The organism is Helicobacter sp. T3_23-1059, from assembly GCF_053654515.1.
In genome coordinates this window covers 1-57,671 of record NZ_JBSIUV010000012.1, presented here as the reverse complement: position 1 = coordinate 57,671, position 57,671 = coordinate 1, and the positions used below count along the sequence as shown (strand labels likewise).

At 38.9% G+C, this 57,671-nt stretch carries 54 protein-coding genes (1 of these 54 running past the window's edge); 32 read left to right on the top strand and 22 right to left on the bottom strand.

Translation table 11 applies throughout. From position 1 onward, the window contains the following. Together rdgB and cutA are read left to right on the top strand one after the other, a co-directional pair. Positions 1 to 460: the 3' portion of an RdgB/HAM1 family non-canonical purine NTP pyrophosphatase gene (gene rdgB, locus ACWIX0_RS05140; protein WP_454172527.1), read on the top strand. It extends 182 nt beyond the left edge of the window; only the last 460 of its 642 coding nucleotides appear in the window; its start codon lies off the left edge, out of view; its stop codon occupies positions 458 to 460. Between the two features lie 217 nt (positions 461 to 677). Then, entirely contained in the window at positions 678 to 1,028 is a 351-nt protein-coding gene (cutA, locus tag ACWIX0_RS05135) for a divalent-cation tolerance protein CutA (RefSeq protein WP_454172525.1), read from the top strand. An 80-nt stretch (positions 1,029 to 1,108) separates the two neighbouring features. On the opposite strand, the gene ACWIX0_RS05130 is transcribed toward cutA, so the two are convergent. Then, complete coding sequence (locus ACWIX0_RS05130) at positions 1,109 to 2,659, bottom strand: nicotinate phosphoribosyltransferase (RefSeq protein WP_454172544.1); 1,551 nt, start codon at positions 2,657 to 2,659, stop codon at positions 1,109 to 1,111. A 581-nt stretch (positions 2,660 to 3,240) separates the two neighbouring features. Between ACWIX0_RS05130 and ACWIX0_RS05125 the strand changes: the two genes are divergently transcribed. From ACWIX0_RS05125 to ACWIX0_RS05105, 5 genes are all read left to right on the top strand, one after another. After that, complete coding sequence (locus ACWIX0_RS05125) at positions 3,241 to 3,750, top strand: superoxide dismutase family protein (RefSeq protein ID WP_454172542.1); 510 nt, start codon at positions 3,241 to 3,243, stop codon at positions 3,748 to 3,750. A 34-nt stretch (positions 3,751 to 3,784) separates the two neighbouring features. After that, positions 3,785 to 4,264 (top strand): MerR family transcriptional regulator, encoded by a 480-nt coding sequence (locus ACWIX0_RS05120; protein WP_454172524.1) that lies wholly within the window; start codon positions 3,785 to 3,787, stop codon positions 4,262 to 4,264. Positions 4,265 to 4,404: 140 nt separating this feature from the next. Then, positions 4,405 to 5,610, top strand: coding sequence for an LL-diaminopimelate aminotransferase (locus ACWIX0_RS05115; RefSeq protein WP_454172522.1), 1,206 nt, complete (start codon positions 4,405 to 4,407; stop codon positions 5,608 to 5,610). A 190-nt stretch (positions 5,611 to 5,800) separates the two neighbouring features. Further along, positions 5,801 to 6,757 carry a chemotaxis protein CheW gene (locus ACWIX0_RS05110; protein ID WP_454172520.1) on the top strand — a complete coding sequence of 319 codons (957 nt, stop codon included), beginning with the start codon at positions 5,801 to 5,803 and terminating at the stop codon, positions 6,755 to 6,757. Positions 6,758 to 6,890: 133 nt separating this feature from the next. Continuing rightward, positions 6,891 to 8,207 carry a carboxynorspermidine decarboxylase gene (locus ACWIX0_RS05105; RefSeq protein WP_454172519.1) on the top strand — a complete coding sequence of 439 codons (1,317 nt, stop codon included), beginning with the start codon at positions 6,891 to 6,893 and terminating at the stop codon, positions 8,205 to 8,207. A gap of 171 nt (positions 8,208 to 8,378) precedes the next feature. On the opposite strand, the gene ACWIX0_RS05100 is transcribed toward ACWIX0_RS05105, so the two are convergent. Both ACWIX0_RS05100 and ACWIX0_RS05095 read right to left on the bottom strand, forming a co-directional pair. Next, on the bottom strand, positions 8,379 to 8,504 hold the full coding sequence (locus ACWIX0_RS05100; protein ID WP_454172517.1) for a hypothetical protein: 126 nt from the start codon (positions 8,502 to 8,504) through the stop codon (positions 8,379 to 8,381). Next, the gene (locus ACWIX0_RS05095; RefSeq protein ID WP_454172515.1) at positions 8,504 to 11,629 is read right to left on the bottom strand and encodes a hypothetical protein; all 3,126 of its coding nucleotides are present in this window, start codon (positions 11,627 to 11,629) and stop codon (positions 8,504 to 8,506) included. Before ACWIX0_RS05095 ends, ACWIX0_RS05100 begins: the two co-directional genes overlap by 1 nt. 358 nt (positions 11,630 to 11,987) lie before the next feature. On the opposite strand from ACWIX0_RS05095, the gene ACWIX0_RS05090 reads away from it, so the two are divergent. The 3 genes from ACWIX0_RS05090 (at position 11,988) to ACWIX0_RS05080 (ending at position 13,938) form a co-directional block, all read left to right on the top strand. Beyond that, positions 11,988 to 12,116 (top strand): hypothetical protein, encoded by a 129-nt coding sequence (locus ACWIX0_RS05090; protein WP_454172513.1) that lies wholly within the window; start codon positions 11,988 to 11,990, stop codon positions 12,114 to 12,116. A gap of 225 nt (positions 12,117 to 12,341) precedes the next feature. Continuing rightward, positions 12,342 to 12,473: a hypothetical protein gene (locus ACWIX0_RS05085; RefSeq protein ID WP_454172511.1), complete on the top strand. Its 132-nt coding sequence runs from the start codon at positions 12,342 to 12,344 to the stop codon at positions 12,471 to 12,473. 349 nt (positions 12,474 to 12,822) lie between these two features. Continuing rightward, complete coding sequence (locus ACWIX0_RS05080) at positions 12,823 to 13,938, top strand: phospholipase A (protein WP_454172509.1); 1,116 nt, start codon at positions 12,823 to 12,825, stop codon at positions 13,936 to 13,938. A gap of 161 nt (positions 13,939 to 14,099) precedes the next feature. Here the strand turns inward: ACWIX0_RS05080 and ACWIX0_RS05075 are convergent, their stop codons facing one another. From ACWIX0_RS05075 to recR, 3 genes are all read right to left on the bottom strand, one after another. Further along, positions 14,100 to 16,133: a hypothetical protein gene (locus ACWIX0_RS05075; protein ID WP_454172507.1), complete on the bottom strand. Its 2,034-nt coding sequence runs from the start codon at positions 16,131 to 16,133 to the stop codon at positions 14,100 to 14,102. A gap of 80 nt (positions 16,134 to 16,213) precedes the next feature. Further along, positions 16,214 to 16,369 carry a hypothetical protein gene (locus ACWIX0_RS05070; protein ID WP_454172505.1) on the bottom strand — a complete coding sequence of 52 codons (156 nt, stop codon included), beginning with the start codon at positions 16,367 to 16,369 and terminating at the stop codon, positions 16,214 to 16,216. Positions 16,370 to 16,673: 304 nt separating this feature from the next. Further along, on the bottom strand, positions 16,674 to 17,261 hold the full coding sequence (gene recR / locus ACWIX0_RS05065) for a recombination mediator RecR (RefSeq protein ID WP_454172504.1): 588 nt from the start codon (positions 17,259 to 17,261) through the stop codon (positions 16,674 to 16,676). On the opposite strand from recR, the gene ACWIX0_RS05060 reads away from it, so the two are divergent. Together ACWIX0_RS05060 and trpC are read left to right on the top strand one after the other, a co-directional pair. Beyond that, positions 17,252 to 17,374 carry a hypothetical protein gene (locus ACWIX0_RS05060; protein ID WP_454172502.1) on the top strand — a complete coding sequence of 41 codons (123 nt, stop codon included), beginning with the start codon at positions 17,252 to 17,254 and terminating at the stop codon, positions 17,372 to 17,374. The genes recR and ACWIX0_RS05060 overlap by 10 nt on opposite strands. A gap of 236 nt (positions 17,375 to 17,610) precedes the next feature. Continuing rightward, positions 17,611 to 18,501, top strand: coding sequence for an indole-3-glycerol phosphate synthase TrpC (gene trpC / locus ACWIX0_RS05055; RefSeq protein WP_454172500.1), 891 nt, complete (start codon positions 17,611 to 17,613; stop codon positions 18,499 to 18,501). A gap of 53 nt (positions 18,502 to 18,554) precedes the next feature. On the opposite strand, the gene ACWIX0_RS05050 is transcribed toward trpC, so the two are convergent. The 6 genes from ACWIX0_RS05050 to ACWIX0_RS05025 all read right to left on the bottom strand — a co-directional run bounded on the left by ACWIX0_RS05050 (position 18,555) and on the right by ACWIX0_RS05025 (position 23,282). Continuing rightward, entirely contained in the window at positions 18,555 to 18,932 is a 378-nt protein-coding gene (locus ACWIX0_RS05050) for a hypothetical protein (protein WP_454172499.1), read from the bottom strand. A 373-nt stretch (positions 18,933 to 19,305) separates the two neighbouring features. Further along, the gene (locus tag ACWIX0_RS05045; protein ID WP_454172497.1) at positions 19,306 to 20,217 is read right to left on the bottom strand and encodes a hypothetical protein; all 912 of its coding nucleotides are present in this window, start codon (positions 20,215 to 20,217) and stop codon (positions 19,306 to 19,308) included. 215 nt (positions 20,218 to 20,432) lie between these two features. Then, positions 20,433 to 20,993 (bottom strand): 2-oxoacid:acceptor oxidoreductase family protein, encoded by a 561-nt coding sequence (locus tag ACWIX0_RS05040; protein WP_454172495.1) that lies wholly within the window; start codon positions 20,991 to 20,993, stop codon positions 20,433 to 20,435. A 1-nt stretch (position 20,994) separates the two neighbouring features. Continuing rightward, a complete protein-coding gene (locus ACWIX0_RS05035) occupies positions 20,995 to 21,822 on the bottom strand; it encodes a 2-oxoglutarate ferredoxin oxidoreductase subunit beta (protein ID WP_454172493.1) in 828 nt (275 codons plus the stop codon). 1 nt (position 21,823) lies between these two features. Next, positions 21,824 to 22,948, bottom strand: coding sequence for a 2-oxoglutarate synthase subunit alpha (locus tag ACWIX0_RS05030; RefSeq protein ID WP_454172491.1), 1,125 nt, complete (start codon positions 22,946 to 22,948; stop codon positions 21,824 to 21,826). 22 nt (positions 22,949 to 22,970) lie between these two features. Beyond that, positions 22,971 to 23,282, bottom strand: a complete 312-nt coding sequence (locus tag ACWIX0_RS05025; protein ID WP_454172489.1) for a 4Fe-4S binding protein — start codon at positions 23,280 to 23,282, stop codon at positions 22,971 to 22,973. 313 nt (positions 23,283 to 23,595) lie between these two features. Here ACWIX0_RS05025 and ACWIX0_RS05020 point away from each other — a divergent pair, with 313 nt between their 5' ends. Beyond that, positions 23,596 to 23,736, top strand: a complete 141-nt coding sequence (locus tag ACWIX0_RS05020) for a hypothetical protein (protein ID WP_454172487.1) — start codon at positions 23,596 to 23,598, stop codon at positions 23,734 to 23,736. On the opposite strand, the gene mltG is transcribed toward ACWIX0_RS05020, so the two are convergent. After that, positions 23,726 to 24,799: an endolytic transglycosylase MltG gene (mltG, locus tag ACWIX0_RS05015; RefSeq protein WP_454172485.1), complete on the bottom strand. Its 1,074-nt coding sequence runs from the start codon at positions 24,797 to 24,799 to the stop codon at positions 23,726 to 23,728. The two genes, ACWIX0_RS05020 and mltG, sit on opposite strands and share 11 nt — an antisense overlap. On the opposite strand from mltG, the gene ACWIX0_RS05010 reads away from it, so the two are divergent. The 7 genes from ACWIX0_RS05010 to ACWIX0_RS04980 all read left to right on the top strand — a co-directional run bounded on the left by ACWIX0_RS05010 (position 24,738) and on the right by ACWIX0_RS04980 (position 38,626). After that, on the top strand, positions 24,738 to 28,769 hold the full coding sequence (locus tag ACWIX0_RS05010; RefSeq protein WP_454172483.1) for a YhdP family protein: 4,032 nt from the start codon (positions 24,738 to 24,740) through the stop codon (positions 28,767 to 28,769). The genes mltG and ACWIX0_RS05010 overlap by 62 nt on opposite strands. Further along, the gene (locus ACWIX0_RS05005; RefSeq protein WP_454172481.1) at positions 28,770 to 30,812 is read left to right on the top strand and encodes an ATP-dependent helicase; all 2,043 of its coding nucleotides are present in this window, start codon (positions 28,770 to 28,772) and stop codon (positions 30,810 to 30,812) included. It begins immediately after the preceding gene. Between the two features lie 382 nt (positions 30,813 to 31,194). Further along, on the top strand, positions 31,195 to 31,932 hold the full coding sequence (locus tag ACWIX0_RS05000) for a hypothetical protein (protein ID WP_454172479.1): 738 nt from the start codon (positions 31,195 to 31,197) through the stop codon (positions 31,930 to 31,932). Positions 31,933 to 31,979: 47 nt separating this feature from the next. Then, a complete protein-coding gene (locus ACWIX0_RS04995) occupies positions 31,980 to 32,978 on the top strand; it encodes a hypothetical protein (RefSeq protein WP_454172477.1) in 999 nt (332 codons plus the stop codon). 4 nt (positions 32,979 to 32,982) lie between these two features. Further along, positions 32,983 to 34,632: an AAA family ATPase gene (locus tag ACWIX0_RS04990; RefSeq protein WP_454172475.1), complete on the top strand. Its 1,650-nt coding sequence runs from the start codon at positions 32,983 to 32,985 to the stop codon at positions 34,630 to 34,632. Positions 34,633 to 34,657: 25 nt separating this feature from the next. Then, entirely contained in the window at positions 34,658 to 36,217 is a 1,560-nt protein-coding gene (locus ACWIX0_RS04985; protein ID WP_454172473.1) for a hypothetical protein, read from the top strand. 417 nt (positions 36,218 to 36,634) lie between these two features. After that, complete coding sequence (locus tag ACWIX0_RS04980) at positions 36,635 to 38,626, top strand: methyl-accepting chemotaxis protein (RefSeq protein WP_454172471.1); 1,992 nt, start codon at positions 36,635 to 36,637, stop codon at positions 38,624 to 38,626. A gap of 198 nt (positions 38,627 to 38,824) precedes the next feature. Here the strand turns inward: ACWIX0_RS04980 and ACWIX0_RS04975 are convergent, their stop codons facing one another. After that, on the bottom strand, positions 38,825 to 38,995 hold the full coding sequence (locus ACWIX0_RS04975; RefSeq protein WP_454172469.1) for a hypothetical protein: 171 nt from the start codon (positions 38,993 to 38,995) through the stop codon (positions 38,825 to 38,827). Between the two features lie 90 nt (positions 38,996 to 39,085). Between ACWIX0_RS04975 and ACWIX0_RS04970 the strand changes: the two genes are divergently transcribed. Genes ACWIX0_RS04970 through ACWIX0_RS04960 form a run of 3 tightly spaced genes read left to right on the top strand, consistent with a single transcriptional unit; the run spans position 39,086 to position 39,773 of the window. Beyond that, positions 39,086 to 39,283, top strand: coding sequence for a hypothetical protein (locus tag ACWIX0_RS04970; RefSeq protein ID WP_454172467.1), 198 nt, complete (start codon positions 39,086 to 39,088; stop codon positions 39,281 to 39,283). 34 nt (positions 39,284 to 39,317) lie between these two features. Further along, positions 39,318 to 39,515, top strand: coding sequence for a hypothetical protein (locus tag ACWIX0_RS04965; RefSeq protein WP_454172465.1), 198 nt, complete (start codon positions 39,318 to 39,320; stop codon positions 39,513 to 39,515). A gap of 42 nt (positions 39,516 to 39,557) precedes the next feature. Next, entirely contained in the window at positions 39,558 to 39,773 is a 216-nt protein-coding gene (locus ACWIX0_RS04960; protein WP_454172463.1) for a hypothetical protein, read from the top strand. 44 nt (positions 39,774 to 39,817) lie between these two features. Here the strand turns inward: ACWIX0_RS04960 and ACWIX0_RS04955 are convergent, their stop codons facing one another. Further along, complete coding sequence (locus ACWIX0_RS04955) at positions 39,818 to 40,309, bottom strand: YraN family protein (protein ID WP_454172461.1); 492 nt, start codon at positions 40,307 to 40,309, stop codon at positions 39,818 to 39,820. A 103-nt stretch (positions 40,310 to 40,412) separates the two neighbouring features. On the opposite strand from ACWIX0_RS04955, the gene ACWIX0_RS04950 reads away from it, so the two are divergent. The 9 genes from ACWIX0_RS04950 (at position 40,413) to ACWIX0_RS04910 (ending at position 50,215) form a co-directional block, all read left to right on the top strand. Further along, the gene (locus tag ACWIX0_RS04950) at positions 40,413 to 41,171 is read left to right on the top strand and encodes a YebC/PmpR family DNA-binding transcriptional regulator (protein ID WP_454169236.1); all 759 of its coding nucleotides are present in this window, start codon (positions 40,413 to 40,415) and stop codon (positions 41,169 to 41,171) included. A 276-nt stretch (positions 41,172 to 41,447) separates the two neighbouring features. After that, complete coding sequence (locus tag ACWIX0_RS04945) at positions 41,448 to 42,254, top strand: carbonic anhydrase (protein WP_454172460.1); 807 nt, start codon at positions 41,448 to 41,450, stop codon at positions 42,252 to 42,254. A gap of 361 nt (positions 42,255 to 42,615) precedes the next feature. After that, complete coding sequence (locus ACWIX0_RS04940) at positions 42,616 to 44,505, top strand: anthranilate synthase component I family protein (protein WP_454172458.1); 1,890 nt, start codon at positions 42,616 to 42,618, stop codon at positions 44,503 to 44,505. A gap of 36 nt (positions 44,506 to 44,541) precedes the next feature. Then, positions 44,542 to 44,991 carry a DUF411 domain-containing protein gene (locus ACWIX0_RS04935; protein WP_454172540.1) on the top strand — a complete coding sequence of 150 codons (450 nt, stop codon included), beginning with the start codon at positions 44,542 to 44,544 and terminating at the stop codon, positions 44,989 to 44,991. A gap of 240 nt (positions 44,992 to 45,231) precedes the next feature. Next, entirely contained in the window at positions 45,232 to 45,906 is a 675-nt protein-coding gene (locus ACWIX0_RS04930; protein ID WP_454172456.1) for an anthranilate synthase component II, read from the top strand. 68 nt (positions 45,907 to 45,974) lie between these two features. Continuing rightward, a complete protein-coding gene (gene trpD, locus ACWIX0_RS04925; RefSeq protein WP_454172454.1) occupies positions 45,975 to 46,982 on the top strand; it encodes an anthranilate phosphoribosyltransferase in 1,008 nt (335 codons plus the stop codon). A gap of 248 nt (positions 46,983 to 47,230) precedes the next feature. Further along, entirely contained in the window at positions 47,231 to 48,769 is a 1,539-nt protein-coding gene (locus ACWIX0_RS04920; protein ID WP_454172453.1) for an HsdM family class I SAM-dependent methyltransferase, read from the top strand. 167 nt (positions 48,770 to 48,936) lie between these two features. Further along, on the top strand, positions 48,937 to 49,161 hold the full coding sequence (locus tag ACWIX0_RS04915) for a hypothetical protein (RefSeq protein WP_454172451.1): 225 nt from the start codon (positions 48,937 to 48,939) through the stop codon (positions 49,159 to 49,161). Then, entirely contained in the window at positions 49,130 to 50,215 is a 1,086-nt protein-coding gene (locus ACWIX0_RS04910) for a restriction endonuclease subunit S (RefSeq protein WP_454172449.1), read from the top strand. The genes ACWIX0_RS04915 and ACWIX0_RS04910 overlap by 32 nt, the downstream gene beginning before the upstream one ends. A gap of 15 nt (positions 50,216 to 50,230) precedes the next feature. Here ACWIX0_RS04910 and ACWIX0_RS04905 read toward each other — a convergent pair whose 3' ends face one another. The 7 genes from ACWIX0_RS04905 to ACWIX0_RS04875 all read right to left on the bottom strand — a co-directional run bounded on the left by ACWIX0_RS04905 (position 50,231) and on the right by ACWIX0_RS04875 (position 57,475). Continuing rightward, positions 50,231 to 51,196, bottom strand: a complete 966-nt coding sequence (locus tag ACWIX0_RS04905) for a thiamine pyrophosphate-dependent enzyme (RefSeq protein WP_454151032.1) — start codon at positions 51,194 to 51,196, stop codon at positions 50,231 to 50,233. Positions 51,197 to 51,541: 345 nt separating this feature from the next. Then, the gene (locus ACWIX0_RS04900) at positions 51,542 to 52,789 is read right to left on the bottom strand and encodes a 2-oxoacid:ferredoxin oxidoreductase subunit alpha (protein ID WP_454172447.1); all 1,248 of its coding nucleotides are present in this window, start codon (positions 52,787 to 52,789) and stop codon (positions 51,542 to 51,544) included. A 65-nt stretch (positions 52,790 to 52,854) separates the two neighbouring features. After that, positions 52,855 to 53,259 carry a 4Fe-4S dicluster-binding protein gene (locus tag ACWIX0_RS04895; RefSeq protein WP_454151027.1) on the bottom strand — a complete coding sequence of 135 codons (405 nt, stop codon included), beginning with the start codon at positions 53,257 to 53,259 and terminating at the stop codon, positions 52,855 to 52,857. A gap of 94 nt (positions 53,260 to 53,353) precedes the next feature. Then, positions 53,354 to 53,914, bottom strand: a complete 561-nt coding sequence (locus ACWIX0_RS04890) for a pyruvate flavodoxin oxidoreductase subunit gamma (RefSeq protein ID WP_454151025.1) — start codon at positions 53,912 to 53,914, stop codon at positions 53,354 to 53,356. Positions 53,915 to 54,342: 428 nt separating this feature from the next. Continuing rightward, the gene (gene truD, locus ACWIX0_RS04885) at positions 54,343 to 55,602 is read right to left on the bottom strand and encodes a tRNA pseudouridine(13) synthase TruD (protein WP_454172445.1); all 1,260 of its coding nucleotides are present in this window, start codon (positions 55,600 to 55,602) and stop codon (positions 54,343 to 54,345) included. 46 nt (positions 55,603 to 55,648) lie between these two features. Further along, the gene (locus ACWIX0_RS04880) at positions 55,649 to 56,938 is read right to left on the bottom strand and encodes an alanine racemase (RefSeq protein ID WP_454172444.1); all 1,290 of its coding nucleotides are present in this window, start codon (positions 56,936 to 56,938) and stop codon (positions 55,649 to 55,651) included. A 24-nt stretch (positions 56,939 to 56,962) separates the two neighbouring features. Continuing rightward, positions 56,963 to 57,475, bottom strand: a complete 513-nt coding sequence (locus tag ACWIX0_RS04875; protein ID WP_454172442.1) for a c-type cytochrome — start codon at positions 57,473 to 57,475, stop codon at positions 56,963 to 56,965. Positions 57,476 to 57,671 lie beyond the last annotated feature (196 nt).

Sequence of the window (57,671 nt, the reverse complement as noted above, 5' to 3'; positions counted from 1 at the left end):
GCCCCAAGAGAAAAAAAATACCTTTATAATAGCTGATGATAGCGGAATCTGCGTAGAAGCATTAGATGGCAAGCCCGGGATTTTTAGTGCTAGATATGCTAGCCCAAATAGCAAAAAAAATGCAAATGATGAAGCAAATCGCTACAAACTAATCTCTGAACTAAAAAAACAAAAACTAGCAGAATCTAGCGCGAAATTTGTCGCTTGCGTGGCTCTTGTGGGCGAGGGAGCGCACGGAGAGAGGGTGGAGTTTTGCGCTATGGGCGAATGCGAGGGCAAAGTAATCGCCCAAGAGAGAGGCAAAAATGGCTTTGGATATGATAGCGTGTTTATCCCAAAAGGCTTTGACACCACGCTAGCAGAAGTCGCCCCAGAAGTCAAAAACACGCTATCACATAGACGCAAGGCATTAGAGCAAATCAAAGAATTTTTAGAGCTTTTTGAACCAATGATAACTTGAGATTGGCTTGATAGCAATTTGAGATTGACTTAAAAAATATTGCTGTCATTGCTAGATTTTGCGACTTTGTTATAAATAAAGTCGCAAAAATCGTGGCAATCTAGTTTTTCTTTGAGATGCTTTGGTTTTTTGCAAAATCTCAATATGACAAATCATTAAGAAGCGCGATATATAACGCAAAAATATGCCGCGCTTGCATACAAAAAAAGGAAAAACAATGCAAAAAACACCAAATCTACCAAAATCTAGTAAAAACCCCCAATATATCGCTATCCAAACCACAACCCCCACCAAAAAAGAAGCCATAAAAATCGCAAAATACCTGCTAAAAAAACGGCTTTGTGCCTGCATACAAATCCGCAAAATCACCAGCCTCTATCAATGGCAACAACGCATTTGCAAAGACAAAGAATACCTTTTGCAAATCAAAGCACGCAAAAAAGACTTTGATACAATCGCATTTTATATCCATAAAATCCACTCATACAATATCCCCCAAATCATAGCCCTGCCGATAGAATCCATAAGCGAGCCTTATCAAAAATGGCTAGATAGTTGCACAAAATAAGACTTGATTTTGCGATTTTATTTTTGTAATGTAATTTTGCGGTTTGATTTTGTAATGCGAAATTGCATAAAGCGCAAAATCTAGTGAGATTTTTTTGCTAAAAGCTCTTGGCGCAAAGTGCGCAATTTTTGGCTTAGCCTCACTTCGTATATGGGAATTTGTAGATTTTGTGAATTTGCAAAATCTTGCGTGGTTTTTGCATTTGATAGATTTTGGCTATTTGATTTGCATTGTGGATTTTGGATTTGCTTTAGATTTTCATTTAGCTTGCTAACCTCATCTTTTGTATATGCGCGGATTTGGCTTAGAGTTGGCTTTTTATACACGCATACGCCGTTTTTAAAATATGTGATATGCAGCTCTTTTGAGATTAGATTTTCCCTCGCTAGATTTTCCTTTTTTTTGTCTAACTCCTCATCATACAAATACAGCTTATCAAACACCGCCTTGCCATTTGTAGCATCAAAAAATCGATATAGTTTTTTAAAATGTGGGAGGCTTATTTTGCTTGCTTCTTCGCTGATTTTTATCGTGGGGATTATTTCTCTTTGTCCATTTTTGTCTTGCTCTTTTGCTACGAGTTTATACACACAGCCAAGCACAGGCGCACTTTTTGCCGTGATAAGTCGCTCACCTACGCCAAATGCGTCAATGCACGCGCCATCTTGCAAAATCTGTTTGATTTTGATTTCATCTAGCGCACCACTAGCCACGATTTTTGCCTCTTTTAATCCCGCGCTATCAAGCCTTTTTCGTATCTCTTTTGATAGCGCACATAAATCGCCAGAATCAATCCTAACGCCATAATTTTTCGCGCTATTTTTTGTGGATTTTAGTAGCTCTTTTAGCGCGATTATGGCATTTTGTATCCCGCTATGGAGGCTATCATAAGTATCGATTAGCAAAATCGCGTTGTTTGGATACATTTTGCAGTATTGCCTAAATGCCTCTAGCTCGCTCTCATAAGCCTGCACCCAGCTATGTGCCATAGTCCCTGCGACTTTTATGCCATAGATTTTGCCTGCTAGCGTGCAAGCGGTGGCTTCCACTCCGCCGATATATGCAGCTCTAGCACCATTTAGCGCGGCATCGATTCCTTGCGCTCTGCGCGAGCCAAACTCCAAAATCGCTCTTTGTTTGATTTTACTTTGTGAATGTTTATTTTGCGCGTTTGGAGTGGTTTGCGCAGCGCGGACTATGCGATTTGTCTTGGTAGCGATAAGGCTTTGATGATTTAACGCTAGCAAGATAAAAGTCTCTAAAATCTGTGCTTCACTCGCCTTTGCCCGCACGGTCAAAATCGGCTCGTTTGCAAACACCACTTCCCCTTCACGCACGCCATAAATATCCCCGCTAAATTTAAACTCCGCTAAGTAAGCCAAAAAATCGGGGCTAAAAAGATTTTGCACGCGCAAAAACTCCAAATCCTGCTGACTAAATTGTAAGTTGTTGATAAAATCTACAATGCTATCTTGCCCGCTTGCAATCACAAATCCACCATTATCAGGCACGGAGCGAAAAAACACATCAAAATAACAAATGGTATCTTTTAAGCTAGATTTTAAGTATCCATTGCTCATCAAAAATTCATAAAAATCACACATTAGGGCGAGATTTTTTTCTCTAAAAATGGTTTTTGTATAGTGGTTTTGCGTGCTTTGTGGCAAATCTTGTGCGCTGTTTTTGGAGGTGTCATCTGTGGGTAATGTAGGAAAATCTAAGATAGGATTTTGGGAAGTATTTTTAATGTTTTGCCCCATTTTATGCCTTTAATATGCTATGTGATTTTATGTGTAGATATGTCGCAAATGCGTAAAATCTAAAAAACAAACGCTAGCTAAAATCCATAGAAATTTTAAAAATTGGCGTGTATTATAGCTTAGATTTTTGCAAATTATGCTTGCAAATTGTATTTAGATTTTGCATTAAGTCCTGCTACAAATTTGCAACATAATTTACAACAAAATCTACGCCAAAATAACAAAATGTAACCAAAATCTTATAAAATCTTAAGCGCATTTGCCTTTTAGGCATTGTGCTAATCTAAAAAAAGGACACTCAAATGAAAAACACTACTAAAAAAACTAGCAAACAACTACCAAACATTGCAAACACTGCAAAACTTGCAAATACCGCAAAAAACTCAAGCATTTCAAACTTTTTAAAAACTGCCAAAATCTCAAAAATCGCTTGTGGGATTTTGGGTGGCTATATGCTTTCAAGCTCTCCGCTTTTGGCACACGAAGTGTTTGATCCAAAAGCGCAAAAAAATCATTTGGTAATCCAAATGGAGATTTTGGATAATAAAGGCAACAAAAATGCTGGCGAAATAGTCGCTATTCAAACAGCGTATGGCGTGGCTTTTTTCCCCAATCTAAAAGGACTAAAATCAGGGATTCACGGATTTCATATCCACGAAAACCCAAGCTGTGGTAGCAATGAAAAAGGGCTAGGTATGCTAGCAGGCGGGCATTATGACCCAAAGAAAACAAATAAACATTCTTTTGCGTGGGACGATAAGGGGCATAAAGGCGATTTACCCGCGCTATATGTCGATAAAGACGGCAGTGCGACCAACCCCGTGCTAGCACCCAAAATCAAAAACTTAAACGAAATCAAAAACCGCTCACTTATGATTCATCTAGGCGGGGACAATCATAGCGACCACCCTGCACCACTTGGCGGTGGTGGGGCAAGAATGGCGTGTGGAGTAATCAAATAAAAAAGCACAAATGCAAAATCTAAAAAGGGGCAATATGGCATACACCATCAAAGAAGTAGAGGAAAAAACGGGGATTTCAAGCCATACGCTACGATTTTGGGCTAAAAATCAGCTGTTTCCTTTTGTGGAGAGAGATAATAATAATGTCCGCTATTTTAGTGAGAATGATTTGGGCTGGGTAGCAGTGGTGCATTGCCTTAGGCAAAGTGGGCTAAGCGTGGGGCAAATCAAAGAATATGTGGATTTATGTTTGCTAGGAGATAGCACTTTTGAAGCTAGGCTTGATATTATCAAAAAGCAAAAAAATGAGACGCAAAAAATCATCACGCAATACCAAAAAGCCCTTGATAAGCTAGAATCTAAAGTGGCGTTTTATGAAGATGCTATCTATAAACGCGACAAAGACAAAATCCAAAGACTAAACCCAAATCGATTAAAAGGGTATTTTGAAAATCCACAAAACAAACACTACAAAGGCGTAGGCGAAAATGCCGCTAAAACACTAGCAAAATAAAGACACTAGCAAAATAGATTTTTTAAAAAACAAATATTTGCGTAAAAAAAGCAGCCACAAAATCCATAAAATCCACGCCCAAAACGCCACAAAACCAACATATAAAAACAGAAAAAAACACAAAAAACTAAGGAGAGAAAATGTTTGAAGAAATTGAATTTGATAGAATCAAACGATTGCCAAAATATGTCTTTGCAGCTATCAATGAAATCAAACTAAAAATGCGACAAAATGGCGAAGATGTCATTGATTTTAGTATGGGCAATCCTGATGGGGCGACACCACAGCATATTATTGACAAACTTTGCGAAGCAGCAAATAAGCCGAAAAATCACGGCTACTCTGCAAGTAAGGGCATCTACAAACTTCGCCTTGCTATAAGCGACACTTATAAGCGCAAATACGGGGTAAGCCTAGACCCAGAATCCCAAGTCTGCATAGCAATGGGTAGCAAAGAAGGTTTTGTGCATTTAGTGCAAGCTATCACAAATGTGGGCGATACGGCGATAGTCGCTGAGCCAGCGTATCCTATCCATTACTACGCTTTTATGCTTTCAGGTGCAAATGTAGCGACATTTGGGCTAAAATGGAATGATGAATACGAGCTAGATGAGGACGCGTTTTTTGCCTCGCTAAAAAAGGCACTAAAAAACACGATGCCAAAACCTAAATTTGTCGTAACCAATTTCCCGCACAATCCCACAACTATTGTCGTGTATAAAAGCTTTTATGAAAAACTTGTAAAGCTAGCTAAAAAAGAGAGATTTTATATTATTAACGACATTGCGTATGCGGATTTGAGCTTTGGAGGGTATGTAGCACCTAGCATTTTTGAGGTAAAAGGTGCGCTAGATGTCGCAGTTGAGACTTATACGCTATCAAAAAGCTACAATATGGCAGGGTGGCGTATCGGCTGTGTGGTGGGCAATACGAGGCTTGTAGGTGCATTGCAAAAGATTAAAAGTTGGCTTGATTATGGAATCTACACGCCTATGCAAATCGCAGCGACAATCGCGCTAAATGGCGAGCAAGAATGCGTAAAAGAAATCGCTAGGAAGTATGAAGAGCGAATGGAGGTGCTAATCGATAGCTTTGGGGCAGCAGGCTGGGAGATGACAAAACCTAAGGCAAGTATGTTTATATGGGCTAGGATTCCACAAAAAGCGAGACATTTAGGGAGTTTGGAGTTTTCTAAGCGATTGTTACAAGAAGCAAAAATCGCGGTAAGTCCGGGGATAGGGTTTGGCAATCACGGCGATGAATATGTCCGCATAGCACTAATCGAAAATCGCAACAGAATCCGTCAAGCTGGCAAAAATCTAAAATCGTTTTTGAAGCAATTTTAGAGCATATTTGCGTTATTTTATGTGCTTTATGCTATGATAACAGAATCTAAAAACGGCTAATGCTAGCAGGCAAAAGCAAAAAACTAGCAAATTTTGGCGATAATAAATCTCACACAAAACAACTCAAAGTAGCTTAGAAATAGCTTAGAAATGTAGCCCACTTAGCATACAATGAGGAAAGGAATCTACAATGTCAAATCTTGCAAATGTCGATAAAATCACCAACCTACACAAAAATAACGAGCTTCAGTTACTCTGCTTTCGCATAGAAAAAGGCAGGGATTTATACGCGGTAAATGTATTTAAAATCCGCGAAGTTGTGAAATATCGTGGCGTAGTTACGATTGTTAGCCACGAGCCTAGCTCGCTTGTGGAGGGTTTGATTACGATTAGGGAGCTTACGATACCGCTTATTGATATGCGCAAATGGTTTTTTTATGACGCTACAAATAAAACCAAAGATTTGCGTCCATATCGTATCAAGCAAGATGGGCAAGATGATATTGTGATGATTTGTGAGTTTTCGCGCTGGACGATAGGTGTGCGCGTATATGAAGCAGATAGAATCCTAAGCAAAAAATGGACAGAAATCGAGCAAAGCACAGGCGGGACTGCGGGCAATCCTAGCAACAAACTTGTATCGCGCACGCGCTATTTTGATGGGCGATTAGTCCAAGTGGTGGATATTGAAAAAATGCTTGTTGATGTGTTCCCGTGGATAGACAAAGAAAAAGAGCAAGATTTAGCAAAAGTCAAAAAACTTCGCACACACAAAGAGATTTTACTAGCTGATGATAGCCCAAGCGTGCTAAAAACAATGCAAATAATCCTAGACAAAGTAGGCGTAATCCACCACGATTTTCCAAACGGCAGGAGACTTTTGGACTATTTGTTTGACCCAAGCACAAATGTCGAAAATATTGGAATGATTATCACGGATTTAGAAATGCCAGAGGCTAGCGGATTTGAAGTCATAAAACAAGTCAAAGAAAATTCCGCTACTTCAAAAATCCCTATCGTTGTAAATTCCTCAATGAGTGGCTCAAGCAACGAGGATATGGCAATGTCTCTCAAAGCAAATGCCTTTATCTCAAAATCAAATCCCCTAGAAATAGAGCAAGCAATACAGGATTTGATGATAAAGTAGCAAAATCACTGCTAAAGTTTTTGAGCACAAAATGCACATAGATTTTTGCGCTTGCAAAATCAAAATACGCAAAATCCAAAATCAAAACACAAAGAATAGCCAAAATAAAATCTAAAAAAAGAGAATCCACCAAATGCTAGATGAAAATTTTGATTATTTTGCTCTGCCTTCGCCCTGCTATGTGCTAGAAAATGACAAACTAGAATCAAATCTTGCGATATTAGATTTTATCCAAAAACAAAGTGGCGCAAAAATCTTGCTAGCACTAAAGGGTTATGCGTTTTGGCGTAAATTTGACAAACTACGCAAGGTCCTAGCAGGCAGCACTGCAAGCGGGATAAATGAAGCCACGCTAGGATTTGAAGAAATCGGCGGGCGTGAGAGCGGTAAAGAAATCTGTGTATTTTCACCCGCCTATAAACCAAGCGAAATAAACGGACTTTTATCAATCGCTACGCATATTATTTTCAACTCTTTTTCTCAATGGCAACGATACAAATCCACCATACAATCCAAAAATACAAAACTACAAAATCTAGGTTTAAGCCCTATAAGTGTGGGCTTGCGATTAAATCCACTTTTTAGCGAAGTAGAGCCTAAGATTTATAATCCGTGCGCGAGATATTCTAGACTTGGGATTACTCCGAGCGAGTTTGCAAAAGGACTAGCAGAATTTGGAACAAATGGCAAACTAGAGGGGATAGAGGGGTTGCATTTTCACACACATTGCGAGCAGGGTGCAGACGCGCTAGAGCGCACACTCAAACATATCGATAAACATTTCTCAACCGCCATCAAACAAATGAAATGGATAAATCTAGGTGGCGGACATCATATCACCAAAAAAGGCTATGACAAAGATTTGCTTATCGCCCTTATCAAAGGCATAAAAACTAAGTATGAAAATATCGAGGTGTTTTTAGAGCCCGGGGAAGCTGTGGGGTGGGAGAGTGGATTTTTGCTAGGTGAAGTGGTGGATATAGTGTATAACGAAAAACAAATCGCTATTTTAGATGTGAGTGCGAGTGCGCATACACCTGACTGCTTAGAGATGCCATATCGCCCCGCTGTGATAAAAATCTCGCGCAACACAGAATCAAAATCTAAAAAAGTGCTGTGCGAAGCGGACAAAGGCGAATGTCCTAGTGAATGTGCCACGCAAAATAGCGATGCAAAACAACACAACCAAACAAAACAAAATGTCTGCGGAAAATACGCCTATCGTCTTGGCGGTCCTACTTGCTTGGCTGGGGATATTATCGGGGATTTTAGCTTTGATACGCCATTGCAGGTAGGCGATAGAATCGCGCTTTTGGATATGCTTCACTACACGATTGTAAAAAACACGACTTTTAATGGCGTGCCTCTGCCCTCTCTAGGCGTGATAGAAAATGGTAAATTTACCCTGCTAAAATCCTTTGGCTACAAAGATTATAAAGAGCGAAATTAAAGCAAAATTGCGAGAAAATTAGATTTTGTGCTTGCTTGTTGGATATTTTTGTTTGCATTGCTTACATAACTTTGAAAATTGTTTAAGTCGCCACACTAAGCATAAGCGAAGTTTTTTTTGATTATTCACGCATTGTGCTTATGATAAAGGAAAAATAAATTGCCACGAATATTAGATTCTAGCCGAATCTAATATTATCGCAATGATGAGATGCTTAACTACGATTAAATATGGCAAAAAAGGCTTGAGATACTTCGTTTTCTTACGAAATCTAAGTCCGACAATGGTTTTTAGCATTACCCATCTATATAGACGACTTTTTTCTTAGACTTCTTAGATTTTTTGGATTTTTCTTTTTTGGGCTTAGATTTTTTGGTTTTTTTGGTTTTATTACTACCGATGACATTTCCGTCTTTGTCGGTTTTGTAGTCGCTCCCACCAAACCAATACGCGTATTTAAAATTCACCGTAGTTGTTACACCATTAAACCACTTGCTTAGCGCAGACTCGCTACTTTTATCAAAGCTAGAAGCATAGAAAAGCCCATCATAGCCTAGACTTAGCTCGTGGTTTTTCTTTACAAGCCACACAAAATCTAAACTTAGATTCCCATACACTAGAGGCAAAGTGATATTGCGCTCTTTATCATCATCTGTATTTCCGTATTTAAAGCTACCTAGTTTTGGGTTGTTTAGGACATTGTATCGCACGCCGATTTTGGTATTGGTGCGAAATGTATTGCCCCAGATTTTGTAGTAGCGTAGGCTAGCTTGCACTTGTGGTAGATGCCACAAAATTGCCCCGTAGTATTCATCAGCACCGATAGGCAAGACTTCAGGGTTTACTGTTGTGATTCTAGGCTTTAGCAGCATCGTAGGCACGGAGGATAGCACATCATAGCTTAGCCCTAGTTCTGGTGCGACATAGCTATTTTTCTTAAATTGATAAACCGTAATCCCACCTTTTAGCTCCACCCCTGCATTCCACACGAGCGGGATTTTTATCTTTGTCTTAGCGGGGTTTGCTTCTATGGTGTTTATCCTACCTCCCGCATCTAGATTAAATTTTGGCAAATCAACGCCCGCACGAATATTTAGCTTTATAAAACCCTCTGCGACTTTCCTAGTAACCGCAAAGGTTTTAAAATAATTTATCCCGCCTTGAAGCGAGTTTGTCTGCACGGAAGTAGGGGCAGAGCCTACAAATTCTGTATTGACATTGTTGTATTCATAGCCTAAATATCCTCCAAAGATTCCGTTTTTGCGCAAGTTTCTTTGCATACCAAAGATTGCTCCTCCTACCCATTCTAGCGCGGAGTTTGCACCCAGATCCACATAGCTATTTGCGCTATATGGAAGCGCGAAAAATCGCCAATCTCTACGCCCTGTATAAGGGATAAAAATCGCATCTAGCTGATCGATTAGCTCAAAGTTATTGTAGCCTTTTTCTAGATCCTGCCCCTTGCTTTGTGTAAGCGTAAGCCTAGCGATTTTTTCGCGGACTTTGTCGATTTTTGCAGTGTTTTTGCGCTTGGTTTTAGAAAATCTAGTGCTTTTGTTGGTTAGGCGAGACATATCGTATTGCAAAAGTCGCAATTCCACTTCTTGATTATAGTAGTTGTCGCTATGAAATGTCTTTGTCGTCATCGTATCTAGGATATTTTGCGTCATTGCATTTCTACGCATATAGCTTAGAGCGATGGCGCGATATACATCGGTGATGTAGGCATCGCTACCATCTGCTTCTAGCATAAAGCCTTGCTTACCTTTTTTGTTTTTCGCCCAGATAAGCTGTGTGCCTCTACCACCTGTGATATGATTTTGTCCTATATTGCTTCCTTTAGGAGCAGTGCCTGCGACCACGAGATTTTCTACCTCATATACTTCGCCTTTAGAGACATTCGTCCCTATGTTTATGGTTATGCCTTTTTGTGCTACGGATAGATTTGTAGTGCTATTATCTGCTAGAGAGATTCTTTGTCCGTCTTGTTTGGTGGTACCATTTAGCGTATTCCAAGTGTTCGCTGTGCTATTGACAGTGATGCCAAAGTTATTGATTTTTAGGTTAGTTACTTTGGCGTCTATGTTTGGGCTTAGCAAAGGGGTGTTGTTATTAGCATCACCTAGAGTTAAATTAGTTATCGCGCCATTTGTGCCTGTGATAGAGCGGATATAGCTTCCTGCGCCACCTATGTTTAGATTTTCGATAGTGCCTCCGCTTACCTCAAGGCTCTCTAGTTTTGCCCCACTACTTACATTTAGATTGCTTATGCGTCCTTCGGTGGTTTTTAGAGAGTTTAGACTCGCACCATTTAGAAATATCCCTCCATCTCGTTGTCCTCCTATACTCCCAGCATTTTCTATGCTATTTACTTTTGCAGAGCTACTTAGAGCTATTGTGCCTAGCCACGCGCCAGATTCGTTTTTGATAGTGCTTGCTGTGGCGTTGTCTATGCGGAGGTTTGTTAGACTTCCAGCGTTTGTGATACTGCCTATGGTAGCATTGTCGTTTATGTCCATATTATATACCATTCGTGTGCCCTGATCCACTTTGATAGCACCTATATTAGAGCTATGCCCTATGGTTACATGCTGAAAGATTCCTTTTGTATCCCCGTCCCAATTATATGTCCAATTCCCCCTATCCCCGGGGTTTTCAGTCTCGCTAGCTAAGATAAGTGAGCGGATATTTGCTTGGGCTATGGTTTTGACACTTGCTTGGACTTGCCCTTGAGAAGTGATACGAAATTCCATATCCTTTGCGTCCAAAAGCCCAAATTCTATATATTTATAAAAGCCTTTTTTGTAGTCATACGGGCGTCCTAATGCCCCCTGTCCTCTAAAGCGATTTAGCCCTACAGTGATTTGCTGTGAGCCTCCACCGATAGTTAGCTTTTCACTTGCCGTGCCAAACTGCACGGTGCTATTCCAATACTGATTTGTCTCATAGGTGTGATGCAGGTGCTGCCCGCCCGTTCCCGTCATCTCGTCCCAATTTGCATAGCCCGTGCAAGTATAGACTTTTGTGCGTCCATCAAAGTCATTGTAGATACTGCCCGGTGTGTAGTCATCTACGGTGGTGCGACAATTTACCTGCGCTGCGGCGGTGTCTATGCTAAACCCTGCTATGAGGGTAGCTGTGGCTATGCTTATGGCTAGTTTTTTGGGTTTTAAAAGCCCCTCACCTTGCGGGAGGGGTTTGGGGTGGGGTATATTTGCATTTGTTGATTTAGTTTTGGAAGTAGAATCCAAAGATACCCACCCCCTAGCCCCCTCCGCAAGGGAGGGGGGACAAGAGGCAAAATCCTCCGCAATGGAAGGGGGACAAGAAGTTTGCAAATCCTCTATGGAGTGGAAAATAATGTCGTCATTGCAAAAATCTACATTGCCGTCATTGCGAGCGCAACTTGTTGTGCGTGGCAATCCAAAATAAGCCCCCTCCCTTGCGGAGGGGGTTTGGGGGTGGGTTTTCTTGTCATTGCGAGAATCTACATTGCTGTCATTGCTAGAATTTGCATTGTCGTAATTGCGAGCGGATTTGTCAAAATCCGCGTGGCAATCTATTTTATTTGTATTATAGGATAGATTGCCACGCTCGCGTTGCTCACTCGCAATGACAGAGTTTTTGTCATATTGAGCGCGTGAGCGCGAAATATCTCTATTTGCGTTTGTAGATTTTGAGATACTTCGGGCTACGCCCTCAGTATGACAAATGTTTGTAGATTTTTTAGATATTTCGTTATGTGCAGTCCGACAATTTGCTTTTTTATCAGTATGACAAATGTTGGTAGTGTTGGCTACTAAAGCCTCATTTTTTAAAATGGTGGCAATGCTTCTTAAAGCCCCCTCCCTTGCGGAGGGGGTTTGGGGGTGGGTTTTTTTATTATTGCGAGTTTTTGCATTGTCGTAATTGCGAGCGGATTTGTCAAAATCCGCGTGGTAATCTATTTTATTTGTATTATAGGATAGATTGCCACGCTCGCGTTGCTCGCTCGCAATGACAGAGTTTTTGTCATATTGAGCGCGTGAGCGCGAAATATCTCTATTTGCGTTTGTGGATTTTGAGATACTTCGGGCTACGCCCTCAGTATGACAAATTTTTGTAGTGTTGGCTACTAAAGCATCATTTTTTGAAATGGTGGCAATGCTTCTTAAAGCCCCCTCCGCAAGGGAGGGGAGACAATTAGTCTTGAAAGTGTTTTCTTTAGAAGTAGAAAGTTTTAGTGCGGAGTTACTCTCTCTCTCTCTCTCGTTACGCCGTTTTTGAGATATTCATTTTTTGCATTAAATACCATTGTTTTTCTCCTTTTTATTAGGTATTTTTTCTTGCGTTTTGGACGAAAATCAAATAAGCAAATCATAAACCAACAAACATTAAACAATCCTTAAACAAAATCCAAAAATCACCAAAAAATCAAAAAAAAAAAAAAACGGCGAAAAATGTTTTGAAGTTTTTGTGAAATATTGTGTATTTTTTGCAAATTTTATTGAAAACTTAGATTTTGCAAACAATCGCATAAAACAAACATTTATATGGCACAATTTGTGTTTGATTTACAAACACTTTACAGCGATTTTGCAATCATCAAATTTGATAGGCGACTAAAGGCGAAAAAATGAAACGATATAAATGCGCGATATTTGTTTTTGCGCTATTTTTGCAAAATATATTTGGGCTAGAATCTAGCGTAAAATCTAGCGCGGAATCTAATATGGAATCTAGCCAATCTCCACAAGCCCAAGAACAAACGCAAACGCAAGAACAAATGCAAAAAAATCAAAATCCCACAGAATCGATTTTCACAGAATCAAACTCCGCAGACACAAACCACACAAAATCCACCACAAACAAATCCACCAAAAAACAACGGCTAAAAAACCACTTTTTCTCCCCGCAAACTTACAAAGAGCGAAGCCAAAAAGCGCAAAATGCTTACAAATACTATATGCAGATTTTTGAGCACGAGGGGACTTATTTTTTGTTTTATCATAGTTTTACGCCTGTGTGGGGGATAAATGATAATAATGAGCTAAAGTTTCAACTAAGTGCGAAAATCCCTATTTGGCGCGGTGCTTTTTGGAGTAAGGGGAGTTTGTTTTTTGGCTACACGCAGACAATGTGGTTTAATCAATTTAATTTCCGCTATTCTAGCCCTGTGCGAGATACAGACTACAAACCTAGTGTTTTTTACTCTTATCCTGCGGAGTGGAGGTTTTTGGGAGGGAGGCTACAAGAGCTACGCTTAGGGCTTTTGCATTATAGCAATGGCATAGGCGGGGAGGAGTGCAAAAGAGAGACTTTTGAAGATCCAACGCCTGCAAATTGTCGTAGCAGAAGTGCTGCAAATCGGCTAATCTTTGAGGCGATATGGGAGAGTGATTTTAGCAAAAATGGCACAAAGCTAAATAAAGCGGGGGATTTTGGTATCCACATAAGTGCGTGGCCATATATCCAAAAAAGGCGAGACAACCTAGACTTGCATAAATATATGGGTTATGCAAATGTGAGGTTTTATTATAAGCATTCGAGGCATTTAGCTGAAGTGCATTTTAGCCCTATAATCGTGGCTACTAAATCTTATTATCCAAGCGTGCGCGTGGGGTATTCTTTTGGGATAAATGATTTTGTCTCGCTGTATGCGCAGTATTTTTATGGCTATGGGGACAATCTTTATGAATACGATAAACTATCGCATAGACTAGGCATAGGGTTTAGGATTAGAAGTTTTTAGGGGGGTTTTGTAGATTTTGTAGGTTTTGTAAATTTTGTAGGTTTTTTTAGTGTGGGAGTGGTTGTTTTTTAGATTTTGTGGAATTTGAAAAAGATTGATTTTGTTAGATTTTGCAAAAACGCAAAGGCTAAATCAAACGCAAAATCTAAAAAAAGCAAAATCTAAAATGCTAGCCCGATATTAAAAAGAAATACGCTAGATTTTGCCGTGTGCGTAGAGTTGTCTAACTTTAACTCATAGCTTTTATAATAAGAGGAAGTATATCTTGTGCCATTTGTGTCGCGTAGCGTGCCGCCATTGTAAGTATAAAGTGCCTGCATATATTCTATGCTAATCGTCCAAAAATTAAACCGATAACCTATCCCGCCACCAAAACCTAGCGCGCTTCTTATCGGCACGGGAATATCTTTTACCCCCTTATCAAAAAGCCTATATCCATAATCAATAATCCCATAGATTCTAATCCCGCTAAGTTTGATTCCCGCTTGAGAGCCGACATTTAGGGCTAGCATACTTAGCGTTTTTGATTGGGTAGAGCTAACCCCCTTAAAATCAGACGCATCAAATATATCTGTGGAGCTAATGCCAATATATGGGGCGATATATGGCGTGATTTTGTAGCGAAGTAGTCGCATCTCTGTGCCAAACCTCATCGCAAAGACAAAATTTGCCCCGCTAGAATCTAGCTTGCTAGAATCTTTGATTTTGTCTAGCTTTATGCCATCGGTAGCACCTAAGCCAACTGTGAGAAAAAGGCTAAGTCTAGGGGATAAAGAATTATGCTCATCATAAGTTTGTTTGCTTTTGCTAGATTTTGTGTAGCGTTGATAATCGCTCTCTTGTGAATCTAAATCTTGCAAGTTTGTGGCAAGTGCGCTTTGCCTAGATTGTGCGATTTGCTCGCAGATTGTTTCGTTATTGCAGTTTTTAGGCGAGATGTCATATAGCCTCTCGCACGCTTCTTGCTCATAAAAAAGGCTTTTGCACGAAATAGCGTAATATTGGGCGGATTCTTGTGAGGGAGCGGATAGATTGCCTAGCTCTAAGCAGCCTTTGGTAAAATCTTTTGCCTCACCTAGCAAGCAGGATTTTTTTAGTAGCTCAATTTTGGTGTTTTTAGATTCTTGCTTTAATGCCAAAAAATAAAGCCCTCTAGGAGAATCTAGCACGGCAGATTTTTCTAGGTAGTTTTTGTTGTTTTCTTCTTGTCCTAGCAGGGCGCAAGCTCTAGCGTTGTTTGCTTCACATAGTCGTTTGTATTCACGGATTCTGCGGGATTTGTCTTTTAGTTTTGAAGTGAGGATTACCGCGCCATCGCCGTTTTTATCGATACTTTTAGAATCCTCATACGCCACTTCAGCGGTCATAGAGTTTTTTTGCAAATGAGCTAAGCCAAACTCATAGATTTCCCCCAAAATTGCACACGATAGCCCATCATCTAGCGCACAGCCCTGCTTGTATAAATCCCTGCGTTTTAGCGCGTCTGCTTCTACGCTTGCTTGTTTTTGACAGCCTAGTCCTAGCCCGCCCTCGCAGGCTTTTGCAAAAAAGCTCTTTGATTTTTGGCTAGATTTTTGCCCTTTTAAGATATTTTGTATATTTTGATTTTGGATTAGGTTGCCCGCATATACACAGCCCTCCAAAGTCCCCATTTTGCAACCCTGCTCATAATATTTAATCGCAATGGTGTCATTTTTTGCTAAGTCATTTTCGCCATTTTCATATTTTTTGCCCAAACTCACGCAATAATACCCGTCCAAATCCCGCGATTTGCACAGCTTTTCAAAGTTTGAAATAATGCTAAATTCCCCTATTTCCTCATTTGGCAAAATCTTTTTGTTTGCATCGTATTGGATTTTTATGTAGATTTTTTTATCATCGCTAAATTTTGCTAGCACTTTATAGCCGATATTTTGCATAGAAGCATAGACTTTTGTTTGCGCGCTTGCCTTGCTCTCTCCCTCGCTATTAGTTCGCTCCTCATAGTTTGCCTGCACGCTTGTGCCTAGACTTAGTCGTAGATTTTTTAGCGCACGCGCTAGGGCTTGGGCTTCCCCCTCTTTTTTGCTAGCCTCGCCCACTGCGCAGTCTTTTTCATCACAGATTCCGCTTTTTGCCCATTGCGGTATCGCAGAGGCATTTGCTAAGCCAAAAAACGCGATAAATAAACAAAATGTGGTTATGGATTTTTTCATTTTTTGCCTTGTTTTGCTGATTTTTGGATTTTGCATTGATTTTTGTTTGCTCTTTTTGCTGTGAGGATTTTTGGGGGATTTTAGCGATTTTTATGGTGTTTTTTAGCAGAGTATGCCAAAATCAAATACCCCGCAAACGCCACAGCACACACAAAAAAAATCGCGCTAAACACCTCAAAATATCCAAAAGGTTTAGCAAAATCAAATACGCGCATTCCAAATATTTCAAATCCCATTTTGTGCCTTTTTGCTTTATTTTTTTATGTTTTTTATATTGTTTTTTTCGTATCGTTTGCTAACTTTTTTGGTGTGGATTTTGCGCTTTTTGCTAGATTTTGCTAGCTAGATTTACTAGAATGCAAAGCCACATAAATACTATAAAAATCTCTCAAACACATAGCGCGGATTATACTAGCTTTATGCAAATTTTATATTTTGTATGTTTAATTTTTGTGGTTTTTTTGATTTTGATATGTTTTAAAAAACACTTAGTCATCAAGGTAAAATCTCGCCACATTTTATCGCTATTTTTAGCGGATTTTATAGCTTCACACGCGCACTTATCGCACGCGAGAGAGATAGCTGGTCTATGTTTTCTAGCCCTATGCCTGTGGGGACGCCTTGAGCGATTTTGCTAAAAGTGATATGGCTAAATTCGCTTAGTTTATCCTCGATAAAAAGCATTACCGCTTCATTTGCAAGGCTTGGGGAAAAAGCAAAGATGATTTCGCTTACTTGCTGTTGTTGCACGCGGTTTTTGATTTTTGCAAAATTGATACTCTCTAGCTCGCCCTCTAGCACCCAATATTTGCCATCAAAATCCCCAATATCTTCAATGGTAAAAATATCTTTGGCATTTAGCACTACGCAGAGTTTGGAGCTATCGCGGGCATCATCTAGGCAGATTTCACAGATTTCATTTTCGCTTACTGCGCCACAGATACTGCACGAGCGCACTGCGCTTATGGAGTTTTCGATACATTGAGCGATTTTTAGGGCGAGGTATTTATTTTCTGTGGCGAGTGTAAAGGCGATTTTGCGAGCGGATTTTTTGCCGATGGTTGGGATTTGCTCGAGAGATTCTACCAATGCGCTAAATCTTGCTAGGGAGTTTTTGTATGAGTGCATTTTTTTTCCTTTTTGTGTTGCTTCATTGTGTTGATTTTGCAAAAATGAGATTTTATCAAATTTTAGATTCTATTTTATGCGTTGTCATAGAATCTAGGCTAATAAAATGCTGATTTTATGATGATTGTTTGTCGTTTATAATCGTAAGTTTTGTTTAAGTATTTTGCTTGTAAAATGCCTAAATTTTTATAAAATTATGCAAAAAATATGCTTTTTGTGTGAAAAACATTTCTTTAAAAATGCCTTTAAAATGTGCGTTTTTTATACGCTTATTTGCGTATTTTTTGTTTGTTTTTTGGAGTTTTTTTAAAGTTTTTTTTGTAAAAATTTTTAAGATAGGTGGCAGAATTTGGATATTTTGACAAAGATTATAAAATCGACAAAGGCGCGAGTGGAGCGTGAAAAGGCGCAAATCCCTTTTAATGAAATGCGGAGAGAAGCGCAATCGCTGTATAAAAATCAGCTTAAATCGCTTGAATTAAGCGCAGATTCAATGATAAAGCCGCCCTTTGCGTTTGAAAAGGCGTTAGATTCGCGTAGAGATTTAAGCGTGGATTCAAATGCGGATTCACGCTTAAATGTAATAGATTCGCGCCACACAATGCGCTTTATCTGCGAAGTCAAAAAGGCTTCACCATCAAAGGGCATTATCGCGGAGGATTTCCCATACCTCCAAATTGCGCGGGATTATGAGAGTGCGGGAGCGGATTGCATTTCCTGCCTAACTGAGCCAGAGTATTTTTTGGGTGCGGATAGCTATTTGCGCGAGATTGCAAAGGCGGTGAAAATCCCTACTCTACGCAAGGATTTCATCATCGATAGCTATATGATTTATGGTGCGAAAGTTTTGGGTGCGGATTGTGTGTTGCTCATCAGCGAGGCGTTAGAATTAGCGCAAATGGTGGAGTTTTGCGACATTGCAAAATCGCTTGGATTAAGCGTTTTGATAGAATCTCATAGCGAGGGTGCGCTTCAAAATGCGCTTCAAACCTCCGCGAAACTCATCGGCGTAAATAACCGCGACTTGCGGAGCTTCAAAGTGGATTTAGGCACAAGTGTGCGCCTAAAAAAGCTTGTCCCAAAGGACAAAATCTTTGTCAGCGAATCGGGAATCGCCACAAGAGAGGACATTGCCCTTTTAGAATCGCACGACATAAACGCCGTCCTCATCGGCGAATCACTAATGCGACAAAATGATAAAACAAAAGCATTAAACACATTAAAAGGCAAAAAAATATAAATGTTGTTGTATCGTAAAACTAAATTAAAAGCCAAAGCATAAGTTGTTTTTTGTCATACTAATGGCTTTAGCCCAAAGTATCTAAACATATTGATAAAAATAGTGATATTTCTGTTTCTGCGAAACCTCAATACGACAAAAAACATTCCGTCATTGCGAGCGGTTTTTCTAAAATCCGTGTGGCAATCCAACAATTTGTCATATTGAGCGTAAGCGAAATATCTCTTTGATTTTGTATATTGTTGAGATACTTTGGGTGTTGCCCTCGTATGACAAACCCACCCCCTAGCCCCCTCCGACACATTTTGATAATTTAGGAAGGATAACAAAAATGCAAAATCCTCCGCAATAAAAAAGGAGGGAGGGAAAAATACTTTGTCATTGTAAGCAAATGCGAATTTGTTAAAAGTGGCATTTGCGTGGAAATCCATAAGTATAAATTACCAATCCACATATTTTCTAATTGCAAGCAAAACCAACAAGACTTAGTTTTTTTTTAGACGAACATTAGATTTTGCTTGGCATTTTGTGCTGTTTTGCCATTGAAAGCGGATTTTAGGCAAAAACCGCGTTGGAATCTATTATTTGCGTTTTGCATTGTTGATTTTTTCTTGCTCAACTGCGATACTCGTGCTTATGCGACAAAACTGATACTTCGTAGCTATAAGATTGTCCTGCACTCACTTGCAATGTTGGCTAAATATTGAGGTTTTTACAAAGATTAAGTCTAAAAGTATTGTAGATGATAAGATATGTTTAGGTTATCTTAAATATTACAAAAAAGCAAACTAAACGACAGAAAATCTAATTTTGTCGATTTAGGCGCGTTTTTTGCTGTGGCTGGTTTTGTGATGTTTGGGATTTTTGTTGAGATTTTGCATTGCTATCTTTTTTGTCATTTTTTGGATTTTTGTCGCTATTTGTGGTATCTTTGCTTTCAATATTTTGCGCTTCATTTTTGTTTGTTTTGGTGCTTGCTTTAGTGTCAGTATTTTTTTCTAACCTTTGTAAAAACTCATCAACTGCTTTTTCTGACTCTTCTTTTAGCTTTTTGGCGTATTCGGTGCGCAAATCCACTAACAATTCATCTGCAATATTATCCAATACATCATCAGTAATCCTAGCATATATACTATCTAAAATATGCCGTCTTAATATTTCTCTATAATACGACATAAGTTTAGGCAACACATAAGATACGATTTCATCGATATATTCATCATCAAATCGCCCATCGATTTTTATGCGAATCTTTGATAGCGTCCTTGTTTCTAGCTCATCAACATATTCTTGCCCTAGCTTTTCTGCAACGCGAGCTAATTTTTCCCTATCGACTTTTGACATACTGATTTTGATAATCTCATCTTTTAGAGCCGTAAAGTTTTTGCTTTCATCAATATCCACAATAATATCATAAAGTCTATCCTCAAGCGAGTCAAACGCCTCTTGTGCTATTTCTTGCTGCATATTTGATAGTTCTTCAGATTCTACTTCATTGGCTTTTGTTTGAGTATTTTGCGCTTGGGCTAGATTCTCTTGTTTATCTTGTTTTGTTTCATTAGATATGATGATATTATCTCTATAAATCAAAGTATGGTGATAAAACAATGCCAAAACAACAATGCCCGCCACTAGCACAAGCAATAACACAATGATAAAAAATGCTTGTTTAGGTGTGATACATTTGTATTTATAAAATGATTGTTTCTCTGACATTTTTGTATCCTCAAAGTTTGGTTTTATGAGAGGCTATTTGTAAGAACTTTTATAAATTGCTTGAGAGAATCTTTGTAGGAAGTTATAATCTTTTTGTCCTAAGTATTTTACAAGATATTAGGACAAAAAAATCTAGTTTTATGTATTTTTTGGATTATTTCTAGCCATTTTGGGTGTTTTAGCGTGTATTTGATTGTTTTTTGTGGATTTATGGTTTAGCACCCTTTAGACATTGCTTCTTTGGCATATTTTTCGCCTAGCTCAAATGCTTTTTTGTTTAGCTCGACTACTTTGGCAGGCACTTTTGAAATCATCGTTTCATATACCAAATCCCTATCCACACACTTTGTAAATGCCACCGTAACAGCAAGGGCTACGACTGATTGGGTTACGACATTGCCGACTTCATCTTTTGCTATGGAAATAATGGGGATTTTGTAGATTTTGAATCTATCCAAATCCTCTTTACTAGGCGTAACCAAATTTGGCTCTACTACGATTATGCCTCCCTCTTTTACGCCATTTTTAAATTGTTCGTAGCTTACTTGCGCGGTTGAAAGCATAAAATCAATATGTCCCTCATTTGCATAAGGATATAAAATCTCATTAGAATCGAGCAAAATATCCACTTTTGTGGGTCCGCCTCGCACTTGAGAAGTGTAAGTAGAGGCTTGGATACCATATCCACCAGCGCGGATTTTGGACTCGGCTAATATCTCGCCAGCAAGCAAGACACCTTGCCCACCCACACCTGTAAATCGTAGTTGTGCTTCCATTTTATTCTCCTTTTGTGGCTTGGGCTTTTTTGATGATTTCTTCGTAAGCGTTGCAATATTCCTGCCTTGAAGTATCGTGTTTTAAGATACCTGTGGGGAATTTGCCTACTTTTTCCTCATCGCTCATTTCGTCATATTTGCGCTTAGTAACGATGCGGGATTCTATCCATTTTAGCACTTGGACAGCCTCGCCCATTTTGTTTTTGCGTCCCAAGTTGATATGGCAGTTGCTATGAATGTCAAAAAAGCTAAAGCCCTCGTGCTTAAAGCCCTCCAGCAAGACTTTTTCGATTTTTTTGGGGTCTAGCACAGATTCTCGTGCGATAAAAGACGCTCCAGCCGCATCGACTAGTTTGCAAGGATCAAAGCTATTTTCGATATTGCCATATTGTGCTGTAACTGTCCACATTCCCTTAGGTGTGGTGGGGGAGGTTTGAGAATTTGTAAGCCCATAGATAAAGTTATTGACTAGAACATAGTTTAAATCAATATTGCGTCTGCAGGCGTGAATCGTGTGATTGCCACCGATAGCTAGCGCGTCTCCATCGCCACTTACGACTATTACATGTTTTTTGGGATTTGCTAGCTTTATGCCTGTGGCGTAAGCTAAAGCGCGTCCGTGCGTGGTATGCACGGTATTGCAATTCACATACGAACTCATTCTCCCGCTACAACCAATACCGCTTACCAAGCATACATCATCCATTTTCCACCCTAGCGCGTCAATCGTGCGAATGATAGATTTTAGGATTACTCCATCTCCACAGCCCCAGCACCACAAAGTGGGCATTTTATCCACTCGTAAATATTCATCATAATTAAACGCCATTTTACATCTCCTTGATTTTTTCTATGATTTGGGTAGGCGATATGCTCCTACCATTTGCTTGCCCCATAAATTCGACTTTGCGCTCCAAAATCCGCTCGACTTCCTCCAAATACTGCCCTTTGTTTAGCTCTATGACTAGGATTTTGCTAAATTTTTCTCCTAGCTCTTTAAGCCTTTTTTGCGGACTAGGCCAAATCGTGATCGGGCGAAATAACCCGACTTTTTTGCCCATTTTCTTTAGCTCTATCATCGCTTCTTTTACAGATAGTGCCGTAGAACCATACGCGATAATGGCTATATCAGCCCCCTCTAAATCCAACTCCTCATTTTTGCAAATATGCTCCTCCCTAGAATCTATTTTTGCAAATAGCCTATCAATCAACGCCTGCCCTTGAATCGCATCTTCGGTAGGGAATCCAAGCGGTCCGTGTGCTAGCCCTGTGATATGGTAGCGATAGCCTTTAAAAAACGGATTTAATATCGCACTCTCGTTTGCTCCAACTTCATAAGGACGATATTCTTTTGGCTCGCCACTAAATTCCCTACGATTTATGATTGTTTTTGCTACATCGGCAACTTCTGGGATATATGCCTTGCCATACATATGTCCTATCGTCTCATCTAGCAATAAAAATACAGGTGTCATTAGCTCTTCTGCTAGATTAAACGCACGAATCGTTTCGGTGTAGGATTCTTCTAAATTACCCGGTGCTAATGCTACGGCTTTAAAATCTCCGTGAGTTGGGTGCTTTAAAAAACTTATATCGCCCTGCGCTACACGAGTAGGCATACCTGTGGAGGGACCTGCACGCATTACATTTGCGATAACTAGGGGTATCTCTGCCATAAATCCAAGCCCAATTTGCTCAACCTTTAGAGAAATGCCCGGACCTGAACTACCTGTCATTGCTTTTACGCCACTCATTGCCGCACCCAAAGACACGCAAATCCCGCCAATCTCATCTTCCATTTGGATAAATCTACCGCCATTTTTAGGCAAAAGCACGCTTAATTCGTGCATAATGTCTGAAGAAGGCGTGATAGGATACCCACCATAAAATCTACAACCTGCATCAATAGCTGCCTTTGCTACTAATTCATTGCCACCTGAAATTACTTCTCGCATTCTATCTTCCTTAATATTTTATTTAAAGTGCCATATATTTATTTTCACGCACTTTTTGCGCTCTATCTTGCGCTTCTTGCGTGAGTTTAGCAAATTTAAAATCTTTTCTATCTGCGACATATATCGCAAAATCTGGGCAGTGCAATTCACATTCACAGCACCCTATACAGCTCTCAGGGTGTGCTACTTGTATGACTTTGCCTAGCACTTTATGCGTATCTTGTCTCATAGATAGCACTCCTGCTGGACAGCGCGATACGCATATATCACACGCTTTGCACCTTGCTTCATTTACCCAGACAGGCGTATTATCTGGGGATACCATATTAGACATATTCTCTCCTTTAATTGTTGCTTTTGTGTTTGTCGCTTTTGTGTAGGAATTATAAGCTAGATTCTCTAAACAAATGCGCGTTGGAATTGCAAAATGTGAAGTTTAATGAGAATATTTAGAGGTTTTTGATTGTTACAAACGATTTACCTCTTTAGATTCTCATTTTGAAATCCTTTTTGCAATCGGGGGAAATTGTGATATAAATCAACTTAAAATAACCTTATTTAGTAAAAGATTTTTTTACTATTTTGCAAATTTTGGAATTTTTGTAGCATTTTCGCACAAAAATGCGAGATTCTCTAAAAGAAAGATTTTGCAAAACTTACCCCAAAATCGCGTCCCAAACCCCAAACTTGTCTTCCAATTTTGCCCTCCAAGACTTGTCATCATAGATTCTGCAAAATCACACAAAATCTATCCACGCACAAAACCACGCACAAAATCTATTTTTTAAAATTTTCTTTATGCTCTTTATAAGTCTTGCTAAAACTATGTTTTCCCTCTTTGTTGCGCACGAAGTAGAGATAATCCACTTTAGCTGGATTTAGCGCGGCTTTTATGGCGTTTATGCTAGCACTGCCAACAGGCGTTGGTGGGACTCCTTTATTTAGATAGGTGTTAAATTGTGATTTATCTTTGCGGATTCGCTCAGGCGTTACTTTTGAGTGAGAAAACTCTCCATAATTAAGCGAGCCATCCATTTGCAGAGGCATTCCTAATTTTAAGCGATTGTAAATCACTGCCGAGACAAATGGCATTTCTTCAATGCTAGCGGCTTCTTTTTGGATAATCGAAGCCATCGCGACATATCTAAACCATTCGTTTTGATTGTATCGTCCTAGCATTTTTATCGATAGATTTTTGTGCTTTTGCAGTGAAAAAGATACAAGATTTTTGATGATTTCTTCTTCGCTTATGCCATTTGGAATCTTATAAGTATCAGGCAAAATCACGCCCTCAATATATGGCGAATACTGCTTAAATGCGACTTCTAGCTTTTCTTTGCTTAGAGAAAATTTATGCGCAATTTGACGGATAAAAAAATACATTGTCTCCCCCGGAATAAGCGTGATTTGGGATTGTGCGGCTTTAGCAGAAGTAAGTAGGTATAAAAAATCCCCTTTAGAAATATTGTATTTAGTGCTAGAATCTATGTCATTTAGCATTTGCAAATGCGATAGATTTTGATTTGTAGTTTGGCTAATCTCATTAAATGATTTATCGCTAAGATTTTCTTGTATGTCGCAGGCTATGCTTACGCCTTTTATGCCTGTGCTCATATCGATTATTCCATATTGTGGTTTGCCTAAAAAGCGCAAAATGTTTTTGTCAAATTGATTAACTTCAAAGCCATTGTTGCTTAAACTTGTTATAATTCCTGCGATACTTCCTTTAGGCACGCTAATCATTTGAGTAGTGCAAATAGGCAATGCCAAATACCAAAAGAATACTAAAATGACGATAAAAACCCCATCTAAAAAATTACTTAGCGTTTGTATTATCCTCTTTCTTGTCATTGCTACCCTTTTTGGTGGATTTGCGCTATTGTATTCGGGCGTGCGCATAGAAAATATAAAAATCGCCAAAGTTTCTATTAGTGGATTATACCTACGATTGCATAATAAATTTATCCTAGAAGTCCAAGAAATAGACTTATCTAACATAAACAACGACAAAACAAAGAAAAACGATTTTGATACAAGCAATATCACAGACTATGTCAAATACGCTACTTGGGGGATTGCTTATTTTGAGCATTTAGATATTAAGCGCATTGTGCTAAATAAAGAATATGTCGCCTCCGTGTCGTATAATGGCGAGGTGTATTCTCTCTCTTTCCCTAGACTTCAAGCGGTTTTTGATGTTAGCACAAAAGATAATAATATGCTACTTGACATAAAATATTTGACAATGAGTAAGCCAGATTTTAGTATCGGTGGGCGTATTATTTACTCGCCAAAAGGCAAAAAAGTAGGCTTTGGGCTTGTGGTGCTACCGATGAATATGGAGGATTTAAAAGATCTAAATACGACAAAAATCGCACAATTTAATAACCAAAATCAAAACCCCCAAAATCAAACTACCTCAAACAACTCCACTCAAAATGCCCCCACCAACGAAATAAACACCAATAATCAAGCAAAATTATTTTTGCAAGGAAGTAGTGATTTTAAAACCCTAAAACTTCAAGCCAAAACTACCAAAATCAAAAATTTAGATTTTTTAGCGGAGATTTTGGGTGGAAGTGAGATTTTGCCTAGCTTAAATTTGTGGCTTTTTAATGCCCTAGATTTTGAAAGCATTGAAGTAGTGGATTCTCATTTGGATATTTCGCTAAATCCTAAGCAATTTGTAAAATCTATCTTGCAAAACACCACCGCACAAGCAAAAGTCCAAAAAGTAGCCTACTACTTGCCAGCTACTTTATCGCCAGCTACTTTACTAAGCCCAAGTAATGGCAAAAAAGCAGAATCCAAAAAAGAGCGATTTCCTACGCCATTTATCGCAAAAACGATGCAACTAACAATGAAAGAGGGCAGTCTAATCCTATCCCCAGAATCTTTTAGCTACGATGTGTTATCGCTTGCAGGGACAAATCTTATTTTTTCTTTTGGTAAAAATTCTTTTAGTGAAAAGCCTATGCTACACATTGATTTACATTCTCCCAAAGTATCGCTATCTCAAGGGGTGCATAACCTACTAAAATATTTTAGTATAAGCCTGCCTATCGATAATGTCAAAGGCGATATAAAAGCCCAAGTTGGCATTAGTATTGATTTATCAAAAAAGAAAAATACACAAAATCTAGATTCTAAAAAAGACGCTAAAGACGCCACACAAGAAATAACCCAAAACAACAAAACGGATTCTTTAGATTTTGCTATGGCAAATCCTAGTCAAGCGATTGCCCAACAAGCGATTACTCAAAATAAAAAAAATGCCACAAATAATGATTTACCAAAATCCACTCCCCAAACCCAATCTAGCATTATCGTGCAAGGCACTATCAGCGCAAAAGACGCTACTTTGCAGGCTTCTAGCATTGATTTGCTTACCAAATCCGCCCTCGTGCAAATCAACATAAATCCAAATGCCACAGATTCAAAAAAAGAAAATAATATCATCATAGAAACCAAAAATACAAGCTATGAAAATCTTTTTGACATAGACACCAAAACCACTATAAACCTAGATGAAAAACGGCTAAAAACAAGCCTTTTTGTACATTCGCTTCGTGTCAGCACAAACCCACAAGTAAATGAGCGGATTTTAAACCCTAAAAACATACAAAAACGAGAGGATTTTCTAAAAGAGCTAAACAAAAAATCTAGCCATAAAGAGCGCATTAAGCCCGTGTATTACGCAAGTCTAAGTGGCACAAAAAACATAAAAAGCGATTTGCAAAACGATAGCCTTGCAAATATTTCGCTTGAAAATATATTGCTTGCGAGGCTAGATTCTAGCCAAGAAACAGAATCTAGCGATTTTGTAATGCCAAAACCTATGCAAAATCTAAATATCCCAAGCACGACTTCACCTAGCATAAATACACCTAACACAAATATGCCAAGCCCAAAAAGTAGCGCACCTACAAGCCCAAGTGCCACACCTCCTAGCATAGAGCTACCCACTCCCCCCAAGCAACAACCAAAAAAAGATAAAAAACCAAACGCCATCATCGAAAAAACAGGCGATATGCTATTACCAAAAACTGCTAATGAACCTCGAAAAAATAACACAAATAGTGCCGAACAAATCGCAAAACTACACCCAAATGATAATGATGATGGCGATGATGGCAACGATAGCACCATAGATATGCCAAAATCTAGCCCTAAAAACCTCCCCACAAAAGATTCTAAAAACACACAAAATCCAAAAAAAGAAATCAAAAATATAGAATCCAAAAATACACAATCAAAAAAAGCAAAATCTAAAGATTCTAACGCCAAAATATCACAACACCGCAGCACAAATCAAGCGACAAATACCCCTAAGCATAGTGGCAAAATCATCACAAAAGGCGTTGAGCTAGATTTTAGCAAACCAATGAGTGAAGCTACAATGCGCGCTAAAATCATCGAGCTAATCAAAGCGCAAAATGAGACCGTTTTTACTTATGATATTTTTCGTGCCGACAAACAGATTTTGCCTCAAATTGACATAGATATGGATTTTTCAAGCGATGAAATCTCTATAAATATCCCAAGCCTACAAACTTATGCAAAAATGCTAAATAGTCAAATTGTCATTGCTGTGCGCGATTTTGCGTTTTTTGCGCCCTATTCGCCGTTAATGAAATATTTAGGGCTTCACTCTGGTTCAGCGATTTTGCATTTGCGCTCGGCAAAAGATATTGCCTTTGAAGTGCAAATCAAAGATTTTCCTACATTTTTGCTAAAAAAAGACAAAACCCCGTTTAAAGATTTTGTCTTTCAAGGGCAGTATAAAGACGATAAATTGCGCATAAAAAGTGCGCCACAGGGGCTTATCTCATTTGAATCCTATGACAATACAATGCTTGTTAGATTTAAAAATGTAGATATTGATATAAACGCGCTTTTATCAAGCAAAATCCCAGCCCTTGAGGAAGCGTTTAGCATTTCAGATGAAAAAAGCGCGGTGTTTAGCAAAGAGCAGATTTTGGCTGAAAATGAGTTTTTGCGACAAAAGCGCAGGTATGAGCGACAAAACAATATAAAACCCCATATAATCGCTATTGAAGCGCAAAATATTGTAGGGTTTTATAAGCAAATCACCCTGCCTTTTGATGATTTTAACGCAAAAATCCGTGATGATAGAATCACTGCCGATGCCACCTATGGCAATGGCATTGCAAATATTGATATTATCCACGGAAATACGCTTTTTAAAGCGGGCAATTTTAGTGCGGATTTTCTAAACAAAGTCATCGGGCGCAAAATCGCAGAGGGAGGGCTTTTTGAAGCGGGCGGAATCTATAAAAATAATATTTTTAATGGCGAAATTTCTATGCAAAACACGAGCTTTAAGGGCTTTGCTATCGTGCAAAATATCATAGGACTAATCGATACGATTCCATCTCTTGTGATGTTTCGCTCGCCCGGACTTAGCTCAAAAGGCTATGAAGTCAAAAATGGCAAAATCATCTTAGGGTTAAATGCTGAATATATCGCCTTAGAATCCATCGATTTAATCGGCAAGACAATGGATATAAAAGGAAATGGGATTATTGAAATAGATTCTAGTGAAGTGGATATAGGGCTTTCAATCTCCACGCTAAAAAGCCTAACCTCCGTGCTAAATAAAATCCCAATCGTAGGCTATCTCATACTCGGCAAAGACGGCAAAATCACTACCCAAGTCAGCGTAGATGGCACGCTAGAAAATCCAAAATCTCAAGTAAGCCTAGCCCAAGACATACTAACCGCACCGCTAAATATCATCAAACGCGCATTTACGCCTGTGGATATGCTAATTGATGAAGTGGTAAAAAGTATCGACTAAATGCCTTTATCTAAGCTAAATGAGCAGCAATACGCCGCTGCTACCGCACCGCTAGGACATAATCTAATCATCGCTTCAGCAGGCACGGGCAAAACCTCTACGATTGTGGGGAGGATAGCACATTTGCTAGAATCTGGCATAAAGCCAAATGAGATTTTGTTGCTAACTTTTACCAACAAAGCCTCCCAAGAAATGATAGAGCGCGTAAGCAAAAGATTTGGCAATATCGCTAAAAACATAGAATCAGGGACTTTTCACGCCGTAAGTTATCGATATTTGCGCGAAAAATACTCCATAAGTCTAAAACAGCCAAAAGAACTAAAAGTGCTTTTTAAATCCATAGCCCAAAGCAGAGTCTATGTCGAGCAAACTTCCACCCCGCCATATTCTGCGCAATATTTATTTGATATTTATTCGCTTTTTGTAAATGCAAGCGGGGGATTAGATTTTGCAAAATGGCTAGAGGGCTACACTTCTAGCGATCATAGCGCGTATATCCCCATTTATGAGGGAATCTTTGATGAATATGCCGAGCTAAAAAAATCGCATAATTATATGGATTATAATGATTTGCTAGTGCATTATGCAAAAGAAATGGCACAAATCCCCTGCCCTTATGCTGAAATATTATGCGATGAATACCAAGATACAAATCCTCTCCAAAATCAAGTCATAAATTCTATCGCACCAAAAAGCCTTTTTTGCGTGGGGGATTATGACCAAAGCATTTATGCGTTTAATGGCGCAGATATTAGCATTATTTCAAATTTTACCAAGACTTATGCGGATTCTAAAGTATGGACACTAAGCAAAAATTACCGCTCCACGCGCTATATATTAGATTTGGCAAATCAAGTCATACAAAAAAATGAGCGCGTCTATCCAAAACAACTAGAAGTCATCAAACAAAACGAGCCAATCCCTCCAAAACTACTTGCCTTTGATGAGTTATTAGCCCAATATCACGGAATCGCTAAGCGGATTTTAAGCGCGAATTATCCATTAGAAGACATTGCTATTATCTATCGCAATAATTCTAGTGCTGATGGCTGTGAAGCCTGCTTAAGAGAGCTAAATATCCCTTCAAAGCGCAAGGGCGGGATTAGCTTTTTTGACGCAAAAGAAGTGGCATTATTGCTTGATATTTGCTCTCTTTTGCATAATGGCAAAGATATGATGTCCTATATCAATGTCCTAAGCTATGGGCAGGGCATAGGAAATGCGATCGGCAAAGAAATCTATGACGCATTGTGCAACCTAAGCGCAAATAGCACAGAAAATAAAAATGCAAAAATAGGCTTGCTAAATCCAAGTAGAGAGATTCGCCCATACACACAAAGGGCAAAAAACTCACAAATCGGGCTTTTTGATGATTTTTTTGCCTTGCAAGATTCTAAGCGATTTGATAGCGTCATAAAAAATGCTAGCTTTGCTTCTCACCCGATTTTATCCCACCCAAAGCTAAATGAGCAAGGTGCGGAGTTTTTGGATATGTTTTATGAGTTAGTTTCAGCGGCAAATCCACATACCCACCCAAGCAGGCTTATCGCCCACATCGCAAAATCTAGGCTTTATGCGCATATCACAAAGCTACTTTGCAATCAAAGAGCAAAAAACAAAGACGGCGTAATCGATGAAAATCTAGCAAATGACGCTATGGAAAAAATACAGCGCAAAGTTATCTTGCTAAGCGATATTGCCAAAAATTACGAAAATCTAGGGCGGTTTTTAAACGCGATGATTTTGGGCAGCAGTGAAAACACTCAAGGAAGTGGGGTAAATTTACTAACCATTCACGCGGCAAAAGGACTAGAATTTGGAATGGTGTTTGTCATTGATTTAATGGATGGGCGATTCCCAAACCGCAAGCTAATCAGCAAAGGAGGTAGCATAGAGGAGGAGCGGAGGCTTTTTTATGTGGCGATTACTCGGGCAAAAGAGATTTTATACCTCTCTTATGCCAAAAAAGACGCGATAAAAAACATTGATTATGCGCCGTCATTGTTTTTATATGAAGCAAATATGATAAAAAAAGAGGAATAAATATTAGATAAATCCTTGCAAACATATCTCTAAAAATCCTTACAAAATCTTACAAAAATATTTAAAAAAACCGCTTTGCAAAATCTTTTGCAACACGGTTTTGCAAAAAAATACCTGAAAAAATCGCTTTTTAAAACAACTTGCAAAACCCTGCCAAAACTTACAGCAAATACCATATAAATTAAGCCACGATTTTTATTAAAATCCACAAAATCTACTTTTTTTAGCAATGCTACATTTGCAAAATCTACATATTTATTTCTTTGATTTTTTACGCTTTTTTATTTATGTATTGGTTGGTTGTTTTTTTTTTTTTTTTGTAGTATGCGATTTTTAGCTAGCAGGTGTTAATCTTGTTAGAAAACAAAACAAAGGAGAAAAAATGCAAAACAAAAAGGAAAATTTAGGCATAAATGATGTATTTGAGCTATGGATAAACCACACATTGCAAGACAACCTAACAGGCGCGGAGTTTGATAAACTTACCGATTTTGCAAACAATTTATCAAAAGAGGATTTTTTACCAAATCAAGGGGTAGTATTAGGTATAGCGAAAATGTGGGGTTTTGATGACATATCTAAAACAAACAAACCCAACATAAGCGAAGAGGATAAACAAGAGCTAAAATCACTTGAACAAAAAGCTAGGGAAATTCTCATAGAAGAAGCTAAGGGTTTGGATTTTGATGGATTTAAAAAACTACTTGAATGTGCGCATATCAATCAAAATACAGGCAAAAAAAATACAAACCAAAATACAGGTGAAGTTATAGATTTTCGGCTTAGCAACAAAACTAACAAAGTTAGCAACAAAACTAACCAAGCAGAATACGCAGGAATTGAATTATACAAAGAGGAATCTAGCAAAAAAGAGGAATCTAGCGAGGAAGTAGAATATAAAATAGGTGGCAAATTGCTTGAAATATTGCGACAAAATCTAACAGGCAGAGAATTTAGCGAATTTAGTGAATGTGTAGAAAATGATGACGCGTCAAATTATGATTTGTTTGAGAAAGCAAAAGACATTCTCATTAAAAGTTTAGAATCCTATCCCATACTAATTGCAATAAGTAGGGAGCGCGCTTTTGTTGGGATTCCTCTAAAAGATATGTTTAAATAAAATCTTTTTGTCCTTTATAGATAAAAGCAAAACCTTTAGGAGTGCAAATGAAAGAAATCAAATTTAGCCTATTTGTCGGTGATAACGAAGCTAGCGACTTAGAATCATTGCGTGAGAATTTTAATTTTAACGATATTTTGACGCATTTTAAAAGTGGCAAGCTAGAAAAATGGCTAAAAGCGCAAGGCTATGGGCAAGAATATGAAAAAGTCTCAAATCTAAGCAAAGATTCTTTAGATGAGGAAGCGATAATCACCCTATGCAAAATCCTAAAATCCCCGCATTCTAGCGATGAAAATCAGCTAAAAGAAATCAGCCAATATGTAAGATATAGCAAAGATAAGCAAGAGTTTTTTGCTAGGATTAAAGATGTGCAAGAAGCAGAAAAAGAGATTCTAAACAAATATCACAAAGGGTTTTTTGCCCTTATTGAGACTATCATCGCTTACAAAGATGATATTCCCACCATAAGATCTTGCTTAAATACTATCATCAAAGATTATGATTTGTTATTTTTCCTGCATTTTTATCATATTTTTAGAATGCTTTCCTATCGCGCTCCATTGGCGATTTTTATATGTTTTTGTATAGAGGATTTAGCTCTATTTTTTCGCCCAGAAAATCTCACTCAAAATAATTGGGAGCAATACTTCACAAAAAAGCTAGGCACAAAAGCAGAATTTAAAAACAACTATATAAAAACAGATTTTTTTATGTTTCATACAAGTGTGCTAAATTGCCAACTTTTTCTTAAAACAGCTTATCAAAATATGCAAGATTTTGAAGCAATGCGAGAAAATAATATTTCACACATAAAAGAAGCAAAAAATCTAACTTGTAAAGAATGGCATAAAGTTACGGAGCAAAAAGAGATTTTAGTCCTAAAAGCAAGTGGAGGCTGTGTCCTAAGAAGTGCGGGCGATATAAATAATGATCCAAAAAAGCAGGCATACGCAAAAGATGGCACGCCTATCCCGCTTTTGCTAAATGGACTAGAAGTAAGAATCTCATCTACTAGCGATAAAGTCATATATTTAGAGGTGTAGAGCGATGAAAAATGACTCCATAGCTTACAAACTAAAATCTCGTATAAACGCGCTATGCTCGCTGATTTTTATCAAACATTATGATTTTGATATGGTGGATTTGCTACTAAAATCTATCAAAAATGATGACACACAAATCTATGAGTTTCATAACGCTTTTGGTGGGATTGATTTTGAAACAAAAAGGATTTTTAATAACGACTTAGAATCTAGCGCAAGCCTAGAAAATTTCCTAAAAGACAAAGTACAAATGCTAAACAAAAAAATAGCACACAACGACAAAGGCGATATGTTTATCGTGCTAAAAGACATAAGCCAAGATGAGCTAAAAAACACCAAAATAAAATCCCTCCTCAAATACATCGCGCAAAATACCAAAAATATTGATGGCTATGATTGCACGATTTTTGTCATATCGCCATTGCTACACATCGAGCCAGAGCTAGAGCACCTAATCACCATTTTTGAAATCCCAAACCCTAGCGATGATGAAATAGAAACGATGATTAGAGAGTTTGCAAGCGATATTGATGATTCTACCCTCAAAGAAATCGCGCTATCTTTCAGGGGAATGAGCGAATACCAAATCACGCAAATACTCTATCTCATATACCAAAGCGGAGGGGAAATCACCAAAAATGATAGCCAAACCATAATCGATGAAAAAAAGCAACTTATCAAAAAACAAGGCGGACTAGAAATCATAAACACAAAAGAAAATATACAAAATCTAGGCGGGCTAAAGGCATTGACAAAATGGCTTACGCAAAAAGCTAAGATTATGCAAAATCTACCTTTGGCACGGCAATACAAAGTCGATACCCCAAAAGGCGTGATGATAGTAGGAATGCCCGGCTGTGGCAAATCCCTCATCGCAAAAGCAAGTGCTAATTTGTTTGGGATTCCGCTTATTAGGCTTGATGTGGGGGCTTTGCTTGGAAAATACATAGGGCAGAGCGAAGAAAATATGCAAAGGGCTTTAAAACTAAGCGAGGATATAAGCCCCTGCGTGCTTTGGATAGATGAGATAGAAAAGGCTTTTTCGGGGATTGGGAATGCACAAGGACACGAAGTAACCACGCGACTTTTTGGGCAATTTTTGACTTGGCTACAAGAAAAGATTGCGCCTGTATTTGTGCTAGCTACGGCAAACAACATAGAAACAATGCCACCTGAATTTTTGCGCAAAGGCAGGTTTGATGAGATATTTTTTGTAGATTTGCCCGATAAAGATGAGCGAAAAGAAATCATCAAAATCCATTTAGCTAAGCGCGAAAAATCGCTTGAAAATATTGATTTAAATGAGCTAGCCCAAAAATGTGATGGGTTTAGCGGAGCAGATATAGAATCTGCCATAAAAGAGTGCATAGAATCTAATTTTTGTGATTCATTAGATTCTATGTCAAATATGTCAAAAATCACTACGCCAAACATCACTACGGAGGATTTGCTAAAACATATCCAAAACACCAAAAGCATATCAAAAACGCTAAAAGACAAAATCCAAAAAATACGCGAAAAAATACAGCAAATGGATATAAAGCCCGCCAAAGGCACAAGCGATAGCCACACGCAAGCAACTTTTGCAAAAAACACAGCAAAAAGCAAAGATAGTATGTGCGAGATGATTTTTAGACAATTTGGAATCGCATAAACTAAAATCTAAAAAAGGAGCAAAAATGCAAGACGCCACACAAAACACACAGGAAACCACGCTATTTGGAAAAATCAGCAAATGGATAGAAAAAAAGCTAGATAAAAAAAAGCAAAATCAAATTCAAAAGATTATCGAGGATTTTTTGCAAAGCTATGCAGAAAATAAAGACAAAATGGAGCTACAATTATGGCTAAGTATGAAGCTAAAACAAGAGCTAAACATTTTACAGCAAGAAGCGCAAAATCTAAGCGATGAGATTATCCACCACCTAAAAATAACCGAACAAAAAAAGCAAGAATTGCTACAAGCCACAAACATAGGCAAAAGCACAAGCGTATGGCTACAAAATGAGATAATGACAAATGCAACTACAAGCGATGAAACTACACAAAGCGAGCCAAGCACATTGCAATACTCAAGCCAAGATATGGCAAATGAGAATCTAAAAACATATTTACAAGACATTGACACGCAGATAAATCAAGCAAATGATGAAATGCTAAGCACGATTAGCACAAAAACAGGTGAAATAAGCCAAAATCCAAATTTAGATGGATTTATCGCAGAGCAACACCACGCAGATACTTTCAACATAAATGCCAAAGCAAATGGAAGCCCCTATCGCGCAGAAGTGTGCCACAGCACCAATAAAAATTCGGTAGATGTTGTCATCAAAGATGAGAGTGGCAAAATCGTAAAAAAATACCAACTTAAATGTGGAAAAGATGCAGAATCTACAAAGGCATTATTTGACAAAGGAGACTATCGCGGACAACAAAAGCTAGCCCCTAGCGACCAAAAAGTAGAGCTAGAACAAGCAGGCGAAAAAGTAACCGATGTCATAGAAGCACCCGATGGCACAAGAAGCAATCCTTTAACCAAACAAGAAGCCAAAGAAATGCAAGAGAGGGCGCAAAATGGAGAGTTTGATAAAGTGTATGATTGGGAGGGTAATGTAAGTTTAAAAGATGCTAGTTTGGGCGTGGCAAAAAACGCTCTAGCAGCGGGGGCTTTGGGCGCGGGGTTTGGAGCTGTGGTGTATATGGGTAGCAAATGGCTAAATGGAGAAAAAATCACAGCAAATGAGCTAGTAGAAGAATCTATAAAATCTGGCGCGGATTTTGGTGTCAAAGCAGCTACTGCTGGTGCGCTAAAAGTTACCGCAGAAAAAGGGCTTTTAGGACCATTAGCAAAGGGATATGGAATGTGCGTGTGGGCAAATGTGGCTTTTGGGGCTATCGAAAATGCCAAAATATTTGCAGATTTTGCTAGAGGAAAAATAAGCTGGGAGGAATGCAAAGATCAAATAGGACAGACAACCGCAAGTATCACAGCAGGCGCAATAGCGAGCGTAAAAGGTGCTGGAGTGGGCGCGACTCTTGGGGCGATTTTTGGACCTGTGGGTAGTGCTGTGGGTGGATTTGTCGGGGGCGTGGTTGGATATATGGCAGGAAGTGAAATAGGCAAAGCAGTCTATCAAGGAGCAAAAAAAGTCGCACAAGGCGTAGCAAGCGCGATAAAAGGCGTAGGCTCTGCTATAAGTAGTGGCATATCAGCAGTGGGTAATTGGTTATTTGGTTAATACCACATATAAAATCTATTTTGCAACAAATTTATAGCAAATTTATCAGCAAAGCGATTTTTTACGCAATCCAAAATCTAACCAAAATAAAAAGCGCGTAATGCAAAAACGCGCTAAAATCTATCGATTATGCGCCGTCATTATTTCTATATGAAGCAAATATGATAAAAAATGGGGAATAAACTTTAAATGTATTAAAGCAAAATGTTAATTTTTTGTTAATTGTTTTTTTTTTTTTTTGTGTAAAATAAAAATTAGTTTTTTGCAAGTGTGGTTTTGTCGCGCTTTTTATGTTTTTTGCAGTTTATTGCATAGGTAGTGTTTTTATTTCTTGCGCTATCTTGGTTTGGCATATTTTAGTCGTTTAGATTTCATGGTTTGCAACAACACTTCGCACATTTACACAAAGGAGATTTTATGTTTAAAAGTGTCGCTTCTAAAATTATGAGCATTTCTCTTGGGATTTTTATCGCTGTGTTTGGCATATCTACTTTTATCAACTACAAGCAAACTTCGGCTGAAACGATTGAGACTTATGAGGGACTGCAAAAAACCGCGCTTAACTCATCATTTCTTACGATAAATATTACGATGAATATCGAAGCCAATCAGCAATTAAACAACTTAGCAAACTTGCTTTCAAGCATTGATAGATATGACTATATAGCACAGCGTAGGACACTGCTAAATCTAGCGAGATTTATCGGCTCACCACTTGTGTTTGTCGTGTATGAAAATGATGGCAAACTAATCTCACAAAGTGCCAAAGACAAAGAAAGTAGCTTAAAAAATAGCGATGATGGCAATGCCTTTGATTTTCGCCAAAGAGAATGGTATCAACAAGCCAAAACCAACAAAAAACTTATCGTTTCAGACCCTTATGAGAGTAAGGCAGCAGGATATGAAGGTGTGGTTGTTAGCACGATTGCGATGCCTATTTATGACAATGGCACATTTATAGGTGTGATCGCGGCAAATGTGATTCCCACAGAATTTCAAAGCAGATTTGATAAACTTAAACTAAAAGAATTGCCAAGTTTGAAAGTGTTTTTGGTGGATTCTAAAGGCAGTATTTTTGTCCACGAAAATCTAAAAGATTCTAATAAAAGCGAGTTTGATACATTAGGAGCGCAGATTTTGACACAAAGCAAGTCAAACCCAAATGGGCGAGTTGATACTTTATTTATGGGGCACGACAAAGTTATTTTTTATCAAACAATGCCTTTTGGCTGGATAATCGCCACAGAAGCAAACAAAAGTGATTTTGTCGAAGTGATTCACAAATCGCTTATAAGCTCGCTAAGTATCGCATTTTTGCTGATTATTGTTGGTGGGGTTGCCCTGCTTTTTATCATTAGACATTTTTTTAAGCCATTAAGCCTTATGCAAAATGGATTAAACGCATTTTTTGATTTTGTAAATCACAAAACCAAAATCCAGCCAAAACCACTGCCTATCAAAAGTAATGATGAGTTTGGCTACATTTGCAAATCTATCAATGAAAACATAGAGCACACCAAATCAAACCTAGCCCAAGATGAAAACACCATACTGCAATCAACCAAAACCGCAGAGCAAATCCAAAATGGGAATCTAACCGCTAGAATCACGCAAAACCCAGCAAGTCCGCAATTAGTAGAGCTAAAAAATGTGCTAAATAAAATGCTAGATTCTTTGCAAAAAACAATAGGTAGCGACACAAATGAAATTGAGAGAGTTTTTTCTTCATATACAAATTTAGATTTTACCACCCAAGTAGCAGGGGCAAAAGGCAAAGTCGAAGTCGTTACCAACACGCTAGGGCAAGTCATCATAACAATGCTAAAATCTAGCTCGCATTTTGCAAATGAACTAAATAGCCATTGCAAAGAGTTAGAAGAATCTATGCAAAAACTCACAAAAGCACAAGAATCTCAAGCCTCCTCAATCGAACAATCAAGCGCAGCAGTCGAGCAAATCAACTCCTCTATGCAACAAGTAAATCACAAAACGCAAGAATGCTCCAAACAAGCAGAGGATATTTGCAATATCGTAAGCGTGATAAAAGACATAGCCGAGCAAACAAACTTGCTAGCTCTAAATGCCGCTATCGAAGCAGCAAGGGCAGGCGAGCACGGACGCGGATTTGCCGTAGTCGCCGATGAAGTGCGAAAGCTAGCAGAGCGCACCACACGAAGCCTTAGCGAAATCGAAGCAAATGTAAATATCCTCGTGCAATCTGTCGTAGAAATGAGCGAATCCATAAAAGAGCAAACTATCGGTTTAGAGCAAATCAATGAAGCCATAACCGAGCTAGACACCGCCACACAGGACAATGTAGAAGTCGCAAGAACCACAGACAATATCACCAAGCGCGTAAATGGCGTGGCAAAAGAAATCCTTGTAGATGTCAATAAAAAGAAGTTTTAGCAAAAGTCAATAAAAAAGTTTTGGCTAAGTGGTTTGTGAGATTTTTTGCGCTTTGTCGTTACTGCGATATTTTGTCATTAAAATCAAGTTTTGCAATGATAGCGACAGAATCCTAGCCCAAAATGACAGAACTTTCTTTGTCATATTGGGTTTTCTCAAGAATCCGAAGTATCCAGTCATTATGAGATTCTGCAATTTTTACAAAATTGCAGAATCGTGGAAATCTAAAATCCCCTCCCTTAGCGGAGGATTTTGCCTTTTATCCCCCTCCCTTAGCACGAGGAGGACTTTTTCTCTTAATCCCCCTCCCTTGCGGAGGGGGTTAGGGGGTGGGTATCTTGTCATACTAAGCAAAGCGAAGTGTCTCAAAACCTTGATTTTGTCATACTGAGGGCGTAGCCCGAAGTATCTCTAAATTTCAAAATACAAATAGAGATATTTCGCGCTCACGCGCTCAATATGACAAAAAACATTTCGTCATTGCGAGAGGTCGGCACGATTTCGTGGCAATCCATAAATTCCAAAGAAATAGATTGCCACGAATTTGCAACTTTTGGCAAAGTCGCAAATTCTCGCAATGACAGCAACATTTCTTACACTAAAAACATTTGTCATACTGAGAGGTTTCGTAAAAAAACAGAAGTATCGCAAATATAACCAAACAAAAGAGATATTTTGCTAACGCTTAAGTATGACAAAAAAACTCAGTCATTGCGAGCAATGGCATTATTTCCCCCTCCATTGCGGAGGTGGATTAAGGGGGTGGTTTTTTTGCGAGAATTTGCATTCTTATCATTGCGAGTTTTTGTTGCGACTTTGCCAAAAATTGCAAAAATCTAACACACGGCAATCCACACTCACGCCGTCATTGCGAGTGGATTTTGCATAAAATCCGCGTGGGAATATTATAGAATCAAAATCCTTGCTAACAATGGCAGAGATTTTAGCGCGGAGATACTTCCTTATTCACAGAGCTACTCCATCATTCGCAGAACTCATTTTTCATTCATATAGCTATTTTCTCATTCACGGAGTTATTTTTTCGTTTGACAGAGATACTACCTTAAACTCACAAAGCTACTCTCACTCACGAAGCTACTATCTCGCTTGGCAGGGCTACTCTCTTAATTTTTTTGTATATGTTTAGATGCTTTAATATATGCTTGCACTACGATAAATAGTATCTTTTTCTTAAAAATTTTGGCTTATATTTGCTAAAAAGCTAATTTTTTCGCCCTGTATCAAAATCGCTGAAACACAATATGGCAAGGAGTTTATAGTATTTATAGATTTTGTGTTGGGTTGCTTTTTTTGATTATCTTGTGCATTTTGCTCCAAAAAATATATATCAATACTTTTGTAGATTTTGTCAAGTTTTTTGGGATTGATAGCATAGGCTGGGCAAGCGCGTGCATAGCTTTTGACTTCGATAAAATGCAAAACTATATCTTTTTTGCAATCATTCTTAAAATCCAAAACTTCAAGCGCGATAATATCTATCTCGCCAAATCGTGTAAAAAAATTGCGCTCTAAAATCTTAAATCCATTAGATTCTAGCCACGCACAAGCCCTATCCTCGCCTAGTTTGCCTTTTTGTTTTGTGGTATGTTTGGAGGTGTTTTTGGTGCTTTTTGATTTTGCAAATTCTGCAATTTTTGTATTTTTTATGAGATTTTTATCCATAGATTTTCTTGATTCCTTACGATTCCTTACAAGGTATTTTGCAAAAATAATTATGCCTAAAAATGATATAATTCGCTTTTATTTTCACGCATAAGGACACGAAATGGGACGAGCGTTTGAGTATCGCAGGGCGGCAAAAGAAAAGCGGTGGGATAAGATGAGCAAGGTATTCCCCAAACTTGCCAAAGTCATCACAATGGCGGCAAAAGAGGGCGGTGGCGACCCAGCGATGAATGCCAAACTCCGCACCGCCATAGCCAATGCCAAAGCCCAAAATATGCCAAAGGATAATATTGACGCGGCGATAAAGCGTGCTAGTGGCAAGGACGGGCAGTTTAGCGAGGTAACTTACGAGGGCAAGGCAAGTGGAGGTGTGCTGATTTTTATCGAATGCACGACTGATAATCCCACGCGCACGATTGCCAACATAAAGAGCTATTTTAACAAAACACAAGGTGCACAAATCGTCCCAAACGGCTCGCTAGAATTTATGTTTGCACGCAAAAGTGTGTTTGAGTTTGTGCTGCCAGAGGGGAGTAGCGCAGAGGAAGTGGAGTTAGCGTTGATTGATTATGGATTGGAGGAGCTAGAGCGGGCGGATTCTAGCGCAGATTCTGAATCTAGAGCGGATTTTAGTGGTGAAAATAGTGCGAAATACGCTGCGATTGGAGATTATAGCGATTTTGGGACATTGAGCGAGGGGTTTGAAAAGCTAGGGATTAGCGTCCAAAAGGCGAGCCTGCAGAGAATCCCAACAAGCCCCATTAGCCTAAGCGAGGAGCAAACCCTAGAGCTAGAAAAGCTTCTTGATAGAATCGAAGAAGATGACGATGTGCAGGCGGTTTGGACAAATTTGGCGTAAGATTTTGGGTAATTTTTTAAGAATGTGATTTTGCACAACGCGATTTTTTTTTTGCGTCTGTATTTTTTCTGTCTGCAATTGTTATCAAAGCCTGCAATTTTTTGTGGGCGGTGTTTTTGCAAGAGCAAATCAAACGCATAAAATGTGTAGATTTTGTGTATTTTTTGTATAGTTTTTGCTTTTAGTTAGAGAGATGTTGAAACAAAGTCGCTAAAATGCGCGTTTGGTTTTTATAAACCCAAAATATCTCAAAACACCAAAACACAGGAGCTACTTATGAAATACACACAAAGACTTACCGCAAAAATTTGCGAGGATTTTCCTCAAAAGCGACTTTTTAAAAAAGCTATTTTTAGCGCAGTTGCATTTGCGCAATTTTGCGCTTCTAGCGCATTAGCAAGCCAAATCCATTGGGGCTATGGCAAGGAAAATGGACCAATGCAATGGGGAAAACTACACAATGACTACAAAGCGTGCGACACAGAGAATTTTAAATCTCCCATCAACATTTTGGATTCTAACGCCACAAATTCCACTTCAACGCTAGTTTTTAAGGACAAATATGCGCGCCCTGCGCGTGATATTATCAATAACGGACATACTTTGCAGATAAATTTTGACAAAGGTAGTGATATTGTGCTTGCAGGTAAAAATTACGCGTTGGCACAGCTACATTTTCATACACCATCTGAAAATCATCTAAATAGCAAAGAATTTCCTGCTGAAGTGCATTTGGTGCATAAAGATGCGCAAGGTAGGCTACTTGTCATCGGTGTTTTTATAGAATCTGGCAAAGAAAATCTAGCATTAAAATCGATTTTGCAATCTGTGCCTAACCAAATAAATCAAACTCAAAGTTTTTCTAGCGATTTGCTAGATTTGCTATTGCCACAAAATCGCGTCTATTATGAGTTTGAAGGCTCTCTTACTACGCCTCCTTGTAGTGGCAAAGTCAAATGGATAGTGATGCAAAATCCTATCCAAGCGAGTAAATCTCAAATCAAGCGTTTGCACAAAATCTTTGGTAACAACACGCGCGGAATCCAACCGCTTAATGACAGAAAAATAAACCTAGCCAAGTAAGTTTAGGCAATCTAGCAGATTTTATCAACTAAAACTTGCTAGATAAAACCGCTAAAAATTAGATTTTAGAACACATAAAATATCTCAAAAAGGATTTTTTAGACAAAGTCTTTGAATCTTTTTGGAATCTTTTTTTGAATATTTTTGAGATATTTTTGTGCGATATTTTTACAAAAAGGAGGTTTAAGATTTTTAAAGGAGTTAAGATTTTGTGCTACAATTTTGCAAAGATTGCTAGTCGCAAAAAAAGTCGTAAAAAGCCCGATAAATCGAAAAATATACAACGCTTAGAAACACTAAAAAAACACGACTTAAAATAACGCAAAACTTCATAAACAAAATCTAAAACAAGGCTTTGTAAATGTCTAAAACCACATATTGCAAATCTTTTGACATTATGAAAACAAACTCGCTAGATTCCCCGCATATTTTTCCCTCTTTTAATGAAATCTCAAAAATCCTCCCAAAACTATCAAAAGAGCATAAAAAATTCCCTATCTATAAAGAACTCTACGCAGATTTTATCACGCCTATAATGGCGATTTTGCGATTAAAAAGCCATTCAAAAAACGCATTTTTACTAGAATCTATGCAGGATAGAAAGCAGTGGGGGAGGTATAGTTTTTTAGGATTTGAGCCAAGTGCTAGAATCGCGTGTGTGAGGGATAATATCTGCATAGAATCTAGCGAAAAAAAACTGCTAGATTTAGCGCGATTTGGCAAAGGGATTTTAGAAAAATCGCCAAATAAAATCGTATTTTGTGCTAATCCAAAAGAGATTTTGCGCGAAGTGCTAAAAATGTATAAAAGCCCAAACCTTATCCAATTTGGGATAAAAAATATCCCGTCTTTTAGCGGTGGATTGGTGGGGTATTTTGCTTATGATTATATCGGGCTTATCGAAAAAAAGCTAGATTTTAGGCAGGATATTGCCAAAAAACATACCACAAAAAAAGCAGATAAAAAAATGGCGACAAAAGACATCGAAGTTTTTTTGTTTGATAGTCTTATCATCTTTGATAATCTCGCTCAAAAGCTACTTTTGCTAACCAATATTGACATAAATCCCAAAAAACAAAATCTACGCAAAGCCTATCAAAAAGGCATAAAAAAGCTAGAAGAAATGCAAAAAATCCTAACTAACCACACGACTAAAGAGCCAAAAGCCTTTCAGCTAGATTCTGCTATCAAAAGTTATTATGACAAAAAAGGATTTTGCTCCATCGTGGATAAAGCAAGACGCTACATAAAAGAGGGCGATATTTTCCAAGTAGTGCTATCAAACCCGCTATATGCCAAAGCTCGTGGCTCGCTTTTTGATGTGTATCGCGTGCTTCGCACTAGCAATCCATCGCCATATATGTTTTATCTCACAAGCAAGGATTTAGAAATCGCAGGTGCTTCCCCTGAAACCTTGCTAAAACTTCAAAATGGCACAATCTATACCTATCCTCTTGCTGGCTCGCGCCCGCGTGGCAATAACCTAGCCCAAGATGAAAAGCTAGCAGATGAATTATTGCGTGATGAAAAGGAACTAAGCGAGCATAATATGCTAGTGGATTTGGGGCGAAATGACATAGGTAAAGTCGCAAAAATCGGTAGCGTGCAAGTGGAGCAGTATCAAAATATCGTGCGTTACTCGCATATTATGCACATTTCTTCAAGGGTTAGCGGGATTTTGCGAGATGATAAAGACGCATTTAGCGCGCTAGATAGTATTTTCCCCGCTGGCACACTATCTGGCGCACCCAAAATCCGCGCTTGTGAAATCATAAATGAGCTAGAAAATCACTATCCAAGAAAACAAAAAAGCGCGACAAAAAATCACGCAATCCAAAATCGTGGAATCTATGGCGGGGCGATAGGCTACCTAGATTTTAGTGGAAATATGGATATGTGCATAGCGATTCGTTTGGTGGTAAAAAATAAAAATCATATTTTTGTGCGCTCTGGTGCTGGAATCGTTTATGATAGCGATGGCAAAAAAGAATATATCGAAACCCAACACAAGGCAAAAGCAGTGATAAACGCTCTAAAAACCGCTTCGCAAAATGCGCAAAAATTGAATGCAAAATCTCACATATCAAAGATATGCAAGTCAAAAAATCGCAAGTCAAAGATTGTCGCGCAAGATTTTGGACTTTGTCGCACAAAAGCACAAAATCCCAAAAAGCGTAAAAACTCGCAAAAAGCACAAAATCTTGCAAAAAAGCATCTAAAAAGCAAAATCTTAAAATCTAAAAACCACTAAAAAGGAGAAACTATGAGTTTTTTTGTCCGTGTTTTAATGTTAGCTAGCTTGCTAAATATCGCAATTAGCGCGAGTAATAGCAAAGTAATTGAGGTGTTTGAAAGTCCTACTTGTGGGTGCTGTGATAAATGGGTAGAATATATGCGAAGCAAAGGCTACACGGTAAAAGTGCAAAAAAGCACAGAATTTTACAAAGTCAAAGAAAAATACCACATAAAAAGCGAGTATCAAAGCTGTCATACAGGCATAATCAATGGCTATGTCTTAGAGGGGCATATCCCGCTTGGTGCGCTAGAGTGGCTACTCAAAAACAAGCCAAAAAATGCTATCGGCATATCCGCACCGGGTATGCCTCAAGGAAGCCCGGGTATGGAGCAGGGCGTGTATGAGGATTATCCTGTGATATTGCTACTAAAAAATGGCGATTATGAAATGCTAGGAATCTATAATGGCGATAAACTTGTCCAAGGGGGTAGAATAGAATAAGGTAGAATCGAAGAGAGCAGAATCAAAAAAGGCAGAATCAAAAAATAAAAAAGGGCAAAAACTAAAAAATAAAAGAAACCAAAAGCAAGCAAAATCAAAAAAAGCAAAATCCAACTAACGCTAGAATCAAAAATAGCGCAAAATAAAAAAAGATTTTCGCGCCGTTTTATTAGCTCGCCAAATTTTGCTAGCTTGCTAAAATCCACAAACAAAATCTACAAAAACAAAAAAAGGACATAAATGCTAGTCTTAATCGATAATTACGATAGCTTCTCATACAACCTATATCAGCAAATCGCACAAATCTACCCACAAATCAAAGTCATACGAAATGATGAGCTAAGCATAGCACAAATCACAAAACTAAAACCAAAAGGGCTTATCATATCCCCCGGTCCAAAAGCCCCAAAAGACGCGGGAATCTGCATAGAAGCGATTAAACATTTTGCCCCGCTTATCCCAATACTTGGGGTATGTCTAGGACATCAAGCTATTTGCGAAGCGTTTGGAGGCAAGGTAGGCTATGCACCAAAAATAATGCACGGCAAAAAATCAATGATAGAAGTTTGCAAGGATTCGCCGCTTTTTGATTCTATGCCTAAGGCGTTTGAAGTGGCTAGATACCATTCTTTAGCGATTATAGAGGATAGCTTGCCCCACTGCCTTGAAGTCATCGCCCGCGTAAGCAGTCCTAACTCACCAAAATCAAACAAATCTAGCACAAAATCTATCCAAACAAATACAAATCATATTTCAAATGCGGAACAACATTTGCAAAATCAACATAGTGAGCGCACCATAATGGCAATCGCACACAAGCAATACAAAACCTTTGGCGTGCAATTTCACCCAGAATCTATCCTCACGCCACTAGGCAATCAAATAGCCAAAAATTTTTTAGCACACATTGCTTAAAAATGTCAAAATCTAGCCCAAAAGCCTAAAAAGCTACAAATCCAAATCACAAAAATCAAAGGAAATAAATGATAACAGAAACTATCCATTCGCTAACGCGCAAAGAAAATCTAAGCTCCAAACAAGCAAAATCCGCAATGGACGCCATAATGGATGGCAAAGTAAGCGATGTGCAAATCGCAGCATTTCTCACTGCCCTTGCTTGCAAAGGCGAGAGTATCGATGAAATCACTGCTAGTGTGCGCTCGCTAAAAGAGCATTGCGAATGCCTAGAATGCGGGGAAGTGCTAGAAATCGTAGGCACAGGTGGCGATGGCTCTCATTCGTTTAATATTTCTTCTACCGCTTCACTTATCATCGCTTCAGGTGGTGTCAAAGTCGCAAAGCACGGCAATAGAGCATTTTCATCTAAATGCGGTGCAGCAGATGTTTTTGAGGCATTGGGAGTAAATATTTCATTGCCAAAAGACAAAGCAAAATCCCTCATAGAAAAAACAGGATTTTGCTTTTTGTTTGCCCAAAACTACCATAGCGCGATGAAAAATGTCGCCCCCGTGCGCAAAGAGCTAGCAATCCGCACGATTTTTAATATCATAGGACCGCTGTGCAACCCCGCAAATCCCCAAATGCAAATAATGGGCGTATATGAGCAAAGACTGCTAGCCCCTATGGCAAAGGTGCTACAAAATCTAGGCGTAAAGCGCGCACTTGTCGTGTATGGGCTAGACAAACTCGATGAAATCTCGCTAAGCGCACCAACTCAAATCTATGAAGTAAATGGCGAAAAAATCAGCACCTACACGATTAGCCCGCAGGATTTTGGCTATGAGATATGTGATAAAAACGCGCTAAAAGGTGGAGAGGCTAGCCAAAATGCTACGATTTTAAAAGATATTTTGAGCGGAAAAGAAAAAGGCGCAAAACTTCAAGTAGCGTGCCTAAACGCAGGCGCAGGACTATATCTAGCAAATAAAGCAGATTCTATAAAAGAGGGCGTAGCACTAGCGCAAAATCTAATCAATAGTGGCAAAGCAGCTAAAAAGCTAGAGGATATTATCGCTAAAAGCAATGAATAGTTAAGGTTTTATTTGTCTATGATTTAAGATAGGCTCAATTCAACTTAAGCGGATTATTTCTCATCATTTTTAACAAGATTTTATGGAAGTTTTGTTCTTTTTAATTGAAGTGTTATAAAATTGAAGCCTTTTTTTAAGTGAAGCATAGATTTTGCATTTTTTAGATTTTCGTTGATTCTAAGTTTGCGCTAGTATTTGTCATTAGCTATAAAGCCTAGCTAAATCAACATTACAAAAAGGATAAAACAATGGCTAAAAAAGAAGTAAAAACAGATTTTTGGGTGTATTCGCTCTTGCAAAGTGCAGGGATTCACGCTGACCCACAAGGTTCTAGCATTAAAGAGATTGATGAAGCATTAAAAAGCGCGAGTAAAAAAGGCACAGGTAACGCTGGATTCCCTGAATTTATCGCCGTTGTCAAGGATTTTTTGCTTGTCATCGAGGATAAGGCGGGCATTGACAAGCACATTAAGTTAGATTCTAATGACTGCATAGATTTAGAAAATCCCCAAAGCGTTATGGATTATGCTGTAAATGGCGCGATTCACTACGCTAAACATTTAGCTAAATATACAAGCTACACCAAAATCATAGCCATTGCCGTGAGTGGCGATGAGAAGCACCACAAAATAAGCCCTTACTTTGTCAGTGAGCGAGGTTTCATAACCGCGCTTAAAGAAATAGAGGATTTTATCGTTTTTAGCGAGGCAAATATCGATGAGTATTACACCAAAGAGATTTTAAATGAAAAAACAGATTTTGAAAAAAGCACCGAACAGATTTTAAAAGATGCAAGTATTTTGCACGAGGATTTGCGAAATTATGGCAATTTGCGTGATACCGAAAAGCCTATTGTGGTTTCTGGCATTTTGTTAGCGTTAGAGGAAATTAAGCACAAAAATTTTAGCATTGACAATCTAAACGGCGATTCAAGCGCGACTGATGGCGAAAAAATCTACAAGGCAATAAGCGATAATCTAAAACGCGCAAATGTCCGCCCCGAAGTCAAAAAAGACAAACTTCTAGCGCAATTTTCTATCATCAAAGACACGCCAAAGATAAATGAAATCAACGCCACACTAGGCAAAACACCGCTGAAACATTACGCAGAGTTTCTAAATAAGCATATTTATAAAAGTTTTGGCTATACACATTCAAGTGAGGATATTTTAGGTAGATTTTATAGCGAATTTATGAGCTATTCAGGCGGAGATGGGCAGACTTTGGGAATCGTGCTTACGCCTAGACATATTTGTGAGCTATTTTGTGATTTGGCAGATTTGCGCCCCGATGATGTGGTGTTTGACCCTTGCTGTGGCACGGCTGGATTTTTAATCGCTGCGATGAATACTATGCTAAATCAAATCCCAAATGATGAAACTAAACGAAACGCCATCAAGCAAAATCAACTTTTTGGTATCGAGGAAAAGCCTGATATGTTTTCTATCGCTACGACAAATATGATTTTGCGAGGGGATGGCAAAAGCAACCTTAAAAACAAAGATTTCTTAAAGCAAAATCCAAGCGATTTGCAAAAAGATATTTGCGCAAGTGTAGGAATGCTAAATCCACCCTATTTACAAGGCGGCAAAGATAATCCAAACCTTTATGAAATCGCCTTTGTCAAGCATTTATTAGACAGCCTAGCCAAAAATACCCGTTGTATTGTCATTATCCCTCAAAGTGCGCTTGCAGGTAAAAACAAAGCCAAAAAGGCGATGAAAGAAAATATCCTTAAACACCACACATTAGAAGGTGTCATCACGCTTAATAAAAACACATTTTAGGGCGTAGGCACAAATCCTTGCATAGCCGTATTTAGCGCACACAATCCACACCCAAAAGATAAAATTTGCAAATTTATAAATTTTGAGAATGATGGCTTTGAAGTGCAAAAACACAAAGGGCTAGTGCAGACGATAAACGCCAAAGACAAAAAAGGCGCATTTGCTTAATGTATGGTTTGACAAAATGGAAGCCGAATCAAAATTTTGTGTCAAAACTACCATACAAGCAGATGATGAGTGGCTACATAGTTTTTTATTATTTTAACGATGAGATTCCTACACAAGCGGACTTTGAAAAAACTATGGCGGATTATTTAACCTTTGAATTTAATATGATAACGCACGGCATGGGCTATCTTGTTGGATTTAAATCGGAGCAAGATAACGAGTAAATCTTTAAATTTAAACGCAGTGGAGTGGGGAGAGTTTAGGATTAGTGATATTTTTGAAGTTTTTACAGGTGCAACAATCAGACAAAATGAGCTAATTAAAGGTAACATTCCAAGAATTACAGCTACAGATACTAATAATGGAGTAGCATTTTTCACGCAAGAAACATTACAACATAATTTTAAAAAATTCAAAAATTTTATCAGTATTTCATTTTTGGGAAGCGTGTTTTATCAGCCAAGCGAAGTAAGTTTAGATATGAAAATTCACGGCTTAAAAATAAAAAATAAAGAATTAAATGTCTATATCGCGCTTTTTCTAATTCCGTTAATTAAAAAATTTAGCTTTAAATATGCTTATGGCTATCAACTTTCAACTTCTATTTTAAAAATGCAAAAATTAAAATTGCCCATAGATTCACAAGGGCAACCAAACTACGACTTTATGGAATCTTTTATGCGACAAATCAAACAAAATGAAATCCAAGATCAAATCAACAGCATTAAATCAAAACTAGCACAATCAACACCATTCAACTTTGACACAAGCACGATTCAGTGGAAAGAATTTAAAATTAGCGATTTGTTTAATGTTTTTACAGGTGGGGATTTGATTTTATCTAATAGTGAAAGCGGAAACATTCCCATTGTAAGCCACAGTGCAACAAATAATGGTATAGCTGCTTGGACAAAAGAAATTAAAGGCAGAAAACTTTTTAACTATAAAAATACAATAAGTTTAGCAGATAGAGGAAATTTCTTTGCTACTACACAAAAAGATAATTTTTATGTAGGAACTAGGGTAAAAGCACTAGAATCTAAAAATAAAAAAATTGCCTATCTTGCGCTACTTTTTATTTCTTTATGTATAAACAAACAAAGTGTTAGATTTTCGTATGGAAAAAATTGTTGTGGAAATACTGAATCTATGCGAATTATGTTGCCCATCGATTCAAATAGCAATCCACATTACGAATTTATGGAATCTTTTATGCGATACATAGAGCAAGAACAACTCTCAAAAGTTCTTGCCTACTATACTCATAAACAAATCTAAAGATGAAAAATCTTTTTATGCCCGCTCACCTAGCACGATATTATTTGCCTCTTCTAGTCGCTGGAGGTGCTCCCACCGCTCATCTACTTCTTTTTGGAATAGTTCGATAATATGCTCATTTTCTTTTTTAAAGAGATGCTTAAATCGCCCCTGTGCCGCTAGATAATCGCGCACAGGAATGACATTTTTAGGGCGATAAGTGATACGCACTTCACGCCCACCGATGATTTCAAACAGCGGAAACACAAGGCTATCCACCGCCAAATCCGAAGTATCAATCGTCTTGTGTGATTCAAACTTCCACTCTGTCGTGCAGGCACTCATCGCATTGATAAATGTCGGTCCCTCCGTATCAATCGCTTGCTTAATCTTTTTATTCATATCTTTCCATTTGTTTGGCGCGACTTGCGCGACATAGGGGCTTCCGTGCGCTGCCATCACAAAGAGAATGTCCTTTTTACGCTCCTTTTTGCCATAGCTCGTGCTTCCCGCAGGCGTGGTAGTCGTGCTAGAGCCAATCGGCGTAGAGCTTGAGCGTTGCCCGCCTGTGTTGGCATACACTTCGTTATCAAGGCAGATATAAGTCATATCGTGTCCGCGCTCAAAGCACCCGCTGATAAACTGAAATCCAATGTCATAAGTGCTACCATCGCCACCAAATGCGACAAATTTGGGCTTTTCGCCCTGATATTTGCCCTTTTTTGCGAGCGCGCGATACATTGTCTCTGCGCCCGCTGCTGCGGTGCTTCCGTTTTCAAAGCCGATATGAATCCACGGCACATCCCAGCTAGTGTGCGGATACACAGCGGTTGAAACTTCGAGGCAACCTGTGGAGTTGCCGATTACTAGCGGTCCATCGACAGCGTTTAGCACTTCGCGGATAATGATGCCGTGTGCGCAACCCGGACAGAGGATATGCGCTCCTTCAAATTTTTCGGCAGATTTGGAAAACTGCTTGAGATTTTTTACTTCTTTTACCATTGTTATTTCTCCTTTCTAGTTAAGGTTGTGCTTGTCTTTTTGGCTAAAATCGTGGATTGCGCGCGCTTAGCTTCTGTCATTACCATTTAGGTAACTCCCTCGCTTCGCGCTTCAAAACCACGATTTTATTTCAAAAATACTTCGCACATTTGTTGCTCCTTTTGTTTGTTGCGCATTCTCGAATTTAAATTCTACGCATTTTTGTGCGGTGGATTTTGCGATGATTTTGTGGGTTGCGCGAGTGTGTGGCGAGGAGTTACCTAAAGCGGTAATGACGAAGCCACACACGAAGCGAGCATTAGAATCTAGATTCTAACGCGTCTCCCGCAAAAGACACGCACAAAGCTAAAAAAAGCTCATTTTGGGTCCGCGTAGCCCCACAAACTGCTGCACCGCGTGCGTTAATTTGCCCTCCTTTGCATCGTTATGTATTTCAGCCAAAATCTCGCCCAAATCCTTTTGCGTCATATCGCGCTCGCCAAGCCCATAGATATAGTTGCTTAGCACAGGGCGACTTTGCGCACCGCCACTGCCACCTCTCCCAAAGGTTGCGCTATACAATGCCGCACTTACTTCGTTAAAGAGCGCGCCCATAGCCCCAGCGGGCAGGCTTTTATCAAGGATTGCCACCGCCTTGCAGTGTTTTAGCGCGTTTGCAACCTCAATAAAAGGGAAAGGGCGAAAGACTTTGAGGCTTACTACGCCAGCTTTGATTCCATTTTTGCGGGCGTTTTGTGCTGCTACGCGGGCGGACTCTACCGTCGTGCCAAGCGCGAAAATCGCCACTTCGGCATCTGCTAAATCATAAGTTTCTACGATATTATGCTCCCTGCCTGTGAGGCTAGCAAATTCGCCAAACACGCGTTTTATGACTTCATTTGAGTGCATTAGGGCGTTGTGAAGCTGGGCTTTATGCTCGTAGTGCCACTCCTCCTCTGCCTGCGCTCCGTAGGTAACGGGGTGGGCAAAATCAAAAAGCGGATTTTTGCTCTTATATTCGCCGATAAATTTGTAAGCCTCACTATCGCTTAGCGGGCGGACATTTTGGGCAGTGTGTGAGCAGAGGAATCCATCTTGATTTACGATTACAGGCAAGCGCACGCCCATATCTTCGGCAATCTTAAACGCCATAAGATTCAAATCATAGGCATCTTGTGGATTATACGCGCAGAGGTTTATCCAGCCCGCATCGCGTCCTAGATACATATCGCTATGGTCGCCGTGAATGTTTAGCGGTGAGGCAAGGGCGCGATTTACGAGGTTTAGCACGATGGGCAGGCGCATACCAGAGGCTTGATACAGCACCTCTACCATAAGCGCAAAGCCTTGCGAGCTAGTCGCAGTCGCCACGCGCCCGCCCGCTGCTGCTGCACCCACACACGCGCTCATCGCGGCGTGCTCAGATTCTACGAGCAAAAACTCACCATCAATGTAACCATTGCTTGTGAAAGTCCCATAATTTTGCACGATAGGCGTGGAGGGCGTGATAGGATAGGCTGCGACTACATCGATTTGGGCTTGGCGCATCGCTTGGCAGGCTGCCATATTGCCATCCCACACGACTACTTTATCGAGTTCCATTTCTTTTGGCATATTTTTTCTCCTTTTTGTTGTTTTAGCGATTGAGATTTTGAGAATCTAGATTCTACATTTTCGCGCTAATTTGACTCGCTAGCGGGCTTTTTTGGCTCTTTAGCTGGCCAGTTCCCTAGCGCGTTTTCATTGCTCTCATTATTATCAAACATTAGCAGGGATTTTGGATTGGTAGGGCATACGCTCACGCACACACCGCAACCTTTGCAATGCTGATAATCCACGCCACGCATTTTCTCCTCGCGCACCAAAATCGCGGCATCAGGGCAATATACCCAGCAATTAAAGCAATTTATGCAAATATCCATATTATGCACGGGCTTATCCACGCGCCAATGCGCCACGCTCGTGCCATAGGAACTCTCTTTGGTATAGCTTCGCTCGTTATTATGCTCTCTTAGTGCTTCTCTGCCATCTTCGGCGAATGGAAAAAGCACCGAGCCCATTTCTAGTTGCGTCCAATCTTTCATCTACGCCTCCTTGTTGTTGAATTTGTTGTTTAAATTTTAAAATGTGCAAAATCTAGTAGCGATTTTGCGCTGCTTCTTTTTGCTACTCTTGTCGCTACTTTACCGCGTTATACGCCTGCTCAATCGCGCTCATATTTGCGTCAATGATATTTTGTGGGAGCTTCTTGCCAAGCACCTTTGTGAAAGCCTTTTTGAAATACTCTAGTTCTAGGCTTTGCGAGATTTTGATAAAAGCCCCTAGCATTGGCGTATTTGGGATAGGCTTGCCGATGGTGTTAAGCGCGATTTTGATACAATCTAGCACATAGAGTTCTTTGCCTGCTAGCTCGGGCTTTTTTGCCACGAGCTCATCTTTGCTTAAATGCGTGGTGATAATGTATTTGGTGCTTGGCTTGTCGTTGGCGCAAATATCGGTGATAAAGACGATTCCGGGGTCAATCACAAGCACATAATCTGGCTCCATATATTTTTCGTGGTTTAGGATTGGGCTATCATCGATTCTATCATACGCACTCATCGCCGCACCACGCTTTGCCGAGCCATATAGTGCAAAGGCTTGGACTTCTTTGCCCGTGCTAGCAAAGACATCTGCTAGCCCTTTTGCACCCGTTACAGCACCCTGCCCAGCGCGAGAATGCCACCTGATTTCTAGCATATTATCTCCCATTTTTGCTCCTTTTTTTAAGATGTTTGTCTTTAGTTTTGTTATTCAAAAACGCGCTTTTTTGTTTTTTGGATAACGCTTTTTTGCTACTTTTTTTGCTAAAGATTAAAAGAAATTTTACCAATTTTTTATTAAAAAGAGTATTAACTTGAGAATCCACCGCGCAAAAATGCACTAAAAATTGACATTTACGACAAAAAAGCGACAAAAAGAGTGTATTTTCTTTTTATTTTTTATGTAGATCTTGTGGATTTTTATGAAAATGCTGTGTTTTTAATGCGTTTTTATGAATGTTGGTAAATGTGATTTATACAAATGTGTTTATAAAGTTGCGCAAAAAAAGCTAAAAAACGCGCATTTAAAAAAAATGCAAAATTAAAAAAGCATAAAAGCATAAATCTTTAGATTAGTTTATAAATTTAGATTTTGGTTAAGCTTTTGCCAGCGATTTGCTCAATCATTGTCGTAGCATACGCCCCGCTTGGCAGGCTAAAATGTAGTTCCATTTGCGCTTCGCCATCTTTGTAGATAGATTCGCACTCTTTAGCCCACACCCACGCATATCGCCTAGCTCCGCTACTTTTTGTGGCTATTTCTAAAAATGGCGATTCACACAAATGCGCTATGTGTTTTGAGGTTTTTAGATTTTCCCCTTGCAATGCACCTGTGGGCGAAATCTCGTTTGTTTCAAATCGCGCTACCTCGCTAAAATCTAGCTTTTCTATACAAAAAAATCTCCCGTGTGGATAGTGAGAGCAAATATCGCCATCTAAAAGTTTAAAAGGCATTTTTTGGCTTTGCAATGCTTTATAGATTTTGCCTAAATCATTTTTAGATAGATTTGCTAGGTTTGCAAATGCCTTGCTTTGCAAAGTGTGAGAATCTAAAGGATTAGATTTTGTGCTAGATTTTGTCATATTATGCTTTGCGCTTAGGTTTATCGCATTTATAAAATCTGCAAATCCAAAATCCCCAAACCGCCCTAGAAGTAGCCTTACACAAAGCCACTCATTAAACAAATAGCTTTGCAAACTTGAGCGCAAAAAATTTTGCATTTTTTTATTTTTTGGGGCTTTGTTTTGTGATACATTGTCCTTAAAATCTATTGTTAAATCATTATGATTTTGTTTATTATCTAGCGCAAATCCTAGCTTATAATTTTCGCCATTTATCCCAAATCGCTGAAATCCAAAAAAGTTTGCAAACCCGCTTTGTTCCATTATTTTTAAGCTAGATTGTATTTTTTTCGCATTTATGGGGGTTACTTTTTTTAGGCGGACAAAAAAGCGATTTCCTTTTAGATGTCCTAGTTTGATTTTGTTGTTATGTAGCGTTGTGGATATGAGTTTAATTTCGTGTTTTTTAGATATTGCTTCAAAGCTAGATTCTATATTTTTGTTTTTTAGATAGATTTTTGGGATTGAGAGATATTGCGTGGTGGTGGCGTTTTTGTCTTTTAGCCCTGCGTAGCCGATAGATTTTGATGGGCAGGCAAAATGCGTGCTTAGGATTTTGACTAGCTCAAAAGTGCTTAATCCTTTTTTGCGGATTTGTAAGATTTGGTGTTCGCCATTGCCACTAAAATCATACAGCGGGATTTCATTTACTACAAAATCTCTTTGTGAATGTGCGAAATGAAAATCCGCTCTTAGATTTTGGTAGCTAAATATATTTGGCATTTTTGGTTTTTTGCATAGATTTTGTGGCGATATTTTTGTGGCGACATTACACAATGATACGCGGGATAAATGGCGATAAGTGCGTTAAAATCGCATAAGGTATGCTATCAAACACCCTTGCAAACTCGCTTGCATCATCAAACACGCAGATTTCGTCTTTTTGACTAGCGCAACTAAAACAATCCATACTCATCACAGGTAAAATCTCTTCCCCGCTAGCGCAATGTAGTTTTGGCATATTTGCCCCCAGCCGAAATAACCCATCGCCATAGCCAATATCATAAGTGCTAAATACGCCTTTTTTTGATACGATTGTCGCACCGCCATAGCCGATTTTTTCGCCCTTTTGTAAAATCTGTGTGGAGATTTTGTTTGCCCAAAGGCTTAGCACAGGCTTTAGCACAATATCTAGCGCAATCTCGGCAGTGTGGTAGCCATACGCACCGATACCGATACGCACAAGGCTATCGCTTAGTTTAGGATTTTCTTGCGTTTTTTGCTTGTCTTGCAGTTTGTTTTGTGGAGCAAAATCGCTAGTATTATTTTTTTGCGTGCTAGCATAAAGCGCGCTTCTCAAAGCCCCTGTGGTGCTAAGGGAGTGAAATCTAGGCAGTGGGATTTGTTGATTTTTGCAAAATAATGCTACTCTTTGTTTGATTGCATAAAAATTTGCCTGCGAAGTAGAAAAATCCTGTGCCTTTTCCCCGCCATTATCGCCATAACCATTATGGGCAAAAACCCCGATTAGTCGGGCTTTGTTTTGTTTGATTAGCCTTTCTAGTATTTTCAATGCGCTATCTAGCTCATCTTTTTTTTGCGCAGGATTTGGTGTGAGTGTTTGCCCAAAATTGCTTACTTGGATTCCGTTGCGATTCATTCCTATGTTGCATTTTAGCTCGATTCCTAGCGGGGTATTTTTTTTTGAAATGGTTTTGCTAGCGACTAGATTTTGTGCTTGTTTTTCTAGCATTTTTAGAGAATCTAGCGAGGCAATAGAGACATAAATATTGCTAGGCGCATCAAAAGGCACGCCACCATAAAGAACCGTAATGTGAGCAAAAAATCGTTGCACTTGCAAAGCTTCTGCGTAGTTTTTGACAAAAACGCAATCAATATTATTTTCTTTTGCAAGGCTAGCGATTTGAAGCAGTCCGTGTCCATAGGCATTATCTTTCATCACAAGGGCTAGTTTTGGTGGTTTTGTGGTGCTTGCTAGGTTTGTAGATTTTGTGGTGTTTGAGATATTTGGACTAGAATCTAGCCCATTTTTTAGCGCGTTTGAAATCGCGTGGATATTATGGCTAAAGGCATTAGAATCTAAGCGGATTTGTGCCATTTGTGCTTGCTTTTTGTTGGGTTACTAGCGAGATTTTGGTAGCTTTGAGATATATTCGGCTAAGGCTTGTATATCGCGCTCGCTTAGATTTTGCGCTTGCTCTTGCATAATAGGATTTGTCCCGCCTTTGTTGCCGATTTTGTGCTTATACGCACGCAAATCGCCTATGATTTTATATTTTGGAAGTCCTGCGATAGTGGTATTTCCACGACTACCTGGTGCTTGTTTATTGCCATTATTTCCGTGGCAAGAAGCGCATTGAGAATAGCTAGCGGGCTGTTTTGTGGATTTTGGTGTGGAGTGTTTTTTGGGCAACATATAGCTTGGGAGGGCTTGAGATGGCAAAAGCAGTGGCAACTCTTTTGCAGCGCATATTTGGCTTATTTGGCTAATAAAAAAAACAAAAATAAAAAATACCAAGTATTTTACTACACATTTTTGGCAGAAAAAATGATAGAAAAAAGCGAGATTTTTAGAATCTAATTTAGATTTTGATTTAGATTCTAGCGCAAGATTTTTTGTCCATAAAGAGTTCATTTTGCTGTCCTTAGCTTTTTGTTGTAAGGCATTTTATCAAACGATTTTTATCTACTTTTCAAGGTTCTCAAAGTGCAAGTTAAGGTAAATTTAAGGCTACACAAATTGATTTTTTACTTGGTGCAGATTCTACATATTTAAAATTTACAAATGTAAAATATACAAAATCTTATGGCTAAAATCGCTTAATACAAAA

What these genes read in the sequence shown, in the direction of transcription:
- cutA (WP_454172525.1), top strand. Translation starts at nt 678, where the DNA reads ATGCAAAAAACACCAAATCTACCAAAATCTAGTAAAAACCCCCAATAT.
- ACWIX0_RS05125 (WP_454172542.1), top strand. Translation starts at nt 3,241, where the DNA reads ATGCTTTCAAGCTCTCCGCTTTTGGCACACGAAGTGTTTGATCCAAAA.
- ACWIX0_RS05120 (WP_454172524.1), top strand. Translation starts at nt 3,785, where the DNA reads ATGGCATACACCATCAAAGAAGTAGAGGAAAAAACGGGGATTTCAAGC.
- ACWIX0_RS05115 (WP_454172522.1), top strand. Translation starts at nt 4,405, where the DNA reads ATGTTTGAAGAAATTGAATTTGATAGAATCAAACGATTGCCAAAATAT.
- ACWIX0_RS05110 (WP_454172520.1), top strand. Translation starts at nt 5,801, where the DNA reads ATGTCAAATCTTGCAAATGTCGATAAAATCACCAACCTACACAAAAAT.
- ACWIX0_RS05105 (WP_454172519.1), top strand. Translation starts at nt 6,891, where the DNA reads ATGCTAGATGAAAATTTTGATTATTTTGCTCTGCCTTCGCCCTGCTAT.
- ACWIX0_RS05100 (WP_454172517.1), bottom strand. Translation starts at nt 8,504, where the DNA reads ATGCTAAAAACCATTGTCGGACTTAGATTTCGTAAGAAAACGAAGTAT.
- ACWIX0_RS05090 (WP_454172513.1), top strand. Translation starts at nt 11,988, where the DNA reads ATGTTGGTAGTGTTGGCTACTAAAGCCTCATTTTTTAAAATGGTGGCA.
- ACWIX0_RS05085 (WP_454172511.1), top strand. Translation starts at nt 12,342, where the DNA reads ATGGTGGCAATGCTTCTTAAAGCCCCCTCCGCAAGGGAGGGGAGACAA.
- ACWIX0_RS05080 (WP_454172509.1), top strand. Translation starts at nt 12,823, where the DNA reads ATGAAACGATATAAATGCGCGATATTTGTTTTTGCGCTATTTTTGCAA.
- ACWIX0_RS05075 (WP_454172507.1), bottom strand. Translation starts at nt 16,133, where the DNA reads ATGAAAAAATCCATAACCACATTTTGTTTATTTATCGCGTTTTTTGGC.
- ACWIX0_RS05070 (WP_454172505.1), bottom strand. Translation starts at nt 16,369, where the DNA reads ATGGGATTTGAAATATTTGGAATGCGCGTATTTGATTTTGCTAAACCT.
- ACWIX0_RS05060 (WP_454172502.1), top strand. Translation starts at nt 17,252, where the DNA reads ATGAGTGCATTTTTTTTCCTTTTTGTGTTGCTTCATTGTGTTGATTTT.
- recR (WP_454172504.1), bottom strand. Translation starts at nt 17,261, where the DNA reads ATGCACTCATACAAAAACTCCCTAGCAAGATTTAGCGCATTGGTAGAA.
- ACWIX0_RS05050 (WP_454172499.1), bottom strand. Translation starts at nt 18,932, where the DNA reads ATGGATTTCCACGCAAATGCCACTTTTAACAAATTCGCATTTGCTTAC.
- ACWIX0_RS05045 (WP_454172497.1), bottom strand. Translation starts at nt 20,217, where the DNA reads ATGTCAGAGAAACAATCATTTTATAAATACAAATGTATCACACCTAAA.
- ACWIX0_RS05040 (WP_454172495.1), bottom strand. Translation starts at nt 20,993, where the DNA reads ATGGAAGCACAACTACGATTTACAGGTGTGGGTGGGCAAGGTGTCTTG.
- ACWIX0_RS05035 (WP_454172493.1), bottom strand. Translation starts at nt 21,822, where the DNA reads ATGGCGTTTAATTATGATGAATATTTACGAGTGGATAAAATGCCCACT.
- ACWIX0_RS05030 (WP_454172491.1), bottom strand. Translation starts at nt 22,948, where the DNA reads ATGCGAGAAGTAATTTCAGGTGGCAATGAATTAGTAGCAAAGGCAGCT.
- ACWIX0_RS05025 (WP_454172489.1), bottom strand. Translation starts at nt 23,282, where the DNA reads ATGTCTAATATGGTATCCCCAGATAATACGCCTGTCTGGGTAAATGAA.
- ACWIX0_RS05010 (WP_454172483.1), top strand. Translation starts at nt 24,738, where the DNA reads ATGACGATAAAAACCCCATCTAAAAAATTACTTAGCGTTTGTATTATC.
- mltG (WP_454172485.1), bottom strand. Translation starts at nt 24,799, where the DNA reads ATGACAAGAAAGAGGATAATACAAACGCTAAGTAATTTTTTAGATGGG.
- ACWIX0_RS05005 (WP_454172481.1), top strand. Translation starts at nt 28,770, where the DNA reads ATGCCTTTATCTAAGCTAAATGAGCAGCAATACGCCGCTGCTACCGCA.
- ACWIX0_RS05000 (WP_454172479.1), top strand. Translation starts at nt 31,195, where the DNA reads ATGCAAAACAAAAAGGAAAATTTAGGCATAAATGATGTATTTGAGCTA.
- ACWIX0_RS04995 (WP_454172477.1), top strand. Translation starts at nt 31,980, where the DNA reads ATGAAAGAAATCAAATTTAGCCTATTTGTCGGTGATAACGAAGCTAGC.
- ACWIX0_RS04990 (WP_454172475.1), top strand. Translation starts at nt 32,983, where the DNA reads ATGAAAAATGACTCCATAGCTTACAAACTAAAATCTCGTATAAACGCG.
- ACWIX0_RS04985 (WP_454172473.1), top strand. Translation starts at nt 34,658, where the DNA reads ATGCAAGACGCCACACAAAACACACAGGAAACCACGCTATTTGGAAAA.
- ACWIX0_RS04980 (WP_454172471.1), top strand. Translation starts at nt 36,635, where the DNA reads ATGTTTAAAAGTGTCGCTTCTAAAATTATGAGCATTTCTCTTGGGATT.
- ACWIX0_RS04970 (WP_454172467.1), top strand. Translation starts at nt 39,086, where the DNA reads ATGACAAAAAACATTTCGTCATTGCGAGAGGTCGGCACGATTTCGTGG.
- ACWIX0_RS04965 (WP_454172465.1), top strand. Translation starts at nt 39,318, where the DNA reads ATGACAAAAAAACTCAGTCATTGCGAGCAATGGCATTATTTCCCCCTC.
- ACWIX0_RS04960 (WP_454172463.1), top strand. Translation starts at nt 39,558, where the DNA reads ATGGCAGAGATTTTAGCGCGGAGATACTTCCTTATTCACAGAGCTACT.
- ACWIX0_RS04955 (WP_454172461.1), bottom strand. Translation starts at nt 40,309, where the DNA reads ATGGATAAAAATCTCATAAAAAATACAAAAATTGCAGAATTTGCAAAA.
- ACWIX0_RS04950 (WP_454169236.1), top strand. Translation starts at nt 40,413, where the DNA reads ATGGGACGAGCGTTTGAGTATCGCAGGGCGGCAAAAGAAAAGCGGTGG.
- ACWIX0_RS04945 (WP_454172460.1), top strand. Translation starts at nt 41,448, where the DNA reads ATGAAATACACACAAAGACTTACCGCAAAAATTTGCGAGGATTTTCCT.
- ACWIX0_RS04940 (WP_454172458.1), top strand. Translation starts at nt 42,616, where the DNA reads ATGTCTAAAACCACATATTGCAAATCTTTTGACATTATGAAAACAAAC.
- ACWIX0_RS04935 (WP_454172540.1), top strand. Translation starts at nt 44,542, where the DNA reads ATGTTAGCTAGCTTGCTAAATATCGCAATTAGCGCGAGTAATAGCAAA.
- ACWIX0_RS04930 (WP_454172456.1), top strand. Translation starts at nt 45,232, where the DNA reads ATGCTAGTCTTAATCGATAATTACGATAGCTTCTCATACAACCTATAT.
- trpD (WP_454172454.1), top strand. Translation starts at nt 45,975, where the DNA reads ATGATAACAGAAACTATCCATTCGCTAACGCGCAAAGAAAATCTAAGC.
- ACWIX0_RS04920 (WP_454172453.1), top strand. Translation starts at nt 47,231, where the DNA reads ATGGCTAAAAAAGAAGTAAAAACAGATTTTTGGGTGTATTCGCTCTTG.
- ACWIX0_RS04915 (WP_454172451.1), top strand. Translation starts at nt 48,937, where the DNA reads ATGTATGGTTTGACAAAATGGAAGCCGAATCAAAATTTTGTGTCAAAA.
- ACWIX0_RS04905 (WP_454151032.1), bottom strand. Translation starts at nt 51,196, where the DNA reads ATGGTAAAAGAAGTAAAAAATCTCAAGCAGTTTTCCAAATCTGCCGAA.
- ACWIX0_RS04900 (WP_454172447.1), bottom strand. Translation starts at nt 52,789, where the DNA reads ATGCCAAAAGAAATGGAACTCGATAAAGTAGTCGTGTGGGATGGCAAT.
- ACWIX0_RS04895 (WP_454151027.1), bottom strand. Translation starts at nt 53,259, where the DNA reads ATGAAAGATTGGACGCAACTAGAAATGGGCTCGGTGCTTTTTCCATTC.
- ACWIX0_RS04890 (WP_454151025.1), bottom strand. Translation starts at nt 53,914, where the DNA reads ATGCTAGAAATCAGGTGGCATTCTCGCGCTGGGCAGGGTGCTGTAACG.
- truD (WP_454172445.1), bottom strand. Translation starts at nt 55,602, where the DNA reads ATGCCAAATATATTTAGCTACCAAAATCTAAGAGCGGATTTTCATTTC.
- ACWIX0_RS04880 (WP_454172444.1), bottom strand. Translation starts at nt 56,938, where the DNA reads ATGGCACAAATCCGCTTAGATTCTAATGCCTTTAGCCATAATATCCAC.
- ACWIX0_RS04875 (WP_454172442.1), bottom strand. Translation starts at nt 57,475, where the DNA reads ATGAACTCTTTATGGACAAAAAATCTTGCGCTAGAATCTAAATCAAAA.